Source organism: Streptomyces sp. NBC_01013 (assembly GCF_045162765.1).
Taxonomy (GTDB): domain Bacteria; phylum Actinomycetota; class Actinomycetes; order Streptomycetales; family Streptomycetaceae; genus Streptomyces.
Map to the genome: position 1 here is coordinate 7,961,477 of NZ_CP108687.1, position 57,517 is coordinate 8,018,993.

Here is a 57,517-nt window from a genome sequence, read left to right on the forward strand (position 1 = left end):
CGGACCGCCGTGCGTTCACGCCTTCACGCGGGAGGGCCAGGGGCGCGATCAGTCACGTCCGGTCGTCGGACTCCCGTCCCGGAACACCTCCAGGATCCGCTCGGCGGCCAGCGTCGCGGGCAACGACCCCTCCCGTACGCGCAGTTCGAGCTCCGGCGCGAGAGCACGCACTCCGGGATGGCTGCGCAGACTCCCCAGCAGCTCGTCGCGCACCATCGTCCACGTCCAGTCGACCTGTTGCTCGCGCCGCTTCGCCGCGAGCCTGCCGGTCGACTCCAGCAGTGTCCGGTGCTGCTCCAGGCTCTCCCACAGGGTGTCCAGACCGCTGGACTCACGGGCGCTGCAGGTCAGCACCGGCGGGGTCCAAGCGGCGTCCGCGGGGTGCATCAGCCGCAGGGCGCCCGCCAGTTCGCGTGCCGCGGAGCGGGCGTCGCGCTCGTGCGGGCCGTCGGCCTTGTTCACCGCGATGGCGTCCGCCAGCTCCAGCACGCCCTTCTTGATGCCCTGGAGCTGATCACCCGTGCGGGCCAGCGTCAGCAGCAGAAACGTGTCGACCATGTTGGCGACCGCGGTCTCCGACTGGCCGACCCCGACCGTCTCCACCAGCACGACGTCGTAGCCGGCCGCCTCCATGACCACGACGGACTCCCGGGTCGCCTTCGCCACCCCGCCCAGCGTGCCGGCGGTGGGGGAGGGCCGGACGAACGCGGCCGGGTCCACCGCGAGCCGCTCCATCCTGGTCTTGTCGCCCAGGATGGAGCCGCCCGTACGACTGGAGGACGGGTCGACGGCCAGGACCGCGACCCGGTGCCCGAGCCCGGTGAGCATCGTGCCGAGGGCGTCGATGAACGTGGACTTGCCGACTCCGGGCACCCCACTGATGCCGATGCGGCGGGCGTTGCCGGAATGCGGCAGCAGTTCGCGCAACAACTGCTGTGCCAAGGCGCGGTGATCGGGCCGGGTGGACTCGACGAGAGTGATGGCGCGCGCGATGTGCGCACGCTTCCCGTCGAGCACCCCCTTCACATAGCTGTCGAGATCGATCGTCGGGGCCATGGGTTCAGCGGCTCACAGCTCGTGACCGAGTTCGTGACCGAGTGAGGCGCCGAGACGCGTCACCAGGTCGTGGGCAGCGTCCGGGATCACCGTTCCCGGCGGGAACACGGCCGCCGCGCCGGCCTCGTGCAGCGCGTCGATGTCCTGCGGCGGAATCACCCCACCCACCACGATCATGATGTCCTCGCGGCCCTCGGCCGCGAGTTCCTCACGCAGCGCGGGGACGAGGGTGAGGTGGCCGGCGGCCAGGGACGAGACGCCCACGATGTGCACATCCGCCTCGACCGCCTGACGGGCGACCTCACCCGGCGTCTGGAACAGCGGACCGACGTCCACGTCGAAGCCGAGGTCGGCGAAGGCGGTCGCGATCACCTTCTGGCCGCGGTCGTGCCCGTCCTGGCCCATCTTGGCGACCAGGATGCGCGGACGCCGTCCCTCCGCCTCCTCGAACGCGTCGACCAGTGTGCGGGTGCGGTCCACGGACGGCGACTCCCCTGCCTCGTTGCGGTACACACCGGAGATCGTACGGATCTGGCCCGCGTGCCGGCCGTACACCTTCTCCAGCGCGTCCGAGATCTCGCCCACGGTCGCCATCGCGCGCGCCGCGTCGACGGCCAGCGCGAGCAGGTTGCCCTCGAGGCCGGGGCCCGGCGCCCGCCCGGCGGCCGCCGTCAGCGCGTGCAGCGCGTCCTGGCAGGTCTGCTCGTCGCGCTCCTCGCGCAGCCGCCGCAGCTTCTCCAGCTGCTGGGTGCGCACCGAGGAGTTGTCGACCTTGAGGACGTCGATCTTCTCGTCGGTTTCGACGCGGTACTTGTTGACGCCGATGACGGGCTGGCGTCCGGAGTCGATGCGTGCCTGGGTGCGGGCGGCGGCCTCCTCGATGCGCAGCTTGGGGATGCCGGCGTCGATGGCCTTGGCCATGCCGCCCGCCGCCTCGACCTCCTCGATGTGCTGCCAGGCCCGCCGCGCCAGGTCGTAGGTGAGCTTCTCCACGTACGCGCTGCCGCCCCACGGGTCGATGACCCGTCCCGTGCCGGACTCCTGCTGGAGGAGCAGCTGGGTGTTGCGGGCGATGCGTGCGGAGAAGTCGGTGGGCAGCGCGAGGGCCTCGTCGAGGGCGTTGGTGTGCAGCGACTGGGTGTGGCCCTGGGTGGCGGCCATGGCCTCGACGCAGGTACGGGTGACGTTGTTGAACACGTCCTGCGCGGTCAGCGACCATCCGGAGGTCTGCGAATGGGTGCGCAGCGACAGGGACTTGGCATTCTTCGGCTCGAACTCCCTGACCAGCTTGGCCCACAGGAGCCGGGCCGCCCGCAACTTCGCGATCTCCATGAAGAAGTTCATGCCGATCGCCCAGAAGAAGGACAGCCGTGGTGCGAACGCGTCGACGTCGAGGCCCGCGTCGCGTCCGGCCCGGAGGTACTCCACGCCGTCGGCCAGGGTGTAGGCCAGTTCCAGGTCGGCCGTGGCTCCGGCTTCCTGGATGTGGTAGCCGGAGATGGAGATCGAGTTGTAGCGCGGCATCTTCTGTGAGGTGTAGGAGAAGATGTCGGAGATGATCCGCATCGAGGGCTTCGGCGGATAGATGTAGGTGTTGCGGACCATGAACTCCTTCAGAATGTCGTTCTGAATGGTCCCGGCCAGCTTCTCGGGCGCAACGCCCTGTTCCTCGGCGGCCACGATGTACAGCGCGAGGACGGGCAGGACGGCGCCGTTCATCGTCATCGACACGGACATCTTGTCCAGCGGGATGCCGTCGAACAGCTGGCGCATGTCGTAGATCGAGTCGATCGCGACACCCGCCATGCCGACGTCACCGGTCACCCGCGGGTGGTCGCTGTCGTAGCCGCGGTGGGTCGGCAGGTCGAAGGCGACCGAGAGGCCCTTCTGCCCGGCCGCGAGGTTGCGGCGGTAGAAGGCGTTGGACTCCTCGGCGGTGGAGAACCCGGCGTACTGCCGGATCGTCCAGGGCTGGTTCACGTACATCGTCGGATACGGGCCCCGCAGATACGGCGCCACCCCCGGATACGTACCGAGGAAGTCGATTCCCTCCAGGTCCTGGCCGGTGTAGAGCGGCTTGACCGCGATGCCTTCCGGGGTCTCCCACAGCAGGTCGCCGTCGGAGCTCCCGGAGGACTCCTTGACCGCGGCACGCCACTGGTCCTCGGTCACCTCGGCGCCGCCGCCCGGCCCGAGCTCGATGTCGGAGAAGTCGGGGATCCCCATTACGCCACACCCATACGGTCGAGAACGGAAGAGAGCACGGCCACCACGTCACAGCCGGCGAAGACGTACTCGTCGACACCCGTGTACCCACCGGGCCGGCCCGCCAGGTACACCCGCCGCGCACCGGCCGCGACGAGCGCCTCGGCGACCTCCCCGGCCCGTTCGGCGTAGAGCGCGTCACTGGAACACAGACAGACCACGTCCGTTCCCGCGGCGGCGAGTGCCGCGGCCGCCGTGGAGGCGTCCACCTGGACCGGCTCGTGAACGGGTTCGATGCCGCCCGCCTGGAACAGGTTCGCGGCGAACGAGGCGCGCGCGGTGTGCGCCGCGGCGGGACCGAGCGCGGCGAGGAACACCCGCGGCCGGGCGCCGGTCGCCGCCAGATGGGCGTCCGAACGGGCACGCAGCGCCTCGAAGGCCTCGTCGCGGCGGACCACCGGAAGGCCGCCCGGCGCAGCGGCGACCGGCATCGGTTCGCGCTCCACCGGGCGCTCCGCGAGCTGCGGGAACTCGCTGACTCCGGTGATCGGCTCCTTGCGCCGCGCCAGGTCCTTGCTGCGGGCGGCCCAGGTGACCGCGATCCGGTCGGCGACCATGCCCGAGCCGAGCGCCGCGGCCTGACCGCCGGCCCGCTCGATCTCCTGGAAGAAGGCCCAGGCGGCGTCCGCGAGCTCGTCCGTCAGCCGCTCCACGTACCAGGAACCCCCCGCCGGGTCGATGACCCGGGCCAGATGGGACTCCTCGAGCAGGATCGTCGACGTGTTGCGGGCGATACGCCGGGCGAACGCGTCGGGCAGCCCCAGCGCGTGGTCGAAGGGCAGTACGGTCACGGCATCCGCGCCGCCGACGCCCGCGCCCAGACAGGCCAGCGTGGTCCGCAGCATGTTCACCCACGGATCGCGTCGGGTCATCATCACCGGCGACGTCACCGCGTGCTGGCGCTGCGCCCCGGCCTCGGGCGCCCCGCAGACCTCGGCGACCCGCGCCCACAGCCGGCGCGCGGCCCGCAGTTTGGCGATCGTCAGGAACTGGTCGGCCGTCGCCGCGTACCGGAACTCCAGCTGGGCGCAGGCCTCCTGCACACCGAGTCCGGCTTCGCCCAGCGCCCGCAGATAGGCGACGCCGGTGGCCAGCGAACTGCCCAGCTCCTGAGCGGCCGAGCCGCCGGCCTCGTGGTAGGGCAGCGCGTCCACGGTCAGGGCCCGCAGTCCGGGGAACTCCGCCGCGCAGCGCTTCGCCCAGTGCACGGCGGAGGCGAGGTCGGCCTCGCCGCCGGTGCGGGCGGCCTGCGCCAGCGGGTCGGCCCCCAGGCTCCCGCGCACAGCGTCCGCCGGTACGCCACGCTCCGCGTAGAGCCGCAGCAACTCCGTTGCCGCAGCGTCGAGTTCGTCACCAGCATCGAGCACGAGCGGTGCCAGATCGAGGTGGACGCCCTCCAGCGCCCGCGCAAGACCGGAGACCGGCACGCCGCCGGCGCCGCCGACGGCCAGCCACAACGAGGTGGCACCGTTCTCCAGGTCGCCGAGCAAGGCCTCGTTGAGCCGGACGGGATCTGTCGACGCGTGCCTCTGCCGTACGCCCCAGCCCCCCGCCGTACTGCCCTGCGGTGTGCTGCCGCGGGTGAACGGGGCGAAGCCCGGGAGACCGGCATCGGGCGCGTCGTCGCGCGAGGTGTAGAGGGGGCGGGTGATGAGCCCGTCCTCCACCGTGGTGGACAGTGCTTCCTCGGCGGCCGAACCCGAAACGTCCTTGCCCGACTTGCGCAGCACACCTTCGACGAGGCTCTGCCACTGCTCGTGGGCGGGGTCAGGGAATTCGGCGGCCAACGAAAGCCCGTCAGCAGGCAGGACCGTCATGCCCAGATGCTAGGACAGGTCTCAGATGGGCAGCAGAGGCTCGGCCTGTGACCTTGCCCTCTCCGAACGCACTTGATCCTTTACGTACGGTCGCGTAATCGCGTCGGTCGCCGACGCTTGGCGGTTCCTCCATTGGGTCTGGCGTTTACTCCATAGATCCATCAGTCTCATTGCAGATGCCAGGCCAAACCAAATATTGTGCAGCATGTGCGGTTGCGCGCAGGTGAGTGGGGCTCGTGTGGTGGTTTCCCTCGTGTGCGATGGCCGGCGACGTTCCCCATGCCCGTGCAGCACACCCGAAGGAGCCCCGTCCAGATGCCATTCGCCCCCACCGGACGCCGTGCCGCCGCCGCGGCCGTGACCGCCGCCCTGCTCGTCCCTCTCGCCGCCTGCGGCAGTGACGACGCGGCGAACGGTGCCGACGGGAGCGCGGGCGGTTCGCCGAAGGTGAAGCTGACCGTCCTGGCCGCCGCCTCGCTCACCGATGTGTTCCGTACCGCCGGTGCCGCGTACGAGAAGGAGCACCCCGGGACGAAGGTGGTGTTCTCCTTCGCGGGGTCGCAGCAGCTGGCCGCACAGGTGAAGCAGGGCGCACCGGCCGACGCGCTGGTCACCGCGGACACCAGGACGATGGGCGGGCTGAAGGGGGAGGCCGGCAGTCCGGCCGTCATCGCCCGCAACCGCCTCGTCATCGCGACGGGGGAGGGCAACCCGGAACGGATCCGGAGCCTGAAGGACCTGACGGACTCCGGACTGAAGGTCGTCCTCGCCGCTTCCGAGGTCCCGGTCGGCCGCTACAGCAGGCAGGTCCTGGACGCGCAGAAACTCAAGGTCGTCCCCGTCTCCGAAGAGCCGGATGTCCGTGCCGTCCTCAGCAAGGTCGAGCTCGGTGAGGCGGACGCCGGGATCGTCTACAAGACGGACGCTGCCACGGCGACCGACAAGGTGGACGCAGTGGACATCCCCGACGCGCAGAACGCCCTCGCTTCCTACCCGGCTGCCACGCTCAAGAGCTCTGGGAACAAGGAGGCCGCGGCTGCGTTCGTCGGCTGGCTGACGACTCCCGAGGCACGGAAGATCCTTACCGAGGCCGGTTTCCAGAAGCCTTAACGGACACCTCTCTCTCGGTTAGTGAGGGTTTGCCGCAGTGCGGCAGTAAATGTCCGAAGTTATGCTGCTGGCAATTCATCCTTTCGGAGAGGACACGCCCGTGGCTGTGGGACCTGTGGAGTACCTCGTCGTCGCCTTTCCCGGCAGCCGGTTCACCGGTGCCATCGCGCCGGCCCTGGCCCAGGTGGTCGCGTCCAAGGCCGTGCGCATCCTCGACCTGACCTTTGTGTACCGGGCGGAGGACGGCTCGATCGAGACGATCGAGCTGGAGGAGCTCGACCCCGAGGACGTCGTCTCCTTCGAGCCGGTCGAGGGCGAGGTCAGCGGCATGCTCAACAGCGACGACGTCAGGACGCTGGGCGAGAACGTGCCGCCGGGCAGTTCCGCGGCACTGATCGTGTGGGAGGACCTCTGGGCGCTGCCGCTCACCGAGGCGGTCCGTGCGGCGGGCGGTCAGCTCGTCGCCCATGAGCGGATCCCCGCCGACGTCGCGGAGGCTGCCGTGTCGGCCGCCGCTTCCGCACGCTGACACCGCACCACACCGCACCGGAAAGGCGTAGGACATGCCGATCTTTCGAGGACCTGGAATGAACCGTCGCGGACCCGGTCTGCTCGGGGCGGTGGCACGCACGGCCGTTGTCGCGGGTACCGCCTCGGCGGTCAGCGGTCGCGTCCAACGGAACCAGCAGGCGAGGTTCGCCGAGGAGGACGCGGGGCGGATGAACGACGAGCAGATGCGGCAGCAGATGCAGGTGCAGGCCGCCCAACAGCAGGCCGCCCAACAACAGGCCACCCAGCAGCAGTCGGCCGAGCCGCCCGGCGACGATCTGATCAGCCGGCTGGAACGCCTGGCCGAGCTGAAGAAGCAAGGCATCCTGACCGACGCCGAGTTCGAGGCCCAGAAGGCGAGACTCCTCGCGGAGTGATTCCTCGCGGCGCGACCTGTCGCGGGAGGGCGCGGTCCCTCGCCCGGTATCAATGGGCGTGAACTCGTCTCGGCCGCTGCCGGCGAGCGGCGCCCCGCGGGCCGAGTTCGGGCCTTGGGGCCAGGTCCACGTACGTGCGCTGCACAGGGGTGTCCCCGCCGTGCCGCTTGCGAGACCGGCGCCCCGGCGAACCTGTGACGCTTCTTCCGCCGGGCCTCCGCGATGCCGATCCGGCTCCCGACCGGGGGTGACCGGGTACGTGGCACCCCAGGCCAGGAGCCCGCGCGGCCTTCCTCGCGAGCTCCCTGTCTGCCCGGCACCCCCGATCGATGATCATCGGCGTTTTACTTCGTCGATTTCCCGACATCATGCGACTTTTGAACCGGCCAGGCCGAAAGTAATTTCGGATACGTGTCGGGAAAAGAGGAAGTTCATCGTGCAAACCGCCAGGGCCGTCCCGGCAGCCTCTGTTCTCAACCTGCGAGATCTGGGCGGCATCGCTCTGGGCGCCGGCCGTCATGTGCGAGGGGGCGCAGTGCTGCGCTCCGGTCAGCTCAACGGTCTCGATCCGGTGCACGACGCGGCGGTGGCCGAGCTCGGGATCCGTACGGTCGTCGACCTGCGTACCGCGGACGAGCGGGCATCGGCTCCCGACCGGCTGCCGCCCGGTGCCCGGCTGTTCGTGGCCGACGTACTCGGGGACGATCCGGGCGTGGCGCCGGCCCGGCTCCGTGCGCTGCTCGCCGATCCGGTCGAGGCCGAACGGCTGCTCGGGGGCGGGAAAGCGGAGGAGATGTTCGCGGAGACGTACCGGCAGGTGGTGCTCTCGCCACGTGCGGCGGCCGCCTACCGTGCCTTCCTTGAGACGGCAGCCGACGACGCGGCGCGTCCCGTGCTCTTCCACTGCACCACGGGCAAGGACCGCGCGGGCTGGGCGGCGGCCCTGCTGCTGCTTCTGCTCGGCGCCTCCCGCGACGACGTCAGGGCCGAGTTCCTCGCGGTGAACCCGGTGATGCGGGTCGCCTTCCGGCCGTCCGTGCAGAAGTACCTCGACGCGGGTGGAGATCCGGAGATCGCCTCCGCGATCATCGAGGTCCGGCCCCGCTACCTCGACACGGCACTGGACGCCATGGATGAGCGCTGGGGAGGAATCGACGGGTACGCGCGCAACGGGCTGCGCATCCCCGAAGCCGCGCTGCGCCGGCTGCGCGGCGACCTCGTGGTGCGCACGCAGTGACCTGAACCGGACGGCCCGCCCCGAAGCCCGGCGGGGCGGATCCGTGAGACGCACACCCGATGCCCCTGACCCCGAACAGCCTTCTGCCGCCGGTACGTGTGTACCGGCGGCAGAAGGCGGGCCCGCAGCAGGGGGCGTAGAGCGGAGCCGAGCGAGATGCGTCCCCCGGCAGGCCTGCGGCGGGCGACTGCCTGGCTCACACCTTCAGTAGGCGCTCGGTGAGGTCGCGGTAGTGCTGCAGCGTGACCCGCAGTTCCTCGGTCTGCGTGCCGGGTTCGCCGTCCCGCCCGGCGGCCGCGAGCGTGCGCCGGTGCTCCTTGAGCGCGTGAGTGAGGCCGTCGACGACGGTGTCGAACGTGCTCTCGGCTTCCTCGACCGCGCGGCGGGGGCTCTCGACGAACTCGCTCACCGCGTGCTGGAGCCGCTGGGAGAGCCGGTCGTGGTCGCCGTCCGGGAAGAGGGGCGTCGCGGCGGGTGCGGTCTGACCAGTGGCTGACGGCCGGCGGCCAGGTGCCGGTTCCACCCGCGCATCGTCCCCGGGCAGGACGGCAGCGGCAGGTGCCTTTCTCTGGGGGGCCACGGCCGGGGCGTCATCCGGCTTCCGTGCGGCACCTGTTGCTTCGGTGCCCGCGGAACCGGTGCCCGCGGAACCGACGCCGGCGGAACCGGCGTCAACCGTGCGGCTGTCCGTCGTGTCCGGGTACGCCGCGCGCTCGGGGGCGGCGGCCCGGGGCTTCTTCGCTGCCCCGGGGACCTCAGTGGGGATGCGAGGTGTGTGTCCGGTGTCGTGCGTCATGCCTTGCCCCTTCCTTCCGCGTGGTGCGGGTGCCGGCGAGCCGGCCCCTCCGTGCCGTTCGAGACGAGAACGTTGAACAGGCCACGGGCCTCCAGCACCGCCTCCCGCATGTCCTCCGTGCCGCCGTCGCCCTGCTTGGCCGCGTGCACCCGGCGATAACCGTTGACGTGTTCTGCGTGGTGGACGGAGAGCGCTGCGCTCTGTTCGCCGAAGTCCCTGCCGTCGGGGAAACCCAGGTCGCGCGCCAGTTCCGCCAGCAGGGCGTCCGCCTCGGCGACCGACTGCTGGGGCGCGTCGACGAAGCCGCCCTCGATCCGTGCCCAGCGCTCCGCGTACTGCGCGCGCGCCTCGGAGGTCAACGGACGCTCGTGGAGGGAGCCGTGCCGCTTCAGCCGCTCGTGCAGCTCGCGTTCGGCGGCCTTCGTGTCGCCGTCGTGGCGTGCGACGGTCCGGTCGTACTCCGGTCCGAAGCGGCGGCGCATCCCGTGCCCGCTCGTCTTTCGTGTGTACAGGAAGGCCAGGGCGCAGGCCGCCACAAGGACGACGGCGACGATGATCACTACGGTCGTCATGGTCACCACCCCTGCCGGTTCTCGGTCCGGTAGTCGCTGCGTTCCACTCTCACCATCCCTTTCGGATCGTGCCCCGGCGTCGTCTCGGCCGGGCGTGGTGCTCGTGTACCCCGCCGGCCGCGTTCAAGGCACGCTGCCGGAGCACCGGTTGCAGTCCGGGCGGGCTCCGGGCGCCGCTGTACCGCCCCTGGGTATCGTTGAGGGGCTGCATCACACGCATCTCCGAGAGGGGCATCACGGTGACCGAGCGCAAACCTGCGGGTGTCAGCTTCGAGACGTGGGTCGACAAACAGATTCGCGAGTCCGAGCAGCGCGGCGACTTCTCTGAACTGCCGGGGTTCGGCAAGCCGCTCGAAGGACTCGACCGCCCTTACGACGAGGCGTGGTGGATCAAGGCCAAGATGCAGCGCGAGGGCATGTCCGTGCTCCCGCCCTCGCTGGCGCTGCGCAAGGAGGCGGAGGACGCCCTCGCGGCCGTCCCCGGGATGCGGACCGAGGCCGAGGTGCGTCGCACGCTGACCGAGGTGAACGAGAAGATCGCCGAGGCCCTCAGGCGCCCCCCGCAGGGGCCGCTCCTGAACCTCGGGCCGTTCGACGTCGAAGCCGCGGTCACCGAGTGGCGCACGGCCCGGCGAGCGGACTGAAGCCACCGGCGGCTCGTTGCCCCACTCGCTGTGCGTAATACTCGGTACATGACATCAGGCATTACATCCCGAGCGCGCCGGGCGCTGGGGGAAGACATCCGGATCAGGCGGGCCGGTGCACGGGACACGAAGCGCCTGACCCGTCTGGTCCGGACCTCCCGTGCCTATCAGGGTCCCTTCGCGCCCATGGTCGCCGGATACCGGGTGGGGCACGACTACGTGGAGACGCACAGGGTCTTCGTGGCTGTGGGGGAGACCAGCGAGCGGCTGTTCGGCTTCTACTCCCTGATCGTCGACCCGCCCGAGCTCGATCTCATGTTCGTCTCCGACGATGTGCAGGGCGCGGGCATCGGGCGCCTGCTCATCGAGCACCTGACGGACGAAGCGCACCTGGCGGGACTCACCGAGGTGCGCATCGTGTCGCATCCGCCGGCCGAGGGCTTCTACCTGAGCGTGGGGGCCAGGCGGGCCGGTACCGTGCGGGCCGCACCGCCCGCGGTGATGTGGGACCGTCCCGAACTGGTGCTGCCGATCGCCTGAAGGCCTGAGGGGCGGGCGCCCGCGACGGCGGACCGTTCACCGGACGCGCCCTGGCCCAGCAGGAGGTCTACCGTATGGGAAATGGTCACGGCACGTACAGGCGCTGCACGTATCCGGACGGAGGCCCGCGGTGAGCACCACACCTGAGGAGGCTGCGGACAGCCATGAGGAGCGTGGTCAGGGCGGCGGATGGGGCCGGCAGGAGACGGAGGAGGAACGGGCGGACCGCCGGTGGACCGATCTGCTCCAGGAACTGCGCGTCGCGCAGACCGGCGTACAGATCCTCTTCGGCTTCCTGCTCGCGGTCGTCTTCCAGCCGCGCTTCGTGACTCTCTCCGACACGGACCGCACGATCTACGTGGTCACGGTAATGTTCGGCTCCGCCACGGCGGGTGCGCTGATCGGACCGGTGTCGTACCACCGTCTGCTGACCGGGCGGCGGCTGAAGCCGCAGACGGTCACCTGGGCGTCCCGCCTGACCGTCATCGGGCTCATCCTGCTGTTCTGCACGATGTGCTCGGCCATTCTGCTGATTCTGCGCGTGGCGCTGCACAACGCACTCGCCCTCTGGCTGGTCGGCGGGATGGCGCTGTGGTTCGTGGCCTGCTGGTTCGTCTTTCCGGTCTGGGCGCTGGCCCGGTCCCACGGCCCCCGGGACAAGTGACGTCCTGCCGTCCCGGGAGAAGTGACGTCCCGCGGTCGTCGGGAGGCGCGACGTCCTGCGGCCCTCGACGGGTGGCGGTCCGCCGTCAGATCGCGCCGGTGTCCGCTGCCTTGTGAACGTCCGTGAGTGTGAAGAGCCCGCCGTCCGGATCGACCAGCGTCGCCTCGCGCCCCTCGGGCCGTGCCAGCTCCTCGACCAGGGAGCCTCCGCGCTCATGGGCCGCGGCGATGGCGGAGCCGAGGTCGTCCACCGGGAAGTTGACCTGCCAGTGCGGACGTACCAGCGGATCGGGGGCCGCCTCGACCGCCCCTGAGCTGATCCGCGCCAGCTGGCGTCCTCCGCAATGAACGATCACCTCGTCCGTCGCGTACTCCACCTCGCAGGAGCCTGGCCGTCCGCTGGCCCAGTCCAGCACCTCGCCGTAGAAGATCGCGGCGTCGAAGGCGTTGCGCGTGCGCAGCCGCAGCCAGGCGTGCGCATGGCCGTCGGGAGCGGGGGGTGACGTCGCCGGGGCGGTCCGCTCCCAGATGCCGAACCCCGCGCCGTCCCGGTCGGCGGCGAGCGCGCCGCGCCCCTTGCCCAGCGCCAGCGGGCCCACGGCCACGGTGCCGCTGCGCTCCCGGATGCGGGCGGCGGCCGCATCGGCGTCCTGGACCGAGAAATAGGGGGTCCAGGCCACCGCGACGCTGAAGGTGGTCGCCACAGCACCGATGCCGGCGACGGGTACGTCGCCGCGTCGGGCGACCGAGAACTCCTGCCCGAGCTTGCCGGGCCGGAAGGTCCAGCCCATCACCGGGCCGTAGAACTCCTGGGCGGACTCCAGGTCCCGAGTCATCAGATTGACCCAGCAGGGCGCCGCCGGCCCGGTCAGCGGTGCGGGCGCGGATGCCGAGCCAGAGGTGCTTCCGGTCATGGTTCTACTGCCTTCATGGGGGAGCGGCAGGTGTGTGCCGGTGGCCCTTGGGGCCCTCCCCAGCCTCACCGTGGCCGGCCGCTCCCGCAACACGCGGTGCTCAGTCGCGCCGCTCGTCGTCCCGGTGGATGGTCTCGCTCCCGTGGTCGCCGAGCTCGTAGGGCGACAGCCCCCGGCCGTCGGCGGGGAAGCCGTCGTCCCCGTGGACGTCGCGCTGCTCGACGTGGGTGCGGTGGTCCGGAGCCACGGGCTGCTCCTCCGGCAGGGGCGGCGGCAGTTCCTCGGCGCGCCGCCGCCTGCCCAGCCAGACCGCGCCGATCAGCACGGCCACCAGGACCACGCCGACAACACCCAGCACCGCCCCGGTCGCGCCCCGTCCGTCCGCGAGGGTGTTGAGGGCCAATGAGTTCAGGGCTCCATTCGTTACGTCCATGCATGCCGCATACCCCGGGGCCGGGCTGTCACTCGACTCCGGGTTCGAATTCATATTTTAAGTGGATATCGCCACCGAAAATGTTTGGAACGGCGTGAGGCCGTCCGTCCCGGGTACCCGCTGGGCCTGCGGGGCGCCCGTGTCGCAGGCGCCGGTCTGCGGGGTGAGCCTGGAGATGACCCCTTGGGAAGGAACAGCGGTGAACAGCACACAGGAAGAGCAGCAGTCCGGGGAAAGCCGGGAGGGCCGTGAGGTGTCGGTCGTCGTCAGCGGGTGCGGGAAGGACGACGCGCGCACGGTCTTCGACGTGCTGCGGGCCGCCTTCGTGACCGACCGGGCCTCGGTCGACGTGCCGCAGGACGTCACCGGCAAGCGGCCCACGGCGTGGGTGGTGACCGTCGACGTCTCGGAGGCCCGGGTCGTGTCCGGACCCGTGCGGCTCGGCGAGCCCGTCACCGCCGACGTGCAGGGCGGCTACTGGGCGGTCGACCGGCTCCGGAAGAGCCTGGCGGGCGCCTTCGCCGTGCGGGTCCTGGGCACCGTGTCCGGTGACCAGGAGGAGGAGGTCCGGCTGCGGCTGGAGAACAAGTAGGCCGAACGCCCCGCCGGCCCGGGTTCATGACGCGGAGCCGTCGTGCGACTGGTACAAAGCAGACGAAACAACCTCTCTCGAAAGGTGCCGTCACGTGGACCCGACCAGCCGGGGGAGGGGCGGCGAGGCGGAGGAGCGGGCGACCGGCCACCTTTCCACCCTCACCCTGAACATCAATGGAACCGAGCGCACACTGACGCTCGATCACCGCACCACGCTCCTGGACGCACTGCGCCTGCACCTGGGCCTGACCGGGGCGAAGAAGGGCTGCGACCACGGCCAGTGCGGCGCCTGCACCGTGCTCGTCGACGGCAGGCGCGCCAACAGCTGTCTGCTTCTGGCCGTCGCCCAGGACGGGACCCGGATCACCACGGTCGAGGGGCTGGCCGACGGGGACCGGCTGCACCCTCTCCAGGAGGCGTTCCTGGAGCGCGACGCGTTCCAGTGCGGCTACTGCACGCCCGGGCAGATCTGCTCGGCCGTAGGAGTTCTCGGCGAGGCAGAGGACGGCTTCCCGTCCCACGCCACCGCACACACGGCGCCCGTCACCGCCCCGGTGGCACTCGACCCCTCCGAGATCCGGGAACGGATGAGCGGCAACCTGTGCCGGTGCGGAGCGTATCCCCGTATCGTCGAGGCGATCGGGGATGTCGCACCGTGAAACCCTTCGCCTATCTGCGCGCAGCATCGGTCGCCGAAGCAGTCCGCGAGAGTGCCGCCCACCCCGGGGCCAGGTTCCTCGGCGGCGGCACCAATCTGGTCGACCTGATGAAGCTCGGGGTCGAGCGCCCCGGTCTGCTCATCGACGTCAGCCGGCTCCCCCTGGACCGGGTGACGGACACGGCCGACGGCGGACTGCGCATCGGGGCCACCGTCCGTAACAGCGATCTGGCGGCCCATCCGGCGGTGCGCACGCGCTATCCCGCGCTCTCCCAGGCGCTGCTGGCCGGGGCGTCCGGGCAACTGCGCAACACCGCCACCACCGGCGGCAACCTGCTCCAGCGCACCCGCTGCCCGTACTTCCAGGACACCTCGAAGCCCTGCAACAAGCGGGATCCCGGCAGCGGCTGCCCGGCCCGCGAGGGCGTACACCGCGACCTTGCCGTGATCGGTCACTCCGCCGAGTGCGTCGCCACCCACCCGTCGGACATGGCCGTGGCGCTCGCCGCCCTCGACGCCGCCGTGCTCCTGCACGGACCGGAGGGTGAACGGACCGTGGCCGTCACCGAATTCCACCGGCTGCCCGGCGACGACCCGAGTGCGGACACCGTGGTCCGGCCGGACGAACTGATCACCGAGGTGGTCCTGCCACCGCTTCCCGAGGGTGCGGTCTGCCTCTACCGCAAGGCCCGCGACCGCGCGTCGTTCGCGTTCGCCCTGGCGTCCGTGGCGGCCGTACTGCGCGTGCGTGACGGGCGGGTCGAGCACGCCGCGCTGGCGTTCGGCGGTCTCGCCCACCGGCCGTGGCGCGCCCGGATCGCCGAGGAGGCACTGCGTGGCGCACCCGCCACCGAAGCTGCGTATCAGAGCGCGGTGGACGCCGAACTCGCCGAGGCCCGGCCACTGCGCGACAACGCGTTCAAGGTCACCCTGGCCCGCCACCTGGCCGTCGACGCCCTGGCCGCACTGGCTGCCCGCCCCTGAGGTCCCAAAGACGCCTGCCCCCGAGACGACCGCTCCCGAAAACCCCAGCCCCCCAAGAGCCGAGGACCCTGCCATGAGCCACGCCCCCCAGCCGCTGGGCGCCCCTGTCGTCCGCCGCGAGGGCCGGGACAAGGTGACCGGCGCCGCGCGCTACGCCGCCGAGCTCAACCTGCCCGGCTGCCTCTACGCCTGGCCCGTGCCCGCCACCGTGCCCCACGGCCGGGTCACCGAGATCCGGACCGCCGACGCCCTCTCGCTCCCCGGAGTCCACGCCGTCCTCACCCACGAGAACGCGCCACGGACCGAGGAGCCGGACGACCCCATCCTCGCCGTCCTCCAGAACGACCACGTGCCGCACCGGGGATGGCAGATCGCGGTCGTGGTGGCCGACACCCTGGAAGGGGCACGGGCGGGCGCCGAGGCGCTGCACATCACCTACGAGACCGCCCCGCACGACGTCCTCCTCACGGCGGACCATGCCGGCCTGTACACCCCGGAGACGGCCAACGGCGGGTACCCGGCCGTACGCGAGCGCGGCGATTTCGAGAGTGCCTTCCCTGCCGCGCCCGTACGGATCGACACCACGTACACGATCGGGCCGCTGCACAACCACCCCATGGAGCCGCACTCCTCGACCGCCCACTGGTCGCCGGAAGGGCACCTCACCGTGTACGACTCCAGCCAGGGCGCCACCAAGGTGCGCGACAGCCTCGCCACCGTGTTCGGGCTCCGGCAGGACCAGGTCACCGTCATCTCCCGGCACGTCGGCGGCGGATTCGGCAGCAAGGGCACTCCGCGCCCCCAAGCGGTACTCGCCGCCATGGCCGCGCGCCACACGGGAAGACCCGTGGAGCTCGCCATGCCCCGGCGCCACATGGCGGCGGTCGTCGGCCACCGGGCGCCCACCGTGCAGCGCGTCCGGCTCGGTGCGGAAAGGGACGGGACTCTCACCTCGGTGGCCCACGAGGTCATCACCCACACCTCCACCGTCAAGGAGTTCGTGGAACAGGCCGCCGTACCGGCCCGCGTCATGTACGGATCCGCGCACAGCAGCACCGTCCACCGGGTCACCGCGCTCGATGTCCCGAGCCCGTCATGGATGCGGGCACCGGGCGAGGCACCCGGCATGTACGCCCTCGAATCAGCCGTCGACGAACTCGCCACGGCTCTGGGCCTCGACCCGGTCGAACTGCGGCTGCGCAACGATCCGGCGCTGGAGCCCGACTCCGGCAAACCCTTCAGCAGCCGCAACCTGGCCGCCTGCCTCCGGGACGGTGCGGCACGCTTCGGCTGGAGCGACCGCGACCCGCACCCGGGAGCCCGCCGGGAGGGCCCCCTGCTGGTCGGTACGGGCGTCGCCGCCGCCACGTACCCCGTCTACGCCAGCGCCTCCCACGCCCTGGCGCACGCCGCCCCTGACGGCTCCTACCGCATTGCCGTCAACGCCACGGACATCGGCACCGGCGCCCGGACGGTCCTGGCCCAGATCGCCGCGCGCGTGCTGGAGACGCCGGTGGAGAACGTTGCGGTGGATATCGGTGACAGCGATCTGCCGGACGCCCCGCTGGCCGGTGGCTCCTCGGGCACCGCCTCCTGGGGCTGGTCCGTGCACAAGGCGGCCACGGCCCTCGTGGAGCGGCTCGGCGAGCGGTCCGGGCCGCTGCCCGCCACCGGAGTGACCGTCACTGCGGACACGACCGAGGAGACTGCGGCGGAATCGCCCTGGGCGCGGCACGCGTTCGGGGCCCACTTCGCGGAGGTCGCGGTCGACTCCCGGACCGGTGAGGTCCGGGTACGCCGGATGCTCGGGGTCTTCGCAGCCGGTCACATCCTCAACTCCCGCACCGCGCGGTCCCAGTTCATCGGTGGCATGACCATGGGGCTCGGTATGGCCCTGACCGAGGGCAGCACCCTCGACCCTGCCTTCGGTGACTTCGCCGAGAGTGACCTCGCCTCGTACCACGTACCGGCCTGCGCCGACGTGAGCGGCCTGGAGGCGTACTGGCTCGACGAGGACGACCCGCATCTCAACCCCATGGGAAGCAAGGGCATCGGCGAGATCGGCATCGTCGGCGCGGCCGCGGCGATCGGCAACGCCGTCCATCACGCCACCGGTGTCCGGCTGCGTACCCTCCCGCTGACCCCGGACCGGTTGCTGTCCGCCATGCACTGACGCCGGCGCGAGTTCGCGACGGACGCGTATGGGCCGGTCACCGGGGGTGCGTCGCCGGATGTGTTGCGCAACCGGCCCTGCGGCCTCACTCTGAGGAGTGACCCAGAAGTGACATCTGCTCACTCTTCGTATTCGGGGGTCGTTGGTTCAACGGGGCGAAGCATGTGGGCCTCGATGTGAGGAGCCTCGACGATGACCGTTCCACTCGACCGGCACTATCTGGTCGAACTACAGGTTTCGGCAGAGCGTGTGTCCCAACTGCGACGGATAGTCGCCGCACACCTCCGCCACTGGAGTCTCGAACTCCACGTCCGGCCCGTGTGCCGCGCAGTGGAGGAACTGCTGACCAACGTCCACCGGCACGTCGGTGACGACAACCACTGCGTCGTCGAACTCCGCTGGTCCGGACGGCACCTCACGGTCTCCGTCGCCGACAACGGTTCCGACATGCCGCGGCTGCTCCACGAGGGCGGCGGCCTCAGCCGGGTCATGGCCCTGAGTGACAGCTGGGGCACGTGCCGGACCACGGAGGGCAAGGTCGTCTGGTTCACCCGCTACGCGCAGGAGCCGCAGCACGTCGAGCTGGTGCCGCTGCCGCCGCTGCCCGGAGTCCGCGAATTCCGCCTCCGGCCGGCGGTGGTCACGGAAGAGATTCCCACCGAGGAGCCGGTCCGGACCGAAGCCCCTGCCCCTGCCCTCGTCTGAGGCACGCGGCACGGAGCGGCCCCACGCCCCCGTTTCCCACTGACGCCCTCCGGCGCGGATCGCATGCTTCACGCATGCATGGTCCGCGCCGGTCGGGTATGCGGATGGCGGCGGCCCGCGTTGCGCCGACGTCTGTGGCGCGGCACGGTCGAAGTACCGAGGCAAGGAGGCCACAGTCATGCCCATCGCGACGGTCAACCCCGCGAACGGCGAGACCCTCAGAACGTTCGACGCGCAGGGATCGGACGAGATCGAACGGCGGCTCGCCGCGGCGGCCGCTGCCTTCCGGGAGTACCGCACCACTGGATTCGCCGAGCGGTCCCGGCTCCTGAACCGTGCCGCCGACCTCCTCGACGAGGACCAGCAGGACATCGCCCGCACCATGACTCTGGAGATGGGCAAACCCATCAAGGCGTCCCGGGCCGAGGCGGCGAAGTGTGCCAAGGCCATGCGCTGGTACGCGGCGAATGCCGAGGAACTCCTCGCTGACGAGCACCCCTCGCCCGCGGACGTCGAGGACTCCGGTGCCTCCCGTGCCTACGTCCACTACCGGCCGTTGGGCACCGTGCTCGCAGTGATGCCGTGGAACTTCCCCCTCTGGCAGGTGATCCGGTTCGCTGCCCCCGCGCTCATGGCCGGGAACACCGGTCTGCTGAAGCACGCCTCGAACGTGCCCCAGACCGCCCTGTACCTCGGCGACCTGTTCCACCGGGCCGGCTTCCCGGCCGGCTGCTTCCAGACGCTGCTGGTGGGCTCGGGAGCCGTCGAGGCCGTCCTGCGCGACCGCAGGGTGGCCGCGGCGACCCTGACCGGCAGCGAACCGGCCGGCCGCGCCGTCGCGGCCGTCGCCGGTGACGAGGTCAAGCACACGGTCCTGGAGCTCGGCGGCAGTGACCCCTTCCTCGTCCTGCCCTCCGCGGACGTCGCCAAGGCGGCCCGTACCGCCGTCACCGCCCGCGTCCAGAACAACGGCCAGTCCTGTATCGCCGCCAAGCGGTTCATCGTGCACACGGAGGTGTACGAGGAGTTCGCCGAACGCTTCACCGTCGGCATGCGCGACCTGACCGTCGGCGACCCGCTGGAGGAGTCGACCGACATCGGTCCGCTCGCCAGCGAACAGGGCCGCACCGACCTGGAGGAGCTCGTCGACGACGCCGTACGGCAGGGCGCGACCGCCCTGTGCGGTGGCGGCCGGCCCGAGGGCCTGACCGGCGGACTGGAGCGGGGCTGGTTCTACGCCCCGACCGTGCTGTCCGGGATCACTCCCGCCATGCGCATCCACCGCGAGGAGACCTTCGGCCCCGTCGCCACCCTCTACCGGGCCGAAAACCTCGACGACGCCCTGGAGCTGGCCAACGACACGCCCTTCGGTCTCAGTTCCAACGTCTGGACCCGCGATGCCGAGGAGAGCCGCCGCTGCATCCGGGACCTGGACGCGGGCGGCGTGTTCTTCAACGGCATGACGGCCTCGCACCCCGCACTGCCGTTCGGTGGTGTGAAGCGCTCCGGATACGGACGTGAGCTCGCCGGTCACGGCATCCGCGAGTTCTGCAACGCCACCACCGTCTGGTACGGCCCCGAGCCGCGGTAGCCGGAACCATCGCACACGTCCGCTGAGAGGTGACCATGAGCGACGCCCCGCCGTCCTCGTCGACGACCGGCCCGACCGACGAAGAGATCGCCGCGCTCGACGCGCACTGGCGGGCCGCCAACTACCTGGCCGTCGGCCAGATCTACCTGATGGACAATCCGCTGCTGACCCGGCCGCTCGTCCCCGAGGACATCAAGCCCAGACTGCTCGGCCACTGGGGCACCTCGCCCGGGCTCAACCTCGTCTACACCCACGTCAACCGCGTCGTCGCCTCGCGGGGGACCGACGCGCTGTGCGTCTGGGGCCCCGGGCACGGAGGCCCCGCCGTCCTCGCCAACTCCTGGCTGGAAGGCAGCTACTCGCAGACGTACCCCGACGTCAGCAGGGACGAGGCGGGCATGGGGCTGCTGTTCAAGCAGTTCTCCTTCCCCGGCGGTGTACCCAGCCACGTAGCACCGGAGACCCCCGGCTCCATTCACGAGGGCGGCGAACTGGGCTACGCCCTCGCGCACGCCTACGGTGCCGCGCTCGACCACCCGGACCTGCTGGTCACCTGCGTCATCGGTGACGGCGAGGCGGAGACGGGACCGCTCGCCGGCTCCTGGCACGCCAACAAGTTCCTCGATCCCGTCCACGACGGGGCGGTCCTTCCGGTCCTCCACCTCAACGGCTACAAGATCGCCAATCCGACCGTGCTCGCCCGCCTCCCCGAGCCGGAACTCGACTCCCTGCTGCGCGGCTACGGACACGAACCGCTGTACGTGGCAGGGGACGACCCCCTCACCGTGCACCGGTCCATGGCCGCCGCCATGGACCGTGCCGTCGACCGCATCCGAGAGCTCCAGGACGCCGCGCGGACGGGCGGCGCCACCGGGCGCCCGCGGTGGCCGATGATCGTGCTGCGTACGCCGAAGGGCTGGACAGGGCCCGCCGACGTCGATGGATTGCCCGTCGAGGGCACCTGGCGTGCCCACCAGGTGCCCCTGCCCGGGGTTCGCGACAATCCCGAGCACCTGCGGCAGCTGGAGCGCTGGCTGCGCTCCTACCGGCCGGAGGAACTCTTCGACGCCGAGGGGCGCCCCACGGAGCAGGTCCTCGCCTGCGTGCCGCGGGGAACGGCGCGCCTCGGCGCCACTCCTTACGCCAACGGCGGGCTGCTCCTGCGTGACCTGCCGATTCCGGAGCTCGACGCTCACGCCGTCCAGGTGGACAGGCCCGGGGCCGGCCTGCACGAACCGACCCGGATCCTGGGCGGCCTGCTGGAGGCCGTCATGGCGGCCACCGCCGAGCGGCGGGACTTCCGTGTCGTCGGCCCCGACGAGACGGCCTCCAACCGCCTGGATGACCTCTACGAGGCCACCGGCAAGGCCTGGCAGGCCGGCACGCTCCCGACCGACGAGCATCTGGCCCGCGACGGCCGCGTGATGGAGGTCCTCTCCGAGCACCTGTGCCAGGGCTGGCTGGAGGGCTATCTGCTCACCGGCCGGCACGGACTGTTCTCCTGCTACGAGGCCTTCGCCCACATCGTCGACTCGATGGTCAACCAGCACATCAAGTGGCTGCGCACCTCGCGCCGGCTGCCCTGGCGCCGCCCCATCGCCTCCCTCAACTACCTGCTCACCTCGCACGTCTGGCGCCAGGACCACAACGGCTTCTCACACCAGGACCCGGGTTTCGTCGACCACATCCTGAACAAGAGCCCGGAGGTCGTACGCGTCTATCTGCCCCCGGACACGAACACCCTGCTGTCCGTGGCCGACCACGCGCTGCGCAGCCGGGACTACGTCAACGTGATCGTCGCGGGCAAGCAGCCGAGCTTCGACTGGCTCACCCTCGACCAGGCACGTGCGCACTGTGCGCGCGGAGCGGGCGTCTGGGAGTGGGCGGGCACCGAGGACGGCACCCGCGAACCCGATGTCGTACTCGCCTGCGCCGGGGACGTACCCACACTGGAGACCCTGGCGGCCGCCGGTCTGCTGCGGCGTCATCTGCCGGAACTGTCGGTGCGGGTGGTGAACGTCGTCGACATGGCCCGGCTCATGCCCCACGACGAGCATCCGCACGGGATGCCGGACTCCGAGTACGACGCCCTCTTCACCCGCGACAAGCCGGTGATCTTCGCCTACCACGGCTACCCCTGGCTGATCCACCGACTGGCCTACCGCCGTTCCGGACACGCCCAGTTGCACGTCAGGGGATACAAGGAGGAGGGCACGACCACCACGCCCTTCGACATGGTGGTCCGCAACGACCTCGACCGCTACCGCCTCGTCATGGACGTGATCGACCGCGTCCCGGGCCTGGGGGTCCGTGCGATCGCCGTCCGCCAGGCGATGGCGGACGCCCGGACCCGCCATCACGACTGGATCCGCGCTCACGGCACGGACCTGCCGGAAGTGGCCGACTGGACCTGGGAGGGGTGAGCTCCCCGTCCACTGGCACAGCCCCGGACGGTTCATCCGTTCGGGGCTGTGTCAGTGGAGGGGCCGGCTCGGAGCGGTCTGTTCAGTAACGCAGCGCCGCCGCGATCCGCCCGTGCTCCTTCAGCGAGTCGTCCGCGACGAAGACGACGTCGGCGCCACTGTCCAGCGCCGCTTCGACCAGCTCGTCCACGATGTCCTCACGGACGTTCGCGTCCGCCGGGTCGGCGGCGTCGCCGCTCACCGGAACCAGGTGCTCCTGGTCGACCCGGACGGTTTGCTGGTGGTGCTCCTCCACCGACACCAAGCCCGCGCGTCCCTCCCGTACGGCCGCCCAGACCTCGTCGATGCCGCCGGCGAAGGCCCGCCGCCCACGGGCCTCGTCCAGCTTGCCGTCGATCTCTGCGGCGAACCGCTTCCGCCTGGCCTCCAGCGCGGGCCGCAGTTCGGTCAGCAGGTCGCCGGGCGAGGTGTCGGCGGTCGCGCCCTTGGTGACCCGGCCGACCGCCTCCTTGGCGGCCTCTCCCACTTCGTCGAGCAGAGCGAGCGCCGGAGCGAGGCCGACCAGGTAGAGCGGGCGTGGATCGGTGGCCAGCACCCCGCGCAGCTTCTCGTCCACCGTGCGCAGGAACTGCCGCGTCTCCTCGTCGGTGAAGGTGCTCGGGGTGTCGCCGATCCGCTCCTCGCGCTGCGGGTTGGGCGCCTCGCGCGGAGCCGTCAGCGGGAATCCGCCGATGTGCTCCTCGTGCGCGGCGTCGGACGTGCCGCTGAACAGGGCAGCGTGGTCCGCCGACACGGTGAGGGTCCAGAACGGCTGCGCCTGCGCCTTCGCCGCGACCAGGTTGCGAGTCAGGTACGTGTCGCTGAGCACCACCCGTTCGGGTGCGGTGCGGGGCAGCTGCCAGATCTGGAACTCGTCCGCCGTCGCGAGGATCACCAGCGCGTCCAGGGCCCGCCGCGGATCGATCTCGACGACCGCGCGGTCGAGCTGCTGCTTGATCGCGGCACGCACCTCACGGGTGACCTCGGGATCGGCGTCGAGCCGGCTGCCGGCTTCGGACACCAGGTTGCGCAGCCGGACGGCGTCCTGGGCGTTGTCCGGTGCACGCCGGTGCGTCGGCATGGTCAGGGACAGGGCCGGATAGGGCTTGGCCGCGCGGAGCTCTTGCAACAGACCGGCGGTCAGGGCATCCGTATCCATCAGTTCCCTCCCGGGGGACTTGCGCGCACTGCCGTGCGGAGCGGGTGATTCGACGAGTCAATTCATACCTTTTGATCCTAATATGAGCGAGTTGGTCATTCCAGGTTCGGGAGGTATGCGCGATGTCCACGCTCACCGTGTGGAAGTTCCGGTCGGCCGAAGGCGCGGAGGACGTGGAGACGGCGCTGAAGTCCCTTCAGAAGGAGGGACTGATCAAGATCCTGGACGCCGCCGTCGTGAGCTGGCCCGCCGACCGCGCCAAGCCGCGCACGAAGCAGCTGCTCAACCTGGTCGGCGCGGGCGCCCTGAGCGGCACCTTCTGGGGCATGCTCTTCGGGCTGATCTTCCTGATGCCGCTGCTCGGCGCCGCCGTCGGCGCGGCCGCCGGGGCGCTCGGCGGCAAGCTCACCGACGTCGGCATCGACGACGACTTCATCGCCGAGGTCAAGGAGAAGGTCACCCCCGGCACTTCGGCCCTCTTCCTGCTCACCATGAACGAGGTGCCCGACCGGATCAGCGAGGCGCTCCCCGGCGGTGGCGCCGAACTGCTCCACAGCAATCTGGACACCCGGAGCGAGGAGCGGCTCCGTGACGTCTTCGGCGAGGACTCGGCATGACCCTCCGCGAGCCGGCACCGCGACCGGACCCCACCTCGTCGGCCCCCACTTCCCTTCGCACTTCCGAGCAGACGGAGCGTCCGTGAACCAGACCAGTCCCGTGCGGTGTGCCCTCGGCCGCCGCGCCGCCCGCAGCCTGGCCCCCGTCGTGCTCGCCACGGTGATCGTCGCCGGCGCCGCGGCCTGCGACAGCGACGACAGTTCGAAGCAGGGCACGGCCAGAAGTACCCGTACAGTGTCCGCGGAGCCGGCCGCCTCACCCACGGCGACCGAGAGCCCGCGCACCCAGGAGGACTTCGCGGCCTCGGTCTCCGCCGAGGTGGAACGTAGCCGGCAGAAGGCCGTGACGACCCTCAAGGGCGTCGAGGGCAAGGGCAACGCCATCGACGACGTCTCCGTCAACGGGCTTCCGGTCGCGGCGTCGGAACAGTTCCGCAGCGCCCTCGTGCGGGTGACCAACCCCACCGGCAAGGCCGCCTTCTACGCCGTGCGGGTCGAGTTCGTGGACGCCTCCGGCAAGGTCCTCGACTCGGTGGTGCTCGGTTTCTCGGACACCCCGCCGAACCGCACGGTCAGTCAGCACGCCAACAGCCGCAAGGCCGCAGGCGTCAAGTCGTTCCCCCGGATCGCCCAGGCCGAGCGCGGCTGACGGCCGGGTCCGGGTGAGCCCCGCCACCGGTGCGGTCACGGACGCGCTGCGAGAACTCCACACCAGGTACGCCGGGGTCGACGAGGGTGAACTCGCCGACTACATCCCGCAACTGGCCCTTGCCGACCCCGGTGCCTTCGGACTGGCCCTGATCAGCATGGACGGTCACCGGTACAGCACCGGCGACGCCGAAGTCCCGTTCACCGTCCAGTCCGTTTCGAAGCCGTTCGTCTACGCCCTGGCGCTGTCCCTCCTCGGCCTCGACGAGGTGTCCCGCTGGGTGAACGCCGAGCCCAGCGGCGAGGCGTTCAACGCCATCAGCCTGGAGCGCGGCACCGGGCGCCCGGCCAACGCCATGGTCAACGCGGGCGCCATCGTCGCCACCGCGCTCATCCCCGACACCCCGGTCGCGCCGAGGTTCGGACGCATCCTCGACTGCCTGAGCGGGTTCGCCGGCCGGAGGCTCGACGTCGACGAGGAGGTGTACGCCTCCGAGTCGGCCACCGGCGACCGCAACCGCGCCCTCGCCTACCTCATCCGCAGCACCGGGCCGCTGCCGGTGGACCCGGTGGCGGCGGTGGAGACGTACTTCCGCCAGTGCTCGGTACGGGTCACGGCCCTGGACCTCGCAGCGATGGCGGCGACCCTGGCGCACGGCGGCGTCAATCCGCTGACCGGGGAGCGGGTGGTGTCCGAGCCCGTCGCCGCCCAGGTGCTCGCGGTGATGGCGACCTGCGGCATGTACGACGCCTCGGGTGACTGGCTGCTCAAAGTGGGGCTGCCGGCCAAGAGCGGGGTGTCCGGCGGCCTGATCGCCGCAGGACCGGCCCGGTTCGGGCTGGCGACGTACAGTCCGTTGCTCGACGCGGCCGGGACCTCGGTGCGGGGAAACCTGGCGATCGGGACGCTCTCGGAGCGGCTCGGCCTGCATCTCATGCGCAACCCGGCCCTGGCGGGCTCCACCGTCACGCTGGCCACCACCGCCGACGACCTGCCCGCCGTGCCGGCCGGCGAGCGGGAGCGCGCCCGCCGGGAACGCGTGGCGGTCGCCGCCGCCCAGGGCGCACTGGACTCCACCGCGGCGGAGCGAGTGCTGTACGCCCTGGACGAGGCGGGAACCGGGCGGACCGGCGCGGCGGTGCTCGACCTGGCGCGGGTGACGGACATCGACTCCGTTGCCCGGGGGATGCTGCGCAGCGGACTGGCCCGGCTCGCCGCCGACGGCCGGCGCACCGCCGTTGCCGACCCCGACGGCCGCCTCCAGGAGCCGGGCGGACAGGGCGGGGCCGTGCGCTCCTTCGCTTCCCGCGAGGAGGCCGTCGCCTGGTGCACGGCGACGGCCTCCGGCTGAGCCGCCCGGGGAGACTCGCCCCGCCGACTCAGAACATCCCGGGGGAGGTGTCTCGGCCGCGTCCGGTCACCAGATCGCTTCCACCCACTCCGGGTGGTCGATGAACGGGTTCCGGTTGTGCTGGTACTCGTCGAATATGACGTCGTTGCGCCGCTGCTCGAAGCTGTCCGGCGGGTCCTGCTCGCTCCACGTCTTCAGCACGGAGAGGCGGCCGATGTTCGGAGCGGAGCCGTTCGAGACGCTGTCGTTGGGTTCGAGGTCGGCGAACGAGTCGTCGCCCTCGTAGCGCACCGCCATGTAGAGGATCATGCGGGCCACATCGCCCTTGACCGCGTCGCGCGGCTCGAAGGAGTCGCCGTCGGTGTAGTTGCCGGGTGCGTCACTCAGCTCGCTGCCGCCGTTGTCGAAATCCTTGTTGCCGCGAGTGGAGTTGACCGAGACGTCTGCCGGCCGCAGATGGTGGATGTCGGTACCGGGGCCGGTGGCCGTACCGAAGTCGCCGTGGGACTTGGCCCAGACGTGCTCCCGGTTCCACTGGCCGACGTTGCCGCCGTTGTCGGACTTGGGCTCCGAGCGGCCGGTGTAGAGGAGGATCACGTTCGATGAGTTGGCCGGGTCCTCGTCGGTGGCCTTGAGCGCGTCCCAGACCTGGCTGTAGCTGATCTTGGTCTGGTCACTGATGATCGTGTGCAGGGCGCCCTTGAGCGCGGTGCCGGTCTTGCCGAGCGCGTCCTGGTAGTACGTGTCGTCCAGGGTGCTGAGCGGCGTGTCGGACCGGGCCGGGGCCTGTGGTGTCGTGGCCGGCGCGGCGGCGGCGGTTCCGCCGAGCACCGCGAAGGCGGCGAGTGTGGCCAGCAGTGGGCGCCGGTGGAAAGGGTGACGACGGGACATGTGGGGTGTCCTCTCCGGAAATACGGGCACCGCGGCGCCGTCACAGGGTGGGGGGCGGCTCCGTGGTGGTCGTGTTACTAGGTGGTCAGCGGGAGCCTTCCACACGCACCGTGACCCTGGTGTGAACGCTGCGTACCTATCATGTGCAGGTCAAGTGATGGTCGGGAGGGTGCCCCTCGCGCACGGCCTCCGGGCATCGGATGCGCCCCCGTCGGCGGGGGGTGAGAATTGCCGCAAGGACGAGGAGGCGGCATGAGTGACGAGCCCGAATCCGTATCCGCACGGGGCGTGACCCCCGACAGCCTTTTGCACACCGGTGCCAGCGACAATCCTTCGGCGGAGGACGTGGTTCTCGCCTCCGGGCGGGACCTGACACCCCGGAATCTCGAATGGGCGGAACGCAGGCTGGCCAGGGAGGGCAGGGCGGCCATCGAGAAGCAGCTGCCGTAGTCATCCGCTGCCCGCTGCCCGCTGCCCGCTGCCCGCTGCCCGCTGCCCGCTGTCCGCTGTCCGCCGTGGCCATCGGCGGACACGGGCGGCCGCCGGGCCCCGGGCGGAGCGACGCCGCGGCGGGGCTGTGTGGTGCTCCCCGGCCGCCGGCCGGCCGGGCCCACGGTGCTGCTCGGTTAGCCTGAACTCAATATGAACCGTTTGACGACGTCAGGGGCTGGTTACGACCTCGCCCGATTCCCCGAGAACCCACGCGACCCGTTTCGAGCCTGGGACGCGGCCGATGAATACCTGCTCCGGCACCTGGAAGGGATCGACGGGGCCGAGCCGGTCGGCCTCTCCGGACGCGTCGTCATCGTGGGCGACCGCTGGGGCGCCCTGAGTACGGCGCTGGCCGCGCACCGCCCTGTACAGATCACCGACTCCTATCTCGCTCAACGGGCGACGGCGGCGAATCTGCAGCGCAACGGTGCCGATCCCGGTGCCGTTCACCTGCTGTCCGCCCGGGAGGCGCCACCGGACCGCATCGACGTGCTGCTCGTGCGCGTACCCAAGAGCCTCGCGTTCCTGGAGGACCAGCTGCACCGGCTCGCCCCCGCCGTGCACGCCGGCACCGTCGTCATCGGCGCCGGCATGGTGAAGGAGATCCACACCTCCACCCTCAAGCTGTTCGAGCGGATCATCGGCCCCACCCGCACCTCGCTCGCGGTCAAGAAGGCCCGGCTCATCCACTGCACGCCCGATGCCTCCCTGGCCCGCACCCCCAGCCCCTGGCCGTACCGCTACGAGCTCCCCGACGACGTCGGGATCGTCGCCGGCCGCTCCGTGGTGAACCACGCGGGCATCTTCTGCGCGGAGCGGCTCGACGTCGGCACCCGCTTCTTCCTGAAGCATCTGCCGGTGCGCAGCGGCCCCGACCGGGTCGTGGACCTCGGCTGCGGGAACGGAGTGCTCGGACTGGCCGCGGCGCTCGCCAACCCCGAGTCCGCGCTCACCTTCGTCGACGAGTCCTACCAGGCCCTCGCCTCGGCCGAGGCGACGTTCCGCGCCAACGCCGGACCGGACGCCGAAGCCCGCTTCGTGGTCGGCGACGGGCTGGCCGGCGCCGAGCCAGGCGGCGCGGACCTGGTCCTCAACAACCCGCCGTTCCACTCCCACCAGGCCACGACGGACGCGACCGCCCGGAACATGTTCCACGGCGCGCGCACCGCGCTGCGCCAGGGCGGCGAACTATGGGTGGTGGGCAACCGGCACCTCGGCTACCACACCCAGCTGCGCAGGATCTTCGGCAACTGCACCACGGTGGCAGGCGACCCCAAGTTCGTCGTGCTGCGCGCCGTCAAGCGCTGACGGCCACCGCCCCGGGCGTACGCGCGCCCCTTCCGGATTCTTGCAACACGTTCTACTGTGTGCGCCGCCGCACACGGGCGACGCGAAGCGAGACTCCTGGAGGGGCCGTGCACCTCGAATACACGCCTGAACAGCAGCAGTTGCGCGCCGAGCTGCATACGTACTTCGCCGCCCTGGTACCCGACAACGCCTACGCGCGGTACGCCGACCCGGCCGCCCAGAAGCGCTTCTACCGCGACACGATCAGGCGCCTGGGCGCTGATGGCTGGCTCGGCGTCGGCTGGCCCGTGGAGTACGGCGGACGCGGCCTGTCGCCCATGGAACAGTTCATCTTCTTCGACGAGGCGGCACAGGCGGGTGTCCCGCTGCCGCTGATGGCACTCAACACCGTCGGCCCGACCATCATGCGGTTCGGCACCGACGAGCAGAAGGCGTACTTCCTGCCGAAGGTCCTTGCCGGGGAGATCGACTTCGCGATCGGCTACAGCGAACCCGACGCGGGTACCGACCTCGCCGCGCTCAAGACCCGGGCGGTGCGCGACGGCGACACGTACATCGTCAACGGGCAGAAGATCTGGACGACCAACGGCGACACGGCGGACTGGGTCTGGCTCGCCGCCCGCACCGATCCGGACGCCCCGCCCCACAAGGGCATCACCATGCTCCTCGTCCCGACATCGGACCCCGGCTACTCCTGCACCCTGATCAACACCCTCGCCTCGCACGACACCACGGCCAGCTACTACGAGGACATCCGCGTCCCCGTCTCCCACCGGGTCGGTGAGGAGAACAAGGGCTGGCGGCTCATCACCAACCAGCTCAACCACGAACGCGTCACCCTCGCCGCCCACGGCACCATGGCCATCCGCGCCCTGCACAACGTCCGCCGCTGGGCCGCCGAGACCCGCCTCGCCGACGGCCGCCGCGTCATCGACCTCGGCTGGGTCCGCACCCGCCTCGCCCGCACCCACGCGCGGCTCGACGCGATGAAACTCCTGAACTGGCAGATGGTCTCCGCCGTCCAGCACGCCACCCTCACCCCGCAGGACGCCTCCGCCGTCAAGGTCTACGGCTCCGAGGCGCGCCGTGACGCCTATGCCTGGCTCATGGAGGTCGTCGGCTCGGCCGGGCCCCTCAAGGAGGGCTCGGCGGGCGCCGTCCTGCACGGGGAGCTCGAACGCGGATACCGGTCCGCCGTCATCTTCACCTTCGGCGGTGGCAACAACGAGATCCAGCGGGAGATCATCTCGTGGATCGGCCTCGGGATGCCGCGGGTGCGCCGCTGAGCACCCGGGGGAAATCCCGTCCGTAGATAACTGATATCCGGGCCGCCCTGGGCGGTCTCCCAGCCATCGGGCATCATCAGCGTTCTACAGGACAGGGACCTTCTTCATGAGCCGTCAGCACACGGTGGACCCGGCGGCACTCGTGGCCGCCGCCCGCGAAGGGGACGCGGTGGCCAGGGACGAGCTGGCGAGCGCGTACCTTCCGCTCGTCTACAACATCGTGGGCCGGGCGCTGAACGGTTCGGCGGACGTGGACGACGTGGTGCAGGACACCATGCTCCGGGCGCTGCACGGACTCGGCGGTCTGCGGGCTCCCGAGAGCTTCCGCTCCTGGCTGGTGGCGATCGCGATGAACCAGGTCCGCGCGTACTGGCAGGGCCGCAGCGGCGCGCCGGGCACGTTGGAGGACGCCGGACAGGTCGCCGATCCCGGGGCCGACTTCGTCGATCTGACGGTGATGCGCCTGCAGCTGTCCGGGCAGCGTCAGGAGACGGCGCGAGCGACGCGCTGGCTGGAGCCGGAGGACCGGGGCCTGCTGTCGCTGTGGTGGCTGGAGTGCGCGGGGGAGCTGACCCGCACCGAGGTCGCCGAGGCGCTGGAACTCTCGCCGCAGTACGCGGCCGTCCGGGTGCAGCGGATGAAGGCACAGCTGGAGACGGCCCGCATCGTCGTGCGGGCGCTCGACGCGCAGCCGCCGTGCGAGGAACTCCGCGGGGTCCTGGTGGCGTGGGACGGCCGGCCTTCGGCCCTGTGGCGCAAGCGCATAGCCCGGCACGCCCGTGACTGCCTCCGGTGTGCCGGACTCCGGAGCGACCTGATGCCCGCCGAGGGACTGCTGGCGGCGCAGGCGCTGGTCGCGGTGCCCGCGACCCTGCTCGCGCTGTGGCCCACCCAGGACGGGAAGGTGCCCGTCGCCGCGTCGCACGCGCTCGGCGCGACGCCGGGCGGCGGCTCCCCCACGGGGCCCGGCCGGCACCGCTCTCCGGGCGGACGGAACGCGGGCGGCAGGGGCACCTCGCGCGCCGAGATGCGCCGCCGCCGGCGGGCCCTCCGCCGACGGGCCGTCGGCGGAGGGCTACTGGCGGCGTGCGTGGCCGGCGGGGCCCTGTGGTACGTGTCCCTCGGGCCCGGAACCGGAAGCGACGACGAAGCGGCCACGCGTACGTCGGCCGAGCCGGTCACCGATCTCGCCGCGCCCGGCCCCCCGGCCACCACGTCACCGTCACCGCTCCCGCGGAAGTCCGTGTCCCCTTCGCCCACGCCGTCCGCGAAGAAGAGCGCCTCGGCGGCCACCCGGGGCGGAAAACCGAAAAGGAGCGTCCCGCCGGCGCCGAAGAGGACGGCCACGCCGCGGGTGACGAGCACTCCCGCTGTGCAACCGACCCCCATGAGCACCGCGGCACAGGTCGTCGCCTTGGCCAACAAGGAGCGGGGGGCCGCCGGATGCGGACCGCTCAAGGAGGACCCACAGCTCACGGACGCCGCACAGCGCCACTCCGACGACATGTCGGCGCGTGACTTCTTCGAGCACACCAACCCCGACGGAGCCGACCCCGGACAGCGCGTCACCGACGCCGGATACCGCTGGTCCACGTACGGCGAGAACATAGCCCGGGGCCAGCAGACACCAGCAGCGGTGATGGAGTCGTGGATGAACAGCCCCGGCCACCGCGCCAACATCCTCAACTGCGCCTTCAAGGACGTCGGCATCGGCATCCACCAGGGGCCCGGCGGGCCGTGGTGGACGCAGGACTTCGGCGCGAAACTGTGAACCGTGCGAGGGCCGCGCGACCACCGCGCACGCCGACGGAGTGCACCGGCTTGCCGCCGGGCGAGAGCTGAGGGCGCTGTGGGAGGTAGGAAAGCACCATGACGGAACCCGACCCCGGGCTCTTCGGACCCGCCTCGGTCACCTGGCAGCTGCACGGCGACCCGATGATGTGGGTCGCCGGAGTGCGCGCCCTGTACCTCCAGGCGCTCCACCCGCGCGCGGTGCGCGGTGTCATGCAGAACTCCGACTTCCGCGACGACGCCTGGGGCCGGCTGATGCGCACGGCGGGCTTCGTCGGAACCATCACCTACGGCACCACCGAGTCGGCCGAGAAGGCGGGAGCCCGGGTCCGCAGGATCCACCGGCTGCTCAAGGCCACCGACCCGGTGACCGGTGAGACGTACGGGGTCGACGACCCGGACCTGCTGCTGTGGGTGCACTGCGCGGAGGTCGACTCGTACCTCCAGGTCGAGCGGCGCTCCGGCTACCCGCTCAGCGACGCGCAGGCCGACCGGTATGTCGACGAGCACCGCACCGGCGCCCGCCTCGTCGGCCTCGACCCGGCCGGCGTACCCGCCACCGTCGCGCAGCTGGCAGCCTACTTCGAGCGGGTGCGGCCACAACTCGCCCGTTCCCCGGAAGCGCTGGACGTCGACGACTTTCTGCGCCGGCCGCCGGTCCACCCCGTGCTCGTGCCGGCGCGCGCCGTGCTGTGGCGACGCGTCGCCACACTCGCCTACCAGTCGCTGCCGCCGTTCGCCCACGAGCTGTACGGCAGACCCGTGCCGTCGGTGCCCACCGTCGACCGTCGCCTGCGCACCACCGGAACCGTCCTGCGCACCATCCCGTCGCGGCTGCGCTGGAAACTCCCGCCCGGTCACATCGTGAACGCGATGGCACGACTCGGACCCGGTAGCCGCCCCACCCCGTACAAACTGAAGAGGCAGGCAGCCATACTGGAGGGGCCGGGGAGGGCGCAGCAACAGTAGGCGGAGTGACGGGGGCGACAGCAGGGATGGCGGAAACCAGGCTGATCCAGAGCCGGTACCGGCTGCTCGATCTGATCGGGCGCGGCGGTATGGGCGAGGTGTGGCGTGCCCGCGACGAATCGCTCGGCCGTCAGGTCGCCGTCAAGTGCCTCAAGCCGATGGGCCCGCAGCACGACCAGGACTTCACCCGCATCCTGCGCGAACGCTTCCGGCGGGAGGCCCGCGTCGCCGCCGCCCTCCAGCACCGGGGCGTCACCGTCGTCCACGACTTCGGCGAGCACGAGGGCGTGCTCTACCTGGTGATGGAGCTCCTGGACGGCCGCAACCTCAGCCAGCTCCTGGAGGACAACAAGCAGCACCCGCTGCCGGTCGACGACATCGTCGACATCGCCGAACAGGTCGCGGACGCCCTCGGCTACACCCACCAGCAGGGCATCGTCCACCGAGACCTCAAGCCCGCCAACATCATGCGGCTGGCCGACGGGACGGTGAAGATCTGCGACTTCGGCATAGCCAGGCTAGGCCACGACATCTCGGTCAGCTCCCGTCTCACCGGCGTCGGCATCGCCATGGGTACCCCGCACTACATGTCGCCGGAGCAGATCAGCGGCGGCCAGGTCGACCACCGCAGCGACCTGTACTCGCTGGGATGCGTGCTCTACGAGATCGCCACCGGGGCGCCGCCGTTCGACCTCGACGACGCCTGGGGCGTACTCGTCGGGCACCGCGACACCCCGCCCGAGCCCCTGCGCAGCCACCGGGCGGAACTGCCCGGGTTCTTCGACCGTGTCGTCCTGGAACTGCTCGCCAAGGCCCCCGAGCAGCGGCCGGCGGACGCGGGCGACCTGCGCCGCCGCATCGCCGTCGGCCGGACCGGCGAACAGCCGCACCTGGAGCCGACCGGCGGGGTGCCGCTCGCACCGCCCGCACTCGTCGGGCACCCCGCAGCCCCCGCACCGCGCCTGCCCGCCTGGACCCGCGGAATGACCACGGGGCACAAGGCGACCGGCACCGTGACCGTGCCGCCGGAGGTGTTCGACCACTCGGCGGGCCTGACCGGGGAATGGACCACCACCACTGCTACCGACCTGCGCACCGCGGTGCGGCCGGCCCGGCCCGAGCGGGTCACCCCCGACCCGGAACTCCTCTCGACCCTCGCCAACCGCCACAGTGCGGGCCTGAACCTCGGCAGGCTCGGCCACTGGGAGGACGCGGGCGAGGTGCACCGCGCGGTAGCCGCCGAACGTGAACGCGTACTGGGCCCCGACCACCCCGACACGCTCTCCAGCCGGTACGAGGTGGGGTTCACGCTCAGCCGGACCGGCCATGCGGCGGAGGCGCTGCGGGAGTTCGGCCGCGTTGCCCAGGGCCGCGAACGCAGCCTGGGGCCCGACCATCCGGAGACCCTCGCGGCCCGCCAGGAGATGGCGTACGTACTGGGCAGGCTCGGCCGTCACTTCGAGGCCCACCAGCTGTACGCCGCCGTCCTCCTCTCCCGGGAACGCTCCATGGGACCCGACCACCCCGACACCCTGCGCTGCCGCCACAACCTGGCGTTCAACCTCAGCAGGCTCGGCCGGCTGGAGGAGTCGTACGAGATGGCCCGCGGCGTGGCGGCGGCCCGTGCCCGGCTGCTGGGCGCCGCTCATCCCGACACCCTCGTCACCCGTTACGAGGTCGGTTACACCCTGGGCCGGCTCGGCCGCTGGACGGAGGCCCTGCAGACCTACCGTGAAGTCGTCCAGGCGCGTTCGCAGGCGCTGGGCACCGACCACCCCGACACGCTCGCCGCCCGCTACGAGGTCGGCATCAGCCTCGGGCGCCTCGGCCGCAGCGCCGAGGCACTGGAGCTCTACCGGGCGCTCGTCGAGGACCGGACCCGGATCAGCGGCCCCGCCGATCCCGAGACGCTCCGCGCCCGCCACGGGCTGGGCGTCAACCTGGGCCGGCTGGCCCGCTGGGAGGAGGCGCTCGCCGAATCCCGCGAGGTGTGCGCGCACCGCGAACGCGTCCTGGGCGCCGACCACCCCGACACCCTGGTCAGCCGCCGGGAGGTCGCCGTCGCTCTCGGCTGGCTCGGGCGCTGGGGCGACGCCCTCACCGTCTACCGGAACGTCGCCGAGGCACGGACGCGGGTCCTCGGGGCGGACCACCCGGACACCCTCGCCGGCCGCAACGACGAGGCGCACTGCCTCGAACAGCTGGGCAGGGGACCGGAGGCCGTCGAGCTCTACCGGCAGGTGGCGGCCCTGAGGCAGCAGCGGGGCATCCCGCCGCACTGAGACCGACCAGCCCGTCGGGGGCTGCGTCGCGGGGCGCTGCGGGTTGGGCACGGCAGGAGCCCTGGTCCGGGCCGCGCGTCCGTGTTACCAAGGGGCATGCCCGTACGAGACAGCTATGACGCAGTGATCGTGGGCGGCGGCCACAACGGCCTGGTCGCCGCCGCCTACCTCGCCCGTGCCGGACAGTCCGTCCTGGTCCTGGAACGCCTCGGCGCCACCGGGGGAGCGGCCGTCTCGACCCGCCCCTTCGCCGGGGTCGACGCCAGGCTGTCCCGTTACTCCTACCTCGTGTCACTCCTCCCGTCGAAGATCGTCCGGGATCTCGGTCTGGACTTCGCCGTACGCAAGCGCACGGTCTCCTCCTACACCCCGGCCGTCCGCGACGGCCGCCCCACCGGGCTCCTCGTCGCCGGTGACCGCACCCGTGACTCCTTCGCCGCGCTCACCGGATCGGACCGGGAGTACGAGGCGTGGCAGCGGTTCTACGGACGCACCGGGCAGGTCGCCGAACGGGTCTTCCCGACGCTCACCGAACCGCTGCCCACCCGCGACGCGCTGCGCGAGCGGATCGGCGACGCCGACGCGTGGCGCATGCTGTTCGAGGAGCCCATCGGCGTCGCCGTCGAGGAGAACTTCGACGACGATCTCGTACGTGGCGTCGTCCTCACGGACGCCCTGATCGGCACGTTCGCCGACGCGCACGACCCCTCACTGCTGCAGAACCGCTGCTTCCTCTACCACGTGATCGGCGGCGGCACCGGAGACTGGGACGTCCCGGTCGGCGGCATGGGCGCACTCACCGACGCCCTCGCGGGCGCCGCACTGGCCGCCGGTGCGCAGCTCCGCACCGGGCACGAGGCGATCCGCATCGACACCGACGGTACGACCGCCGAGGTCACGGTGCGGACGGACAGCGGCGAGTCCACCGTCGGCGCACGCCGCGTCCTCGTCAACGCGTCGCCGCAGGCGCTCGCCGCCCTCCTCGGTGACGAGCCGCCCACCCCGGCCGAAGGCGCCCAGCTGAAGGTCAACATGCTGCTCAGCCGGCTGCCTCGGCTCAAGGACCGTGCGGTGGATCCGCGTCAGGCGTTCTCCGGCACCTTCCACATCGCCGAGGGTTACGGGCAGCTGGCCGACGCCTACCGGGACGCGGCGGCGGGCCGGCTGCCCGCGGCCCCGCCCTCGGAGATCTACTGCCACTCGCTCACGGACCCGACGATCCTCGGCGCGGATCTCGCATCCCGCGGCTACCAGACCCTGACCCTGTTCGGCCTGCACACCCCGGCCCGCCTCTTCGCCACGGACAACGACAGCGTCCGCGCCACGCTGCTCAAGGCCACACTCACCGAACTCGACGCCCATCTGGAGGAGCCGCTCGCCGACTGCCTGGCGCTGGACGCGGACGGCGCGCCGTGCATCGAGGCCAAGACACCGCTCGACCTCGAACAGGACCTGCGGCTCCCCGGCGGCCACATCTTCCACCGGGACCTCGCCTTCCCGTACGCCACACCGGACACCGGCCGTTGGGGCGTGGAGACCGCGTACGCCAACGTCCTGCTCTGCGGCGCCGGCGCGGTGCGCGGAGGCGGGGTCAGCGGCGTCCCCGGCCACAACGCCGCGATGGCGGCGCTGGGCCGGTGACCGGCGGCCCGGGGGCTCGCAGGGAAGCAGCACCTTGATTTCTGCAAGCCCCCAAGGGCTGTCCCGCGAGGAATGGCGGGACTGCCCTCAGCGACCGAAGACGTCCCGCAGCGCGGCGATCTTGCGCGGCAGGTCGTACTCCGCGCCACCTTCGTGCCCGTTGTACGTGAACACCTCGATCTGCGCCGGGCCGGCGTAGCGGTGGTAGGCGGCGAACACGGTGGACGACGGGCAGACCTTGTCCATCAGCCCCACCGAGAACCACGCGGGAGCGGTCGCCCGCGCCGCGAAGTTGACCCCGTCGAAGTACGACAAGGTCTCCATCGCCTCGTCGATCCGGAAGCGGTGCCCGGACAGCCAGCGGGCGATCTCCGCGTACGGGCCCGTGTCCGTGATCTGCGAGGCGCGCCGGTAGTGGCAGAGGAAGGGCACATCGGCGACGGCCGCCGCGATGTCGTCGCGCAGCCCCGCAACGGCGAGCGCGAGGCCGCCGCCCTGACTGCCGCCGAGCACCGCGACGCGGGAGGCGTCGACGGCGTCATGGGCCTTCGCGGCGTCGACGGCGCGCACCGCGTCCGTGATCAGCCGCCGGTAGTAGTGCCGGTACGGGTCCTCGATCCCCCGGGTCAGGAAGCCGGGGGAGGAGGAGCCGTTTCCGTCGGGGCCGATGTCCACCGTGTCGGCGGTGTTCTTGCCGCCGCCGCCCTGCCCGCGGTTGTCCATCACCAGATGGGCGTATCCGAGGGCGCTCCAGGTGAGCCAGGAGTAGGGGATGCCGCGGCCGCCGTTGTACCCGATGTACTGCACGACGGCGGGCAGCGGTCCCGAGCGTTCGCGGGGGAGCATCAGCCACGCCTTGACCGGTTGCCCGCCCCAGCCACGGAAGGTCACGTCGAACACGTCGACGGTCGCGAACCCGGCGTCGTACGGGACGAACTCGGCGTTCAGACCGTGGCGGGCCGTCTCCGCGAGTGTCTTGTCCCAGAAGGCGTCGAAATCGGCCGGCTCCTCCGGCTCCGGCCGGTAGTCGCGCAGCCGGTCCAGGGGCATGTCGAACAGCAAGGGTCTAGCTCCTCTTCAGGATGAGGTCGAGGGTTGCACCGTGGCGTTCAGTCGTATCCGCGGTGATCCGGATGCCGGTGCCGGTCGGCGCGACGGCGATGCCCGGGTCGGCCGAGACGACGCTCAGGTTGCGCCGGGCGAGGTCCAGTACGACGGAGGACCGCAGCTGGGTCGGGTCGGAGAGCGAGACGGTCACCGTTCTGCCCTCCGACCGCACCAGGACCGAGGCGGGTCCGTCCGCGGTGAGTTCCTGCGCGGTCCCGGCGGTCCAGAAGTTCGCGGCGAGCAGTCCGTCCGCGCAGCGGCGTACCGCGTGCACGGCGGTGGTGCGCGCGATCAGCTTCACCGGGGGCGCGGATGACCACTGCTTGGTGCGCTCGGCGGAAGCGGCCGGGGCCTGGAGCCAGAAGTAGCCCGCCCGGTCGGGTGCGGCGCCGTGGTCCTGCCACAGCGTCAGATACGGGCGTGTGACGGGGGTGTCCGTGCCGTACTTGAGGTTGATCTCGCGCCACGTCGCGGTCCGGTCCTCGCGCAGTCCGTGCAGGGTGACGGGCTCGGGGAAGACGTAGCCGCCGGTGCCGGCGGCATGCAGCCACCGCACCTGGTCCAGCGTCGCCGCCCACCCGGTGTGCGCCGGGGCGGCCTGCCCGTTGACGAGGAGCGCCGCGGCGGGGTCCCGCAGCTTCCGGTTCTCCACGATCGTCTCGGCCGTACCCGTGTCGGCGCTGATCCCCGAGCCGACGCACGCGATGACGTCGTCGAGGCAGAACCAGCTCTTGAGGCCGTGCAGCGAACTGCCGAACGCCCGCAGCTCCATGCCGTACGCCCCGAGCGTCGTGCCCGGCAGCGCGGCGCCGCCTGCCCAGTCGGCGGTGCTGGTGGTGCGCTGCCCCGCCGCGTCGGCGGGCCGGCCGGCGATGACGGTGGTGCCGGGAAGCCGTGCCGGGTCGACGGTGGGCCAGTAGTCCTCGCTGTAGTGGCCGAGGTCGTCCGTGTAGAGGAGCACCATGCCGTCGGAAAGGTGCCAGGCGTGCAGGTTCTCGTTCTGGATCGATTCGTAGTTGTAGATCCGGGACGAGTACGCGGAGATGCCGAGCGCGAACGAGGGCCGGTGGTGGGCCGCCTTGTCCATGCGCGGGTGCTGCTTGTGCGCGACCAGGGGACCGCGGGCCGGCACCGGGGAGGCGATGACGTTCCGGGCCGCGACCAGCGAGGCGAGATCGGTGACGTCGAGGAAGTCCCGGTAGGTGTCCTCCGCGATCCACTGCTTGACCAGGGCGGTGAACCGGTCCGCGGTCTCACCGGGGAAGCTCGGGATCAGTCGCACCACCGCCTCGATGACGGTCTGCGCCGAGACGTGGCCCTGCTTGCTGGGCCGGGCGATCTCGCGCCCGCAGACCGACGCCATCACATCGCCGCGCGCCAGCAGGGGATCGAAGCCCTCGTCGATCCAGAGGCGGACGTTGTCGAGATCCGGGTCGGTGACGGTCCACGCCGTATCGGCGAGGAGGTTCAGCAGCCGCGAGAGGTTGTTCAGCAGCTCCTTGCCGTAGCCGCCGTTGTACGGGTGCTTGTAGTGCTGGAGGAACGAACCGTCGGAGTAGAAGCCCTCTCCCGTGCCCGAGGACGCCGCACCGGCGTCATTGAAGGCGAGGACGCTGTTGGCGCCCGAACCCTCCACGTCCGAAAGGGCGTCACGGACCCGCACGAGGTCGTCGCCGCTGTCGCGGAGCACCGCGTTCACGGCGACCACGGTGGAGATCCACACCCGGTTGGCACCGGTCGCGATCTGCCGGTCGGCCCGCCAGAGGTTGGGGTCGGGCGTGTAGCCGCGCACAGCCGCGTTGATCCGGCCGAGCCGCTCCGTACCGAGCGCGTCGTACAGCAGCACCGCCGCGTCGTTGAGCGCGAGCGCGGAGCCGATCTCCCAGTCCCAGTCGTTGTCGAACCGGGCGTGCTCGGGGCCGTACCGGTGCGTCAGCATCCAGTCGATGCCCGCCAGGAGCAGGTCGCGCAGTGCGGTGTCGCCGTACTGGACGGTGCCGGGGACGGCCCACGCGGTCGCGACCGTCGCGAGGCGCTTGAACGACGTCGTGACGTGGTTGGAGAGCGTGGTGCTGGTCAGGTCGGGGAACAGCCCGTCCGTACGGGACGGGTCCAAGCCCTTCACCGAAGTGGTCGCGGCCTTGCCGATCCTGGCCACGGCCGCGCCGATCCGCGCGTCCGTGAGGTCGAGCCCCGGGCCACCGGTCAGCAGCGTGTGCCAGCGGGCCCGCAGCGAGGCGGCGTCGTCGGCCGGTCCGGCGGCGTGCGCGGTGCCCGCCGTGAGCGTGAGCGGCAGGGCGGCGGCTGCGCCGAGCGCCGCCGCACCGGCGAGGACGGTGCGGCGGGTGGTGCCCCTGGTGGTGCCTGGGTTCATGATGCGGCCCTCACAGAAGGTGTCGGCGGTCGACGGCCGCGGCGAGTGCCGCATGGCCGGAAGGGTTGGGATGGAGGCCGTCGCCGCTGTCGTACCCGGGCAGCATCCGCTCCGGGTGATCCGGATCGCGCAGGGCTGCGTCGAAGTCGGCGACGGCGTCGAAGACCCGGCCGGTTCGCACGGCGGCGTTGATCCGCTGCCGAACGGTCTCCAGCTCGGGCGTCCAGCGGGTCCAGCCGCCGAACGGGGTGATGGTCGCACCGACCGCCTGCAGTCCCGCGTCGCGGGCGCGCAGGACCAGCTGCCGGTACCCGGCCAGGACCAGCGCCGGATCGGTCTGGCTCGGCGGCTGCTGGAGGTCGTTGACCCCGAGGTGCACCAGGACGGTCCGCAGCCCCGGCAGGGACAGCACATCGCGGTCGAAGCGGGCCTGCCCACCGGGTCCGAACCGGGCGTCGTCCAGCAGGACCCGGTTGCCGCTGATCCCGAGATCGGCGACCGCCGCCCCGGGCAGGCGCCGGGCCAGTTGGTCGGGCCAGCGCAGATCGGAGTCGTCGGGCGTGCCGACGCCCTCCGCGATGGAGTCGCCCAGTACCGCGATCACCGGACCGTGTGCGCCCGTCACCTCGACGCCGGTCAGCAGGAACACCGAGGTGGTGCGCACCCCGTCGACGTCGTGCGAGGCATGGGTGTTGCGGTGGAACGACAACGGCCCGGTGGGGCCGGGCAGTTCGGTCCGGACGGTCAGCAGGGAGCCCTCGGCGGCTCGCAGGTCCGCGACCGCGTCGCTGGTGAGCGAGGCGCCCGCGGCGAGCCACGCCTGCCGCTGCCCGCCGAACGTCACGGGCCTGCCGCCGGCGGTGACCGGGCCGATGAGCACCGGAACCATCCCGAAGGCGTGTCCGTACCGCAGCCGGACCTGGCCGCCCGCCGACAGCCGTACGTGCGCCTGGAACGTGCCCTGCGTCAGCCCGGTGCTCGCCACCACGTCGGCGGGTGTCGGCGCGGTCTGCGCGGCAGCCCAGGACGTCGTCCAGTGCGAGCGGCGCGGCCGGCTGCCGGGCCCTTCGGCGGCCTGCGCCCCCGGCGCCGCCGCTACGGCGGCGGCCAGCCCGGCCGCCGCCGTCAGTACCCCGCGTCTCGCGGGCCCCTGCCCGCTCACTGGGGGCACGCACCGGTCGGGGTGTACTCGCTGCCGTAGGTCCCTACGGCGTCACCACCGGTGTTCCCGCTCATGGTGTTCGTGCAGACGGGGCCCTGCGGGGTGCGCATGAACTTGATGCCGCCACCGGCGTTGCCGGTGATCGTGTTGCCGTAGACGCTGGTGCCGGTGCCGTCGGTCGCGGTGTCACCGCCGAGCCGGATGCCCGCGCCGACGTTGTCGTGGATGGTGTTGTAGCGGAAGATGTTGCCGCTGCCGCGCGCGTCCAGACCGCCGGAGCTGGAGTCCTTCTGCTGGCTGCAGTCGTTGTGTTCGACGTAGTTGTTGGTCGAGTTCTCCTTCACGTCGACGCACTCGTTGCCGCGCGTGGCGATCGTGTTGTGGTGGATGCGGTTGTTCCTGCTGATGTCGGCGGCCGCGTCCGGGGCGCCGTTCGCGCCCTGCTGCTCGGGGGCCGTGCCGAGGTAGATGCCCTCGCCGTTCTTGCCGCCGGCGCCGAACTTGAAGTCGGCGACGCCGCAGTCGGTGATGGTGTTCTCGGAGATGTCGGCGCCGGTCACCAGGTAGCGCACCCGCAGACACTCGTCCGCCGCGTTCTTCAGGGTCATCCCGGTGATGCGCAGACCGCCCACACCGTTCCCTGGAGTCGTGCTCATGACATATATGAGCTTGAGGCGGTACCCCGAGACATCGGTGGACGACCCGTGCAGTCCGTCCACCGTGAACCCGCTCAACGTCGTCGAGTCGTGCTGTACCTGGATGATCCGGGCGTCGCCCGCTCCCTTCACCACGGCGTTCGACGGACCGGTGATCGTCACACCGGCCCGCTTGGTCACGACATCCTGCTTGTACGTTCCGGCGGCGAGGTTCACCACCGTGCCCGCCGGTGCCAGATCCACCGCCTTCTGGATCGTGGCGAACGGGGAGCCCGCCGACGTACCGGAGTTGGTGTCGTTCCCGGCCGGCGACACGTAGTACGCGGTCGCCGCCGCGGCGGCCACGGACGGCGAGTGGAAGGCGAGCGGGGCGCCGGCCGCGAGCGCGGTGACGAGAGCGGTGCGCAGTGCATGGCTCATGGGGTGTGCCTCCTGGGATCGGCGAAGGACAGAGCGAGCAGTACGGGAATGCTCGGGCCGAGAAGCAGTGGCCCCAGCGGTACGACGAGGGAGAGGAGCACGGCGGAGACCACCGCGCCGAGCAGGGCGGTGCCGCGGGCGGCCGAACCGAAGCCGAGCGCCAGCGCGCCGCGGGTCCACCCGCGTACGGTGCCGTCAGGCAAGCGGCCCGCCTCGGCGGCCAACGCCACGTGGTGGATGACCAGGGCGGCCGCGATGCCCGCCTGGGCGGCGAGCACGACGAAGGACCACGGCTCCGAACGGCCCAGCAGATGGACGATGTTGGCGGCCAGCACGCCCACGGCCGCGGTGGAGACGAGCGAATGCCGCCACAGTGCGCGCCAGTACCGCGGGAAGGCCGTGAAGGTGTGGACGAAGCAGCGACTGTCCCCCTCGGACCGCCACCGCTGGAGCCCGTGCGCCATCGCGGCGAGCGCGGGAAGCCAGGTCACGATCCCCAGCGCCAGCACGGCGAACGCGGCCCCGGCGGCGGCCGGGTAGGCCACGAACTCCAGCCGCCGCAGCAGCGTCGGCCAGCCGGACGAGAGAGTTGCCTGCATGGTCAGCCGACCTTTCCTGTGTACGGCTCCGCCACGTCGAGGAGCACCGTGCCGTCCAGTTCGAGCCGGGTCGCCGCCACGACGCAGGGGGCTGCGCCGTCCGTGAGCAGCACGGCGGCCGCATCGGCGTCGACACCGGCGGTACGGATCCGCCGGGCGACGGGGGAGAGCAGCACGGTCTCCGTACCGAAGGTGACGCCCTGGCCCTGCGTGCACGCGACCCGGGAGGCCTCCGTGCCGGTGCCGGGTGCGATCGTCGTGAGGAACAGCCCCTCGGACGACCGCGCCGAGGTCGAACGCAGCGTGTGCAGGGTGCGGGTGAGGCGCAGCTCCGGTGTGCTCGACGTCGGATTGGCCTCCACCTCGGTGACCTCCCCGGTGATGCGTGCGTCGGCGGGGGCGAACTGCCGCAACAGAGCCGTCGCCGCACCGGACCGGATCAGCCGGCCGCCGTCGGGGAGTGCTTCGGTGGGCCGGTCGGTCTGGAGCAGGAACGTCCACTCCCGAGCCGCGTCCGCCTCGGCGAGGTCCAGCAGCACCAGGCGCCCCGACGGGGTGAACACCAGCGTCCGGTCGAGCCGCCGGACCCCGAGCGAGGAGTCGTACATCGCTGCGATCTCGGCCGTGGAGTGCGCCCATCCGCAGTCGCGGGCGACGAGCACATCGCGTTGCCGGGCCTGCCGCTCGAAGGGGATGTCCCGGTACACGTGGTACCGGTCCTCGTCCGCGTACCCCTGCCCGTCCACCAGCAGCAGATTGTGGTGCGCGGCCCGCTTGCGGTTGCTGTAACCCTCGTCCACCGCGAGGAACGCCCCCTGCGAGACCAGCACGAAGGAGCCCGAATCGGGGTGGTGGTGACCTTGGTTGAGGGTGTCCCAGCCCTTCGTCGCCCGGTGCCTCCCGGCGGTCTCCCACGCGCGGTGGCCCCCGCCCGGGCTGGCCTTGAACGAGACCAGCGTGGCGTCGTCGTCCCAGCCGGTGCGGGCCGCGAGCAGCCCGAGGTCCGGGAAGAACGCCCGTGTCTCGGTGGGACGGGCCGCCGGCACCGACGGGTCGTACCAGAGGTACTCCAGATAGGCCTCCGGCAGGATCCCCGGCCGGACTCCGCTCTCGGCCGCCTCCGGCCAGAGCAGTTCACCCGATGCCAGGTCGCCCATCCACTGCGCCTCGGGGATCGCGTACTGAGAGGCGAGACGGTAGTAGAGACCGGCGCTGTGGCCGCTGCGCCGGTCGTGGCAGTCGCCGTGGTCGACGTTGAACGCGAACCCGGGGGCGGTCTGGTGCAGCCGGTAGCGGAACGTGTGGGAGAGGAAGCCGCCCCTGTCCCACCAGTCGACGCCCTCCGCCTCCTTCAGCAGGTCCAGATGGATGGCGAGGAACGGCACACCGTAGCGCCAGTAGACGACGCCCTCCGCATGTGACCCGTCCTCGGGCATCAGGTCCAGGACGGTCCCGAGGTTGTCCTTGGCGCGCTCGGTCCACTCCTCCTTCCCCAGGACGTAACCGGCCGTCGCCAGACCCGCGTAACAGATCCAGTTGTGGTTCTGCCAGTACGAGGTCGACCACCAGCGGCCCTCGCTCGCCACCGCGAACTCGTACATGCGCCGTCCCTGGAGCAGCAGCTTGTACCGCAGCAGTGCCTGTACCTCCTCCGGCAGATCGTCCCCGATCCACCGGTACGCCAGGCCCAGATGGTGCAGCAGCCAGCCGGCGTCCAGGTCGTGGTCCGGCATGTGGGCCCTGCCCCAGTGCGGCAGCCGCACCGCGGCCTCGATCCAGCGCAGGCTCTCCGCCAGATGCGCGGGGTCGCCGCCGACCCGGTAGGCGAGAGCCGGGTTGGAGGCGGCGGGGCCGAGCCACGTGATGCTCGCCAGGGGATGCGTACGGGGAGGGGTCAGCCCGCGGTGGCGGGCCGCCTCCTCGTACAGCCGGACTTCCTGCGCGGGACGCGGGCCGGGTGGCGGGGTGGCGGAGAGCAACAAGGGTCAGTCCTCCGTCCGGAAGGTCGCGGCGCTGCCGTCGGCCAGCCGGACCGTCAGCCCGTCGGCGTCCAGCTGTACGTCGGTCACCGCGGGGCCGGCCGATGCGGCCTGGTAGACCGACGCGAAGGTGACTGTGTCGGTGTCGGCGGTGAAGTCCACCCGGGTCCGGGTGCGTTGCGGATCATCTGCCGTGCCGGGGCCCGGCCGGCTCACCGGACGCACGGGCACGTCGGCCCGGTGCGTGTGCCAGCCGTGCAGCGTCTCGTCGCCGTACCAGGTGGTGCGCGCCGCGCCCGCGGCCTGCACCTGCACGTCCAGCGCGGTGCCTGGACGGAGCTGGGCGGTGATGCGACGGGACTGGTCGGCCGTCACGGTCAGGAGGTCCACCAGATAGCCGGCACCCGCCACGATGCGCCGGACCGCGCGCACCCCCTCGTACGCCGTGGTCACCTCCGCCGTGATGGAGCGGTCGTCCGAGCGGAGGAGGGCTCCCGTGCACTCCGCCTGTTCGCGGTCGTCCACGCGGAACGCCGGGTGAGCCTCGGCCGACGCATACAGATCACGGAACTCGGCGTGGGCGTAGGGCACCTGGCCAGGATCGGGCTGCCACGCAGTGGTGTCGCCATAGAGATAGAGAGACAGCTTGTCCCGGTGACCGTGCGAGCCGCCGTGCGGACCGAAGTCCAGCAGCGCGTGGACGCCGGCGACCCGCAGCACCGCATAGCCCGCCGTGCCGAACAGGGTGAGCGCTCCCGACGCCGGACGCTCCGGCATCGGCGGCCCGGTGAACCATCCGCTCAGCTGTCGGTCCAGCCCGTCGTCATTCGCGCCCAGCTCCGACCGGGCCCGGTCCGCCACCGCGCCCAGCGCGGCCGATGGGACCAACTGCTGCGCCAATGAGATCAGTTCGAGCCACTCAAGGGCCAGTGGGGCCCGTAGGTACGGGCCGTCGTGCAATGCGGGAAGAATTCCGCCCGGCGTGGCGATCGCCGCCAGCACATCCGTCATCCCCGCCAGCACGCCCATCACGTCGGCCGGGATGGACGCGGGATCGGTGCCCCGCAGCGCCAGCAGCGCCGCCCGCAGCACGAACCCGTGGTAGTAGGTGCTGCCCTCCCACTCCCAGCCGTCCTCGGCGACCGCGACCCGTAGGTGCGCGTACAGCCCGCTGTCGCCCTCCAGCCACTCCATGCCGCCGGCCCACTCCTGCCCGCGCACCGCCGCGGCTCCCCGCCCGGCGGCCACGCCCGCGGCGTTCAGCCACGCGGTGTAGTTGGAGGCGAGCTGTCCCTTGCCGACCAGCACGGCGCGGGCATCGAGGGCCGCCCGCTCCAAGGAGTCCAGCAGCGGCAGCACCCCGGACAGGTCTTCCGCGCCGTGCTCGGCGAGCGTCAGGACGGTGTGCCCGATGTTCACGGCCCAGATCGCGTCGGTCAGTGCCTGGTGGAAGAGCCGGCCGCGCAGCATCCAGCCCTGCGCCTCGGCGTGCTGCACCGTGGCCAACTCCTCGTACAGCAAGGCGTACTCGACGAGCCTCGCCACCGTCTCTTCCCGCTCCCCGCGGTGGGCGAGCACCCGCAGATGCCGCGCCCACGCCTGGTGCGACAGCACCAGCCACGCACCGCGCACCGCCTCGTTGTCCACCCGGCAGCCGTACGCACAGCGCGCCCCGCCCTCCGGGAACACCCCGGCGAGCACATCACCGTGGTCCAGCTCCACCCCGTGCGCGGGGCAGACGTACGCGTGCCACCAGCCGCCGCGCTCCCGCGCGATCCGCCTCAACGCGGCCATACGCCACCGTCGATGTCCACCGTGGTCGCGGTGAGGAAGCCGGACGCGGGCGACGCCAGGTGGACGACGGCCGAGGCCACGTCCTGCGGTGTGCCGGCCCGGCCCACCGGAATGCCCGCCTCCATCGCCTGCTGCGCGGCGGGCGCGGTGAACGTGTCATGGAAGGCGGTGCCCTTGATGAAGCCGGGGGCGACGGTGTTCACCGTGATGCCGCTGCCTCCGAGCTCCTTGGCCAGCCCCTTGGTGAACCCGCGGATACCGGCCTTGGCGGCCGCGTAGGCGACCGAACCGGGGCCGCCGCCGTTGTGTGCGGCCAGCGACGACATCGTGATGACGCGCCCGGCGGACGACTCCTTCAGATACGGCAGCGCGGCCCGCACCGTACGGAACGTCGAGGTCAGATTGGTGTCGATGACCCGGTCGAAGTGGTCGTCGGACATCTCCGCGATCGTCGCCCGCCCGATCAGATGGCCGGCGTTGCAGACCAGGACGTCCAGCCCGCCGAGGAATCCGGTGGCCTCCTCGACGAGGCGGTCCACCTCGGCCGTCACCGTCGCGTCGGCCTGGAACGCCTTGGCCCGCCGGCCCAGAGCCTCGATCGCGGAGACCGTCTGGGCGGCCTCGTCGGCGGAGGAGTGGTAGTGGACGGCGACGTCGGCGCCGGCCTCCGCCAGGGCGACGGCGATGGCGCGGCCGATGCCCTGGCCCGCCCCGGTCACCAGTGCGCGGGAACCTTGGAGATCAGCAGACATGGGGAGTAACCCTTTCGATAACCGGCCGTTGAGGACCGGGACCGGTCACTTGAGACCGGCGGTTGCGAAGCCCTGCACGAAGTAGCGCTGGCCGATGAGGAAGAGCACGACCATGGGCAGGGTGGCGAGCGTGGTGCCCGCCATGAGGAAGTGCCACTGGGGGCCGTTCTCCGTCTTGAAGACCGAGAGCCCCACCTGGATGACGCGCAGACTGTCCGTCCGGGTCACCAGCAGCGGCCACAGGAAGTTGTTCCAGGACGACTCGAAGGTAAGCAGCGCCACCGTGATCAGGGCGGGCTTGACCTGCGGCGTCATGATCCGGGCGTAGATCCGGAACTCACCCAGGCCGTCCAGCCGGGCCGCCTCCTCCAGCTCCACCGGAAGATCCAGGTAGAACTGCCGGAAGAGGAAGACGGCGAACGGGGTGACCGCACCGGGCACGATGAGCGCCCACCACGTGTCGAGCCACCCGCTGCCGCCCTGGCCGAACAGGTCGTTGCCGCCGGCCAGCGGCATGAAGCGGACGATCAGGAACTCGGGCAGCACCTTGGTGTACGTGGGGATCATCAGGGCCGCGATGAAGAGGTAGAAGATGACCTCGCTGCCCCGGAACCTGATCCGGGCGAGTGCGTACCCGGCCATCGAGGCGATCAGCAGGTTGAGCACGGTGTGGCTGAACGCGATGATGAAGCTGTTGCGGGCGTACGTGGCGAAGGGCGCGGCCTTCAGCGCCTCGGTGTAGTTGCCGAAGTCCCAGTGCTCCGGCAGCAGTCCGGCGTCCTGCGACGCGATCTCCACGGGTGTCTTGAGGGAGGTCAGCACCATCCAGATGAACGGCACCACCATGAGCAGGGAGATGGCGGACAGCGTCACATAGAGCGCGATCCGGCCGACGGACGGCGGTTTCCGCTTCGCCACGGGGCGGGGCGAGCGCGCGACCTCGGGCTCGTGCAGCTCAGTTGTGGCCACGGGTGCCTCCCATGATCCGCCGGTTGACCAGGGTGAAGCCCATCAGCAGCACGAACAGCACCAGTGACTGGGCGCAGGCGTAGCCGACGCGGAACTCCCGGAAGGCGGACTTGTAGATCTCATACGTCATCATCGTGGTGCTGTTGGCCGGGCCGCCCTCGGTGAGGATGTAGACCTGGTCGAAGGACTGGAACGCGCTGATCATCGAGGTGATGAGCACGAAGAACGTCGCGGGCTTCAGCAGTGGCAGCGTGATCGAGAAGAACTGCCGCGCCTTGGACGCACCGTCCACCGACGCCGCTTCGTACAGTTCCCTCGGCAGGGACTGGAGCGCGGCCAGGTAGATGAGCATCTTCATGCCGATGCCCTGCCAGATGCCGACCAGGATCACCGAGGGCAACGCCCAGGTGGTCGACGAGAGCCAGGCCGGACCCTCGATCCCCACGAACGACAGCAGGGCGTTGAGCAGGCCGTTGCCCGGGTTGTAGATCCACAGCCAGACCAGGGCGATCGCCACCGTGGCGGTGACCTGCGGCAGGAAGATGGCGGTACGGAAGATGCCGCGCGCCTTGAGGCCCGTGTGCAGGGCGAGTGCCAGCAGCAGGCCCAGCACCATGCCGAACGGCACGGTGAAGAAGGTGTAGATGACGGTGTTGACGATGGACTTGCGGAACACCGCGTCGTCCAGCATCTCCCGGAAGTTGCCGAGCCCCACGAACTGCGGCGGCGTGAGCACGTCGTACTTCGTGAAGGCCAGGGCGACCGAGGCGACGACGGGCAGGCCGATCCAGAGGGCGGCGTGCAGCAGGGCGGGTGCCACCATCAGCATGCCGGCCCGTTGCCTGCGACGCCCCGGCCCCGTCGGGGTCCTGCCGGCCCGCCGCTTGGCGGGCCGGGTGTTCTCAGGCAGGGAAGGCGGCCGCGCGGGCCGTGTCTTCACTACGGATGTTGCTCCCACAGCGATGCCTCACATCCGGCCGATGGCGGCTTCGGCGAGACGGCCGAGTTCCGCGATGGCGTCCTTCGCGGACTGGCCACCCACGATCGCGGGCTCCAGCGTCGGCTCGATCTTCTCGCGGATCTCCATCCAGGCCGCGGTGCCGCCCTCCGAACAGGCGGCGCCCATGTTCTGCAGGGAGAGGTCGACGAACTTGTTCTCCTTGACATAGCTGGAGTCGCTCAGGTCCTTGAGCCCGGGCACGGAGCCGCGCTGCTTGGCTGCGCCCAGGATCGACTCCGGGGTCGCGAGGTACTCGACCAGGGCACGGGCCGCCGCCGGGTGCTTGGAACTTGCCGACTGGGTGACCAGCGTGCCGCCCTGGAGCATCGCCGGCTTGCGGTTGGCCAGCACGAACGCGCCGAGCTTGTCACCCTTCATCAGCTCCGGGGTCTGCTCGCGGACCTGCTCCCACAGGGCGCTGGTCGTCATCATCATCGACGCCCTGCCCGTCTGGACGTTCGTCGGCGCGCCCAGCTCCGTCTTCTTGGCGTAGGCGGCGGAGCCGTCCTCGATCAGATCCTTGAAGAACTGCAGAGCCTCGACGCCCCGGCTGTCGGTGAACAACACCTTCTTGCCGTCGGCGCTGAACAGCTGACCGCCGTTGGCGAAGAGGAACGTCTCCCAGCACTGGCGCAGGTTGATGGAGAACGGATCGAAACCCATTCGTCCGTCCTTCGTCAGCTGCTTGGCCACGGCCCGCAGTTCCGCCCAGTTGGCCGGGGTCTTCCTGATGCCGGCCTCGGCGAAGTGGTCCTTGCGGTAGACGACGATGCGGGTGTCGAGGACCACCGGCAGCGCGTACAGCTTGCCGTCGTAGCGAGACGGCTCCAGCACCCGCTTCTCGTAGTCGTGCGCGGTGGCGAACGACTCCGGCAGCGGGGCGATCGCCTTCTTGGCGGCGAACGGCGGGATCCAGCCGACGCCCATCATCAGCACATCGGGCACCAGGCCGCCCGCAAGACCCGTGGTGATCTTCTCGTTGAGCTGCGCGTACGTGGTGTAGTCCACGTTCACCTTGACGTCCGGATACTTCTTCCGGAAGCCGCCGAGGATCTCCTTCTCCAACAGCGTCTTGCCGTCGGCGCCCTCGTAGATCGGGGTGAGCAGCGTGATCTCGCCCTCGGCGGGACCGTCGGCGGAGCCTGCGGCAGTGGAGCCGGTGCCGCATCCGCCGAGTGCGGCCGCAGCCGTCCCGGCGCCGATGGCAGCGAGCAGCGACCGTCGTTTGAGTTCCATTGGGCACCCCTTTTGAGGCGGAGGCAGTGGATCGATCCAGCGATGGCAACCCGATCATGGCTGGGAAGCGCTGGTAAATCGATGCACTGAGACTAAGAACGCCCCAAGAGGCTCGTCAACAGCTGATGCACAACAATTTTCTGGAAAGTTAACGGGTGTACCGGTGAAGAGAGTTCAGTAAATCGGTACACTAGTGTGGCTGAACACGTTCCGAACCGGAGGTGGCATGAGCGGGGTAACGATCCATCAGGTCGCGGAGGCTGCGGGTGTCTCCGCCAGCACCGTCTCGAACGTCCTCAACGGGCGTACGGACCGTATGCAGGCGGCGACCCTGGCCCGCGTGGAGCAGGTGATCGAGCAGCTCAGCTACCGGCCCAACCGCGCGGCCCGGATGCTGCGCACCGGCCGGATCAAGGTCATCGGCCTGATCGTGCCGTCCGTCGCCAACCCCTTCTGGGGGGCGCTCGCCCGGGAGCTGGAGGCCATCGCGCTGGCCGAGGGGTACCACGTACTGCTCTGCAACAGTGAGCGCGATCCCGCCCGTGAGCTCAAGTACGGCGAGGAACTGCTGGCCGACGGGGTGAGCGGCGTGGTGCTCTGCTCCTCACTGCCCTCGCTCGACCATGTGGCGCCACTGCTCGGCCGGGGTCTGAAGATGGTGGCCTTCGACCGCACCGCCCAGGCGGGCGACCCGCCCTCGCTCGCCTCCATCAGCGTCGACAACGCGATGGGGGCCGAGCTCGCCACCCGTCATCTGCTCGAACTGGGCCATCGCCGACTGGCGTTCGTCTCCGGCTCGGTCAACAGCGTCAACCGCCGCGAGCGCCTGCGCGGCTTCCGGGCCGCTCTGGAGTCGGCGGGTCTCGACCCGGCCGACGCGATCGTGTGGCCCGGCGCCGACACCACGGAGTTCGGCGACAAGGACGCGGCCGAGCTGGGACGCAAGGCTGCCCGTGAACTGCTGTGCGGACCGCGTCCGCCCACCGCCTTCGTCGCCATCAACGACATGTGCGCCATCGGGATCTGCCGGGGCGCGAAGGACGCCGGCCGCAACGCGGGGCAGGACGTCTCGGTGGTCGGGTTCGACGACATCCTGCTCGCCGACCTCTTCGAACCGCCGCTGACCACGGTCCGCCAGCCGTTGCCGGAGATGGCCGCCGAGACGTTCCAGCAGCTGCGCGCCCGCATCGACTCGGCCCCGGTCGCAGGGCGTTCGCTCCTGATCAGGCCGAGGCTCGTGGTCCGGGAGTCGACGGCGCCCGCACCCGTGGAGGCCGCGGCACCGGGAGAGGCCTATGCGCGCGGGTGACCCTCCGGCGCGCCGACGCGTGTTCCGCCGGTCCGTGGACCGACGACGCGAGGGCACCGTCCAGGAGACGGTGCCCTCGCCCCTGTGACCGACGGGATCTCCGGGGGCGCCGCCGCGCCCCGCGCCCGTACGGGTTCGGGTGGTGGGTCAGGAGGCCGTGCAGGCGCCGATGGTGGGTGCCGAGGTGTTGCCGTTGGTCATGACGGTGAACCCGAAGGACGTCGAGGCGCCCGCGGCCAGGTTGCCGTTGCCGTTGGGCTTCATCGTCATCACGTTGCCGCTGCCGTCCCAGGTCGGGCTGCCGTTCCAGGTCGTGGCGATCTTCTGCGGTGACGTGACCGTCACGGGGACCGTCCAGGTGCTGATGGCCGAGCTGCCGGCCGTGATGGTCACCTGACCGTTGAAGCGGTCACCCCAGGTGTTGGTCTTGGTGTACGTGGCCGTGCACGCGCCGCTGCCCGTGCCGCCGTCACCCCCGCCGCTGCTGCCGCCCAGGGCCGCGAGCACTGCGGTGTACGCCGCCTTCTTCCCGTAGTTGTCGTCGAACAGCAGCGGGGTTCCGCTGCTGCGCCACGAGTACTTGTCCGGGATGCCCCACACGGTGATGCCGTTGCAGCGCGTCACGGCGAGGCAGGCGTTCACGACCTTCGTGTAACTCGCGGCCTGTGCCGAGCCCGAGCCCTCGATGTCCAGCTCGGTGACCTGCACGTCGACACCGAGGTCGGCGAAGCGCTGCAGGTTGGCCTGGTAGTCCGAGGGGACGGGCGAGTTGCTGTTGAAGTGCGACTGGAAGCCGACGCAGTCGATCGGCACACCACGCTGCTTGAAGTCCTTCACCATGGCGTAGACCGCGTTGCTCTTCGCGTTCTGGCCATCGGTGTTGTAGTCGTTGTAACAGAGCTTGGCCCCGGAGTCGGCGGCCCGGGCGGTGCGGAACGCCTCCTCGATGAAGCCGCTGCCGAGCTTGTCCTGGAAGGGCGAGCTGCGCCTGGCCCCGCTGCTGCCGTCCTGGAAGGCCTCGTTGACGACGTCCCAGGCGTAGATCTTGCCCTTGTAGTGCGCCATCACCTGGTTGATGTGGTTGTTCATCGCCGAGCGCAGATCGGTGGCACCGAGCCCGCTGACCCAGCCGGGCAGCTGGGAGTGCCACACCAGCGTGTGCCCGCGAACCTTCATGCCCTTGCCCTGGGCGTGGCTGACGATCTGGTCCGCGGAGCCGAAGTTGAAGCTGTTGCGGGAGCCCTCGACGGCATCCCACTTCATCTCGTTCTCCGGGGTCACCATGTTGAACTCGGTGTCCAGGGTGGAGGCGTACGCGGACTCGCCCAGGTGGTTGGCGGCGACGGCGGTGCCGAAGTAGCGGCCCTTGGCGGCGGCGGACGCCCCGAGCGTCGTCGCGGCGTGGGCGGTGCCCGCGAGCGAGAGGACTCCCGCCGCGGTCAGCAGGCCCGCCGTGGCGAGCACACCTGCCCTGCGGACCCGTGAGCGCAGCTGGGGACGGGCGGCTTCGCCGCCGTGCGATGAATTGACGATCACTTTCCAACACCTTCTTCCGATCGCCGGGCGGCATGAGCGGGCCGCCCGGACGGGGGGTGGACTGTGCGCTGAACGGTTCGTCCGCCACAGGCCCGCCGGTCAAGCGCGGTTCCGTGGCGAGTAGTTGATCGGTGATGCAGGGGAGCGAGGGAGAGTATGCGCGCGCTCGGACGGCTCGTCAACGCTGCATTTCCGAAATATTTCGAGAGAGTTAACTCGCCTTCCGAGGCGCTGTGTGACTTTGACCTGCTGATATGTGACCTGCTGCCTGCAGTGGTGAGGTGGCGGATCGGACGCATGGGTACATTCGCCTCCGAGGGCTACGAAAGGATTCCGAATGTTGTCTGCCGCAGCGGGGTGGATTGTTGCCGCACATGCGGAATCCCATTCGGGGTCTTCTCCTCTGAGCTGGGATTTCTTTGCTCACGCCGCCGAATCGGATGGCGATTGAATCGAATCCAGGTGGGAGGAGATTCGAAATATTTCGACCTCAAAAGAATCTTGAACCTGTTCCTGGAGATGTCCGTGTCCTCGCATGACACGATCGGTTCCCTCGCAGCCGGCGGTGTGCCGGGTGCTCCGGCCGGAGGGACCCATGTCGACACGGTGGAGTCTGACGATCGATTGCGCGCACCCCGCGCGACTGGCGGAGTTCTGGGCTCTCGCCCTGGGCTACGCGCAGAAGCCGCCGCCGGAGGGCTTCGGCAGCTGGCAGGAGTGGTTCGTGCACTACGACGTCCCGAAGGAGGAGTGGGACGACGGCGCCTACCTGTCGGACCCGGACGGTGAGGGGCCCGCCCTGTCCTTCATGAAGGTTCCCGAGCCGAAGGCGGGGAAGAACCGGCTGCACTTGGACGTGCAGGCCGGTGGTGGCCGCGAGGTCCCGTGGGAGGTGCGGTGGCCGCGCGTGCTGGAGGCGCTCGGGCGGCTGACTGCCGCGGGCGCGAGGGTCATTCATGAGCACGAGGCCCAGGGCCGGCCCGATCACTACGTGATGGCGGACCCGGAGGGCAACGAGTTCTGCCTGCTCTGAGCCAGGCCCGCCCCCTCGCTCCGGTCCGCGCCTGCTCGGTGGGCTGCTGGGCCGCCGCGCGTGCGCCGGTGCTGAGCAGCCCCCTCTCGTACCCGACTGCGGAACGGCCGAGTACGTGTGCCACCTGCTCGTGACCGTGCAGCGAGGGGGCCACGCCGTCGACGGAGTGCTGTTCAGTCCGGTACGCGGGGTCTTCGGCGCCAGAAGTGAGTTGAGATGGCGCCCTTGGTGAGGAAGGGTCTGTGGGCATGGAGTACTTCTGCTATCACCGGGACCGGCCGGGCTCCCTCGCGTTGCGCGAGAAGTTGCTGGAGGCGCACTGGTCCTACATGGACCGGTACGTGAAGGAGCTGATCGCGCGCGGCCCGACCTTCGCCGATGATGGTGAGACGCCCACGGGGAGCGTGCACATCGTCGATCTGCCCGACCCCGCCGCTGCCCGTGCATTCGCCTTCGACGAGCCCAACTACCAGGCCGGTGCGTACCGGGACGTGCTGCTGCGCCGGTGGCGCAACGTGCTGGGGCGCACCATGTGGGATTCTCCCGGGGGCCGAGGCGACGGCAACCGGTATCTGGTTCTCGGCCTCGGCGAGGGCGTAGCCGCAGACCTCGCTCTGCCGCCCGACCAGGACGAGTTGATAGCGTACGGGCCGCTGCTGTCCGACGACGGCGACACATGGCTTGGTACGGCGGTGCTCCTCAGGGCCCCGGATCCGGATACGGCACGCGCCGTCCTGACTCCGGACCGGTACGCGGACATCGAGGTCCACCACTGGGAGTGCGGCGGACGTCGGTGAACACGTAGGCACCGGGCCCCTGCGATCTCCGGAGCGCACGGGCCCGGGACAGGAGAGGTGACGGTGGCGATGCGGACGGTTCCATTGGTGGGCGGACCGGTGGAGTTGCGGGGTGCCCTGGACCTGGAGACCACTCCGGCAGGGGTGATGCCGCGTCGGTTGCCCGCGTGGACGAAGGGGCAGTACCAGGACCCGTCGGTCTACGGCGTGACCTTGATGCCGTCGGGGGTGCGGCTGGTTTTCCGCACCGACGCGCGGGCGTTGGAGTTCGAGGTACTCACCTCCACCGGCCAACTCGACGGCGACGCCCACCCTCACGCAACCGGGATGTTGGAGCTGCTGGTGGACGGTGCCCTGGCGGCCCGTCGGCAGGCGCCGGTGGGCAACGTGCTGCGGATGGCGGGTCCCGGGGCCGCCCAGCGGCTCATCCCGGGCAGGCCCGCGACCGTACGGTTCGCCGGACTGCCGGCCGGCATGAAGGACGTCGAGCTGTGGCTTCCACAGCAGACCCCTACGGAACTGGTGGCACTGCGCGCTGACGGCGACGTGCTGGCTCCGCTGCCGGACGGGCGGCGCCGCTGGGTGCACCACGGCAGTTCCATCAGCCACTGCATCGAGGCAGACGGCCCGACCGGGACCTGGCCGGCGGTGGCAGCCGCGCTCGGAGGGGTGGAGGTGATCAACCTCAGCCAGGCGGGCAACGCGCTGCTGGATCCGTACGTCGCCCGGACGATCCGCGACATGCCCGCCGACCTGATCAGCCTGAAGGTGGGCATCAACATCGTGAGCCTGTCCGCCTTCCGGCTGCGGACGTTCGGCCCGGCGGTACACGGATTTCTGGACACGATCCGGGACGGCCACCCGGACACCCCGCTGCTCTTGATCTCCCCGGTGAGCTGTCCGGCCCTGGAGGAGGTTCCCGGCCCGGCCGTGACCGGCCCGGACGGGAGGATCGCCGCCCTGGGCGATCGGGCCGATGTGGCGGGCGGCGCGTTGTCGCTGGCGGTGGTCCGTGCCGAGCTGGCGCGGATCGCAACGGCACGACGGGCGTTGGATTCCCACCTCCACTATCTCGACGGACGTGAGCTGCTCGGTCCGGACGAGGCGGAAGACCTGTCCGACGGCCTTCACCCCACCGCCGCCGCCTACCGCCGCATGGGCGAGCGCTTCGCTGCCCAGGCGTTCGCGAATGACGGTCCCTTGGGCTGAGGTCGTTTACCGGCCTCCGGTGTCGACGAGCGCTTGGAACCGGGGTGCCGACCAGGGCCCGCCAGGAGTTGCGGGACAGGCCTCGGCGATCGCCCGGTTCCTGTGCGGGATGGCGCACGGGGTCTTCGGGCCGACCCTCGCCGGACAGTACGCGGTGATGGCTTCTCGCCCGGCACGTCGCAAACCGCGACCCCGCTCCACGTCGCCGCACATGAGCCGCGCGGATCAGGACTTAAAGATCATCTCGGCGTCGCTTGGCGCGCATCCCGTCGCACCCCAGTCAAGAGCATCGACTCGACCGCTGAGCGCACCGCACCCGGCGCCCGCCGCACCTCGGGCACCGGCGCGAACGGACCCCCGCGGGGCGGCCGGTCGCTGTGGGCCGGCCGCCCCGGTCTCCCGTGGGGTGACGGTCAGTCCGCCGATGCGGCCCAGCCGCTCGCCTCCATGCGCCGGGCATCGGCCGGCCGGCTCTCGTCGAAGGCCGTACGTCCGCCGTCCTCGACCCGGATGGCGTTCACGTACACCCCGCGGCCGACGTACAGCTGATCCGTCGTGTACCGCCAGCGCAGCCGCAACTCCCCGCCGCGCCATTGCGCGAGGTCCGCCTCCAGCCGGTGCCAGACCCGGCCTGACCAGCCCGAGACCGACCCCGTCGGATGCGGTTCGGGCTGCTCCGTCCGGTTGGGCGAGGCCGGGAGGGTGGTGAAGGGGACCGGCTGCCAGGTGGCCCCGCCGTCCGCCGATCCCTCCAGGAAGAGGAAGTCGGAACCGGGCTCGGTGTCCCACCACAGCGCGCAGTTCAGCCGGGCCCGCGAGGACTTCAGGCCGAGCTGCGGGAGCGTCAGGGTGGCCGACGAGGCGCTTGCCAGTCCGGAGAACCATGCCTTACGGCCCCGGGCAGGGCGGACCGCGACCGCCCGGGCCATCTGGTTGGCGGTGGCCACACGCGGTGCACTGCCGGAGCGCCAACTGCGCACCGGGTGAACCGAGTTGCCCAGCACGATCA

The 57,517-nt window shown here is 71.0% G+C and carries 50 protein-coding genes (1 of these 50 only partly in view); 28 read left to right on the forward strand and 22 right to left on the reverse strand.

The genetic code is table 11. From position 1 onward, the window contains the following. Positions 1–48: 48 nt before the first annotated feature. Genes meaB through mutA form a run of 3 tightly spaced genes read right to left on the reverse strand, consistent with a single transcriptional unit; the run spans position 49 to position 5,138 of the window. Positions 49–1,056: a methylmalonyl Co-A mutase-associated GTPase MeaB gene (gene meaB, locus OG538_RS34485; protein WP_406099541.1), complete on the reverse strand. Its 1,008-nt coding sequence runs from the start codon at positions 1,054–1,056 to the stop codon at positions 49–51. A gap of 12 nt (positions 1,057–1,068) precedes the next feature. Continuing rightward, positions 1,069–3,282 carry a methylmalonyl-CoA mutase gene (gene scpA / locus OG538_RS34490; RefSeq protein WP_406099542.1) on the reverse strand — a complete coding sequence of 738 codons (2,214 nt, stop codon included), beginning with the start codon at positions 3,280–3,282 and terminating at the stop codon, positions 1,069–1,071. Further along, a complete protein-coding gene (gene mutA, locus OG538_RS34495; protein WP_406099543.1) occupies positions 3,282–5,138 on the reverse strand; it encodes a methylmalonyl-CoA mutase small subunit in 1,857 nt (618 codons plus the stop codon). The genes scpA and mutA overlap by 1 nt, the downstream gene beginning before the upstream one ends. A 315-nt stretch (positions 5,139–5,453) precedes the next feature. Between mutA and modA the strand changes: the two genes are divergently transcribed. The 4 genes from modA (at position 5,454) to OG538_RS34515 (ending at position 8,411) form a co-directional block, all read left to right on the forward strand. Then, complete coding sequence (gene modA / locus OG538_RS34500) at positions 5,454–6,248, forward strand: molybdate ABC transporter substrate-binding protein (RefSeq protein ID WP_406099544.1); 795 nt, start codon at positions 5,454–5,456, stop codon at positions 6,246–6,248. Positions 6,249–6,348: 100 nt separating this feature from the next. Continuing rightward, positions 6,349–6,777 (forward strand): DUF6325 family protein, encoded by a 429-nt coding sequence (locus OG538_RS34505; protein ID WP_406099545.1) that lies wholly within the window; start codon positions 6,349–6,351, stop codon positions 6,775–6,777. A 58-nt stretch (positions 6,778–6,835) separates the two neighbouring features. Then, positions 6,836–7,174: an SHOCT domain-containing protein gene (locus OG538_RS34510; protein WP_406099546.1), complete on the forward strand. Its 339-nt coding sequence runs from the start codon at positions 6,836–6,838 to the stop codon at positions 7,172–7,174. 436 nt (positions 7,175–7,610) lie between these two features. Next, positions 7,611–8,411: a tyrosine-protein phosphatase gene (locus tag OG538_RS34515; protein WP_406099547.1), complete on the forward strand. Its 801-nt coding sequence runs from the start codon at positions 7,611–7,613 to the stop codon at positions 8,409–8,411. A gap of 196 nt (positions 8,412–8,607) precedes the next feature. On the opposite strand, the gene OG538_RS34520 is transcribed toward OG538_RS34515, so the two are convergent. Beyond that, positions 8,608–9,207 (reverse strand): hypothetical protein, encoded by a 600-nt coding sequence (locus OG538_RS34520; RefSeq protein ID WP_406099548.1) that lies wholly within the window; start codon positions 9,205–9,207, stop codon positions 8,608–8,610. Continuing rightward, entirely contained in the window at positions 9,204–9,779 is a 576-nt protein-coding gene (locus tag OG538_RS34525; RefSeq protein WP_406099549.1) for a hypothetical protein, read from the reverse strand. Before OG538_RS34525 ends, OG538_RS34520 begins: the two co-directional genes overlap by 4 nt. Before the next feature lie 239 nt (positions 9,780–10,018). Between OG538_RS34525 and OG538_RS34530 the strand changes: the two genes are divergently transcribed. From OG538_RS34530 to OG538_RS34540, 3 genes are all read left to right on the forward strand, one after another. Beyond that, entirely contained in the window at positions 10,019–10,423 is a 405-nt protein-coding gene (locus OG538_RS34530; protein ID WP_406099550.1) for a DUF1992 domain-containing protein, read from the forward strand. A 48-nt stretch (positions 10,424–10,471) separates the two neighbouring features. Then, entirely contained in the window at positions 10,472–10,963 is a 492-nt protein-coding gene (locus tag OG538_RS34535; protein WP_406099552.1) for a GNAT family N-acetyltransferase, read from the forward strand. A gap of 130 nt (positions 10,964–11,093) precedes the next feature. Beyond that, positions 11,094–11,627: a DUF6328 family protein gene (locus OG538_RS34540; RefSeq protein ID WP_406099553.1), complete on the forward strand. Its 534-nt coding sequence runs from the start codon at positions 11,094–11,096 to the stop codon at positions 11,625–11,627. A gap of 85 nt (positions 11,628–11,712) precedes the next feature. On the opposite strand, the gene OG538_RS34545 is transcribed toward OG538_RS34540, so the two are convergent. Next, positions 11,713–12,540 (reverse strand): VOC family protein, encoded by an 828-nt coding sequence (locus OG538_RS34545; protein WP_406099554.1) that lies wholly within the window; start codon positions 12,538–12,540, stop codon positions 11,713–11,715. Positions 12,541–12,640: 100 nt separating this feature from the next. Continuing rightward, positions 12,641–12,973 carry a DUF6479 family protein gene (locus tag OG538_RS34550; RefSeq protein ID WP_406099555.1) on the reverse strand — a complete coding sequence of 111 codons (333 nt, stop codon included), beginning with the start codon at positions 12,971–12,973 and terminating at the stop codon, positions 12,641–12,643. Positions 12,974–13,172: 199 nt separating this feature from the next. Between OG538_RS34550 and OG538_RS34555 the strand changes: the two genes are divergently transcribed. The 7 genes from OG538_RS34555 to OG538_RS34585 all read left to right on the forward strand — a co-directional run bounded on the left by OG538_RS34555 (position 13,173) and on the right by OG538_RS34585 (position 22,101). Then, the gene (locus tag OG538_RS34555) at positions 13,173–13,565 is read left to right on the forward strand and encodes a hypothetical protein (protein WP_406099557.1); all 393 of its coding nucleotides are present in this window, start codon (positions 13,173–13,175) and stop codon (positions 13,563–13,565) included. 94 nt (positions 13,566–13,659) lie between these two features. Beyond that, a complete protein-coding gene (locus OG538_RS34560; protein WP_406099559.1) occupies positions 13,660–14,226 on the forward strand; it encodes a 2Fe-2S iron-sulfur cluster-binding protein in 567 nt (188 codons plus the stop codon). Beyond that, positions 14,223–15,209, forward strand: a complete 987-nt coding sequence (locus OG538_RS34565; protein ID WP_406099561.1) for an FAD binding domain-containing protein — start codon at positions 14,223–14,225, stop codon at positions 15,207–15,209. The genes OG538_RS34560 and OG538_RS34565 overlap by 4 nt, the downstream gene beginning before the upstream one ends. Before the next feature lie 73 nt (positions 15,210–15,282). Continuing rightward, the gene (locus OG538_RS34570) at positions 15,283–17,382 is read left to right on the forward strand and encodes a xanthine dehydrogenase family protein molybdopterin-binding subunit (RefSeq protein WP_406099562.1); all 2,100 of its coding nucleotides are present in this window, start codon (positions 15,283–15,285) and stop codon (positions 17,380–17,382) included. A 192-nt stretch (positions 17,383–17,574) separates the two neighbouring features. Further along, the gene (locus OG538_RS34575) at positions 17,575–18,087 is read left to right on the forward strand and encodes an ATP-binding protein (protein ID WP_406099563.1); all 513 of its coding nucleotides are present in this window, start codon (positions 17,575–17,577) and stop codon (positions 18,085–18,087) included. Positions 18,088–18,265: 178 nt separating this feature from the next. Then, a complete protein-coding gene (locus OG538_RS34580) occupies positions 18,266–19,678 on the forward strand; it encodes an NADP-dependent succinic semialdehyde dehydrogenase (RefSeq protein WP_406099564.1) in 1,413 nt (470 codons plus the stop codon). Between the two features lie 35 nt (positions 19,679–19,713). After that, the gene (locus OG538_RS34585) at positions 19,714–22,101 is read left to right on the forward strand and encodes a phosphoketolase (protein WP_406099565.1); all 2,388 of its coding nucleotides are present in this window, start codon (positions 19,714–19,716) and stop codon (positions 22,099–22,101) included. A gap of 82 nt (positions 22,102–22,183) precedes the next feature. On the opposite strand, the gene OG538_RS34590 is transcribed toward OG538_RS34585, so the two are convergent. Continuing rightward, positions 22,184–23,299: a chemotaxis protein gene (locus OG538_RS34590; RefSeq protein WP_406099567.1), complete on the reverse strand. Its 1,116-nt coding sequence runs from the start codon at positions 23,297–23,299 to the stop codon at positions 22,184–22,186. A 122-nt stretch (positions 23,300–23,421) separates the two neighbouring features. Between OG538_RS34590 and OG538_RS34595 the strand changes: the two genes are divergently transcribed. From OG538_RS34595 to glsA, 3 genes are all read left to right on the forward strand, one after another. Beyond that, on the forward strand, positions 23,422–23,916 hold the full coding sequence (locus tag OG538_RS34595; protein ID WP_406099568.1) for a DUF1269 domain-containing protein: 495 nt from the start codon (positions 23,422–23,424) through the stop codon (positions 23,914–23,916). 82 nt (positions 23,917–23,998) lie between these two features. Next, positions 23,999–24,565, forward strand: coding sequence for a hypothetical protein (locus tag OG538_RS34600; protein WP_406099569.1), 567 nt, complete (start codon positions 23,999–24,001; stop codon positions 24,563–24,565). 13 nt (positions 24,566–24,578) lie between these two features. Beyond that, positions 24,579–25,916, forward strand: a complete 1,338-nt coding sequence (gene glsA, locus OG538_RS34605; RefSeq protein ID WP_406099570.1) for a glutaminase A — start codon at positions 24,579–24,581, stop codon at positions 25,914–25,916. Positions 25,917–25,982: 66 nt separating this feature from the next. Here glsA and OG538_RS34610 read toward each other — a convergent pair whose 3' ends face one another. Further along, entirely contained in the window at positions 25,983–26,807 is an 825-nt protein-coding gene (locus tag OG538_RS34610) for an endonuclease I family protein (RefSeq protein WP_406099571.1), read from the reverse strand. A gap of 252 nt (positions 26,808–27,059) precedes the next feature. Between OG538_RS34610 and OG538_RS34615 the strand changes: the two genes are divergently transcribed. The 7 genes from OG538_RS34615 (at position 27,060) to OG538_RS34645 (ending at position 36,576) form a co-directional block, all read left to right on the forward strand. Then, positions 27,060–27,257, forward strand: coding sequence for a hypothetical protein (locus OG538_RS34615; protein ID WP_406099572.1), 198 nt, complete (start codon positions 27,060–27,062; stop codon positions 27,255–27,257). A 192-nt stretch (positions 27,258–27,449) separates the two neighbouring features. Further along, positions 27,450–28,607 (forward strand): methyltransferase, encoded by a 1,158-nt coding sequence (locus OG538_RS34620; RefSeq protein ID WP_406099573.1) that lies wholly within the window; start codon positions 27,450–27,452, stop codon positions 28,605–28,607. A 107-nt stretch (positions 28,608–28,714) separates the two neighbouring features. After that, a complete protein-coding gene (locus OG538_RS34625) occupies positions 28,715–29,893 on the forward strand; it encodes an acyl-CoA dehydrogenase family protein (protein ID WP_406099574.1) in 1,179 nt (392 codons plus the stop codon). A 106-nt stretch (positions 29,894–29,999) separates the two neighbouring features. Then, the gene (locus OG538_RS34630; protein ID WP_406099575.1) at positions 30,000–31,664 is read left to right on the forward strand and encodes a sigma-70 family RNA polymerase sigma factor; all 1,665 of its coding nucleotides are present in this window, start codon (positions 30,000–30,002) and stop codon (positions 31,662–31,664) included. Positions 31,665–31,762: 98 nt separating this feature from the next. Then, positions 31,763–32,653 (forward strand): oxygenase MpaB family protein, encoded by an 891-nt coding sequence (locus OG538_RS34635; RefSeq protein WP_406099576.1) that lies wholly within the window; start codon positions 31,763–31,765, stop codon positions 32,651–32,653. 26 nt (positions 32,654–32,679) lie between these two features. Further along, the gene (locus OG538_RS34640; protein WP_406099577.1) at positions 32,680–34,935 is read left to right on the forward strand and encodes a tetratricopeptide repeat protein; all 2,256 of its coding nucleotides are present in this window, start codon (positions 32,680–32,682) and stop codon (positions 34,933–34,935) included. Positions 34,936–35,031: 96 nt separating this feature from the next. Further along, positions 35,032–36,576 (forward strand): phytoene desaturase family protein, encoded by a 1,545-nt coding sequence (locus OG538_RS34645; protein ID WP_406099578.1) that lies wholly within the window; start codon positions 35,032–35,034, stop codon positions 36,574–36,576. An 87-nt stretch (positions 36,577–36,663) separates the two neighbouring features. Here OG538_RS34645 and OG538_RS34650 read toward each other — a convergent pair whose 3' ends face one another. The 11 genes from OG538_RS34650 to OG538_RS34700 all read right to left on the reverse strand — a co-directional run bounded on the left by OG538_RS34650 (position 36,664) and on the right by OG538_RS34700 (position 50,624). Continuing rightward, complete coding sequence (locus tag OG538_RS34650) at positions 36,664–37,638, reverse strand: acetylxylan esterase (RefSeq protein ID WP_406099579.1); 975 nt, start codon at positions 37,636–37,638, stop codon at positions 36,664–36,666. A gap of 4 nt (positions 37,639–37,642) precedes the next feature. Then, on the reverse strand, positions 37,643–40,057 hold the full coding sequence (locus tag OG538_RS34655) for a polysaccharide lyase 8 family protein (protein ID WP_406099580.1): 2,415 nt from the start codon (positions 40,055–40,057) through the stop codon (positions 37,643–37,645). A 10-nt stretch (positions 40,058–40,067) separates the two neighbouring features. After that, a complete protein-coding gene (locus OG538_RS34660; RefSeq protein WP_406099581.1) occupies positions 40,068–41,219 on the reverse strand; it encodes an SGNH/GDSL hydrolase family protein in 1,152 nt (383 codons plus the stop codon). After that, a complete protein-coding gene (locus OG538_RS34665; protein ID WP_406099582.1) occupies positions 41,216–42,295 on the reverse strand; it encodes a DUF1565 domain-containing protein in 1,080 nt (359 codons plus the stop codon). Before OG538_RS34665 ends, OG538_RS34660 begins: the two co-directional genes overlap by 4 nt. Continuing rightward, positions 42,292–42,894 (reverse strand): hypothetical protein, encoded by a 603-nt coding sequence (locus OG538_RS34670; RefSeq protein ID WP_406099583.1) that lies wholly within the window; start codon positions 42,892–42,894, stop codon positions 42,292–42,294. Before OG538_RS34670 ends, OG538_RS34665 begins: the two co-directional genes overlap by 4 nt. Positions 42,895–42,896: 2 nt before the next feature. Beyond that, positions 42,897–44,876: a hypothetical protein gene (locus tag OG538_RS34675; RefSeq protein ID WP_406099584.1), complete on the reverse strand. Its 1,980-nt coding sequence runs from the start codon at positions 44,874–44,876 to the stop codon at positions 42,897–42,899. Positions 44,877–44,879: 3 nt separating this feature from the next. Continuing rightward, complete coding sequence (locus tag OG538_RS34680; protein WP_406099585.1) at positions 44,880–46,667, reverse strand: heparinase II/III family protein; 1,788 nt, start codon at positions 46,665–46,667, stop codon at positions 44,880–44,882. After that, on the reverse strand, positions 46,655–47,419 hold the full coding sequence (locus tag OG538_RS34685) for an SDR family NAD(P)-dependent oxidoreductase (RefSeq protein WP_406099586.1): 765 nt from the start codon (positions 47,417–47,419) through the stop codon (positions 46,655–46,657). Before OG538_RS34685 ends, OG538_RS34680 begins: the two co-directional genes overlap by 13 nt. Before the next feature lie 45 nt (positions 47,420–47,464). Then, positions 47,465–48,388 carry a carbohydrate ABC transporter permease gene (locus OG538_RS34690; protein ID WP_406099587.1) on the reverse strand — a complete coding sequence of 308 codons (924 nt, stop codon included), beginning with the start codon at positions 48,386–48,388 and terminating at the stop codon, positions 47,465–47,467. Continuing rightward, positions 48,375–49,217, reverse strand: coding sequence for a carbohydrate ABC transporter permease (locus OG538_RS34695; RefSeq protein ID WP_406099588.1), 843 nt, complete (start codon positions 49,215–49,217; stop codon positions 48,375–48,377). Before OG538_RS34695 ends, OG538_RS34690 begins: the two co-directional genes overlap by 14 nt. A 138-nt stretch (positions 49,218–49,355) precedes the next feature. Then, positions 49,356–50,624 (reverse strand): ABC transporter substrate-binding protein, encoded by a 1,269-nt coding sequence (locus OG538_RS34700; protein ID WP_406099589.1) that lies wholly within the window; start codon positions 50,622–50,624, stop codon positions 49,356–49,358. 226 nt (positions 50,625–50,850) lie between these two features. Here OG538_RS34700 and OG538_RS34705 point away from each other — a divergent pair, with 226 nt between their 5' ends. Further along, the gene (locus OG538_RS34705) at positions 50,851–51,933 is read left to right on the forward strand and encodes a LacI family DNA-binding transcriptional regulator (protein WP_406099590.1); all 1,083 of its coding nucleotides are present in this window, start codon (positions 50,851–50,853) and stop codon (positions 51,931–51,933) included. 147 nt (positions 51,934–52,080) lie between these two features. Here the strand turns inward: OG538_RS34705 and OG538_RS34710 are convergent, their stop codons facing one another. After that, complete coding sequence (locus tag OG538_RS34710; RefSeq protein ID WP_406099591.1) at positions 52,081–53,469, reverse strand: endo-1,4-beta-xylanase; 1,389 nt, start codon at positions 53,467–53,469, stop codon at positions 52,081–52,083. A 595-nt stretch (positions 53,470–54,064) separates the two neighbouring features. Here OG538_RS34710 and OG538_RS34715 point away from each other — a divergent pair. The 3 genes from OG538_RS34715 (at position 54,065) to OG538_RS34725 (ending at position 56,508) form a co-directional block, all read left to right on the forward strand. Further along, positions 54,065–54,502 carry a VOC family protein gene (locus tag OG538_RS34715; RefSeq protein WP_406099592.1) on the forward strand — a complete coding sequence of 146 codons (438 nt, stop codon included), beginning with the start codon at positions 54,065–54,067 and terminating at the stop codon, positions 54,500–54,502. A gap of 248 nt (positions 54,503–54,750) precedes the next feature. Further along, on the forward strand, positions 54,751–55,299 hold the full coding sequence (locus OG538_RS34720) for a YciI family protein (RefSeq protein ID WP_406100414.1): 549 nt from the start codon (positions 54,751–54,753) through the stop codon (positions 55,297–55,299). Positions 55,300–55,368: 69 nt separating this feature from the next. Next, positions 55,369–56,508 carry a GDSL-type esterase/lipase family protein gene (locus OG538_RS34725; protein ID WP_406100415.1) on the forward strand — a complete coding sequence of 380 codons (1,140 nt, stop codon included), beginning with the start codon at positions 55,369–55,371 and terminating at the stop codon, positions 56,506–56,508. Between the two features lie 413 nt (positions 56,509–56,921). On the opposite strand, the gene OG538_RS34730 is transcribed toward OG538_RS34725, so the two are convergent. Continuing rightward, positions 56,922–57,517, reverse strand: the end of a protein-coding gene (locus tag OG538_RS34730; protein ID WP_406099593.1) for a serine hydrolase. 1,255 nt of this gene lie beyond the right edge of the window; 596 of the gene's 1,851 nt are visible here — the last part of the coding sequence; the start codon falls outside the window, past its right edge; it ends in the stop codon at positions 56,922–56,924.

What these genes read in the sequence shown, in the direction of transcription:
- OG538_RS34610 (WP_406099571.1), bottom strand. Translation starts at nt 26,807, where the DNA reads ATGTCCCGTCGTCACCCTTTCCACCGGCGCCCACTGCTGGCCACACTC.
- modA (WP_406099544.1), top strand. Translation starts at nt 5,454, where the DNA reads ATGCCATTCGCCCCCACCGGACGCCGTGCCGCCGCCGCGGCCGTGACC.
- OG538_RS34575 (WP_406099563.1), top strand. Translation starts at nt 17,575, where the DNA reads ATGACCGTTCCACTCGACCGGCACTATCTGGTCGAACTACAGGTTTCG.
- OG538_RS34685 (WP_406099586.1), bottom strand. Translation starts at nt 47,419, where the DNA reads ATGTCTGCTGATCTCCAAGGTTCCCGCGCACTGGTGACCGGGGCGGGC.
- OG538_RS34665 (WP_406099582.1), bottom strand. Translation starts at nt 42,295, where the DNA reads ATGAGCCATGCACTGCGCACCGCTCTCGTCACCGCGCTCGCGGCCGGC.
- OG538_RS34620 (WP_406099573.1), top strand. Translation starts at nt 27,450, where the DNA reads ATGAACCGTTTGACGACGTCAGGGGCTGGTTACGACCTCGCCCGATTC.
- OG538_RS34510 (WP_406099546.1), top strand. Translation starts at nt 6,836, where the DNA reads ATGAACCGTCGCGGACCCGGTCTGCTCGGGGCGGTGGCACGCACGGCC.
- OG538_RS34580 (WP_406099564.1), top strand. Translation starts at nt 18,266, where the DNA reads ATGCCCATCGCGACGGTCAACCCCGCGAACGGCGAGACCCTCAGAACG.
- mutA (WP_406099543.1), bottom strand. Translation starts at nt 5,138, where the DNA reads ATGACGGTCCTGCCTGCTGACGGGCTTTCGTTGGCCGCCGAATTCCCT.
- OG538_RS34640 (WP_406099577.1), top strand. Translation starts at nt 32,680, where the DNA reads ATGGCGGAAACCAGGCTGATCCAGAGCCGGTACCGGCTGCTCGATCTG.
- OG538_RS34545 (WP_406099554.1), bottom strand. Translation starts at nt 12,540, where the DNA reads ATGACCGGAAGCACCTCTGGCTCGGCATCCGCGCCCGCACCGCTGACC.
- OG538_RS34680 (WP_406099585.1), bottom strand. Translation starts at nt 46,667, where the DNA reads ATGGCCGCGTTGAGGCGGATCGCGCGGGAGCGCGGCGGCTGGTGGCAC.
- OG538_RS34585 (WP_406099565.1), top strand. Translation starts at nt 19,714, where the DNA reads ATGAGCGACGCCCCGCCGTCCTCGTCGACGACCGGCCCGACCGACGAA.
- OG538_RS34635 (WP_406099576.1), top strand. Translation starts at nt 31,763, where the DNA reads ATGACGGAACCCGACCCCGGGCTCTTCGGACCCGCCTCGGTCACCTGG.
- OG538_RS34550 (WP_406099555.1), bottom strand. Translation starts at nt 12,973, where the DNA reads ATGGACGTAACGAATGGAGCCCTGAACTCATTGGCCCTCAACACCCTC.
- scpA (WP_406099542.1), bottom strand. Translation starts at nt 3,282, where the DNA reads ATGGGGATCCCCGACTTCTCCGACATCGAGCTCGGGCCGGGCGGCGGC.
- OG538_RS34670 (WP_406099583.1), bottom strand. Translation starts at nt 42,894, where the DNA reads ATGCAGGCAACTCTCTCGTCCGGCTGGCCGACGCTGCTGCGGCGGCTG.
- OG538_RS34535 (WP_406099552.1), top strand. Translation starts at nt 10,472, where the DNA reads ATGACATCAGGCATTACATCCCGAGCGCGCCGGGCGCTGGGGGAAGAC.
- OG538_RS34700 (WP_406099589.1), bottom strand. Translation starts at nt 50,624, where the DNA reads ATGGAACTCAAACGACGGTCGCTGCTCGCTGCCATCGGCGCCGGGACG.
- OG538_RS34595 (WP_406099568.1), top strand. Translation starts at nt 23,422, where the DNA reads ATGTCCACGCTCACCGTGTGGAAGTTCCGGTCGGCCGAAGGCGCGGAG.
- OG538_RS34525 (WP_406099549.1), bottom strand. Translation starts at nt 9,779, where the DNA reads ATGACGACCGTAGTGATCATCGTCGCCGTCGTCCTTGTGGCGGCCTGC.
- OG538_RS34615 (WP_406099572.1), top strand. Translation starts at nt 27,060, where the DNA reads ATGAGTGACGAGCCCGAATCCGTATCCGCACGGGGCGTGACCCCCGAC.
- OG538_RS34645 (WP_406099578.1), top strand. Translation starts at nt 35,032, where the DNA reads ATGCCCGTACGAGACAGCTATGACGCAGTGATCGTGGGCGGCGGCCAC.
- OG538_RS34570 (WP_406099562.1), top strand. Translation starts at nt 15,283, where the DNA reads ATGAGCCACGCCCCCCAGCCGCTGGGCGCCCCTGTCGTCCGCCGCGAG.
- OG538_RS34630 (WP_406099575.1), top strand. Translation starts at nt 30,000, where the DNA reads ATGAGCCGTCAGCACACGGTGGACCCGGCGGCACTCGTGGCCGCCGCC.
- OG538_RS34590 (WP_406099567.1), bottom strand. Translation starts at nt 23,299, where the DNA reads ATGGATACGGATGCCCTGACCGCCGGTCTGTTGCAAGAGCTCCGCGCG.
- OG538_RS34715 (WP_406099592.1), top strand. Translation starts at nt 54,065, where the DNA reads ATGTCGACACGGTGGAGTCTGACGATCGATTGCGCGCACCCCGCGCGA.
- OG538_RS34520 (WP_406099548.1), bottom strand. Translation starts at nt 9,207, where the DNA reads ATGACGCACGACACCGGACACACACCTCGCATCCCCACTGAGGTCCCC.
- OG538_RS34725 (WP_406100415.1), top strand. Translation starts at nt 55,369, where the DNA reads ATGCGGACGGTTCCATTGGTGGGCGGACCGGTGGAGTTGCGGGGTGCC.
- meaB (WP_406099541.1), bottom strand. Translation starts at nt 1,056, where the DNA reads ATGGCCCCGACGATCGATCTCGACAGCTATGTGAAGGGGGTGCTCGAC.
- OG538_RS34655 (WP_406099580.1), bottom strand. Translation starts at nt 40,057, where the DNA reads ATGAACCCAGGCACCACCAGGGGCACCACCCGCCGCACCGTCCTCGCC.
- OG538_RS34695 (WP_406099588.1), bottom strand. Translation starts at nt 49,217, where the DNA reads ATGCTGATGGTGGCACCCGCCCTGCTGCACGCCGCCCTCTGGATCGGC.
- OG538_RS34705 (WP_406099590.1), top strand. Translation starts at nt 50,851, where the DNA reads ATGAGCGGGGTAACGATCCATCAGGTCGCGGAGGCTGCGGGTGTCTCC.
- OG538_RS34720 (WP_406100414.1), top strand. Translation starts at nt 54,751, where the DNA reads ATGGAGTACTTCTGCTATCACCGGGACCGGCCGGGCTCCCTCGCGTTG.